42 protein-coding genes and 1 riboswitch are annotated in these 49,764 nt (G+C 60.1%); of the genes, 26 read left to right on the top strand and 16 right to left on the bottom strand.

Annotation, left to right across the window (positions count from 1 at the left end; genetic code table 11):
- Positions 1–449: 449 nt before the first annotated feature.
- From DW037_RS06725 to DW037_RS06705, 5 genes are all read left to right on the top strand, one after another.
- On the top strand, positions 450–2,450 hold the full coding sequence (locus DW037_RS06725) for an NAD(+) synthase (protein ID WP_118373040.1): 2,001 nt from the start codon (positions 450–452) through the stop codon (positions 2,448–2,450).
- A gap of 117 nt (positions 2,451–2,567) precedes the next feature.
- The gene (locus DW037_RS06720) at positions 2,568–3,731 is read left to right on the top strand and encodes a pyridoxal phosphate-dependent aminotransferase (RefSeq protein WP_118373039.1); all 1,164 of its coding nucleotides are present in this window, start codon (positions 2,568–2,570) and stop codon (positions 3,729–3,731) included.
- Between the two features lie 201 nt (positions 3,732–3,932).
- On the top strand, positions 3,933–4,883 hold the full coding sequence (locus DW037_RS06715) for an L-lactate dehydrogenase (RefSeq protein ID WP_006234343.1): 951 nt from the start codon (positions 3,933–3,935) through the stop codon (positions 4,881–4,883).
- 114 nt (positions 4,884–4,997) lie between these two features.
- Positions 4,998–6,158 carry an Mbeg1-like protein gene (locus DW037_RS06710; RefSeq protein WP_117640358.1) on the top strand — a complete coding sequence of 387 codons (1,161 nt, stop codon included), beginning with the start codon at positions 4,998–5,000 and terminating at the stop codon, positions 6,156–6,158.
- Positions 6,159–6,269: 111 nt separating this feature from the next.
- Positions 6,270–7,274: a nucleoid-associated protein gene (locus DW037_RS06705; protein WP_022094136.1), complete on the top strand. Its 1,005-nt coding sequence runs from the start codon at positions 6,270–6,272 to the stop codon at positions 7,272–7,274.
- A 78-nt stretch (positions 7,275–7,352) separates the two neighbouring features.
- Here DW037_RS06705 and dapD read toward each other — a convergent pair whose 3' ends face one another.
- Genes dapD through dapA form a run of 3 tightly spaced genes read right to left on the bottom strand, consistent with a single transcriptional unit; the run spans position 7,353 to position 11,154 of the window.
- Positions 7,353–8,072: a 2,3,4,5-tetrahydropyridine-2,6-dicarboxylate N-acetyltransferase gene (gene dapD, locus DW037_RS06700; RefSeq protein ID WP_118373038.1), complete on the bottom strand. Its 720-nt coding sequence runs from the start codon at positions 8,070–8,072 to the stop codon at positions 7,353–7,355.
- A gap of 39 nt (positions 8,073–8,111) precedes the next feature.
- Positions 8,112–8,852, bottom strand: a complete 741-nt coding sequence (gene dapB, locus DW037_RS06695) for a 4-hydroxy-tetrahydrodipicolinate reductase (RefSeq protein ID WP_199578344.1) — start codon at positions 8,850–8,852, stop codon at positions 8,112–8,114.
- Positions 8,845–11,154: a 4-hydroxy-tetrahydrodipicolinate synthase gene (dapA, locus tag DW037_RS10785; RefSeq protein ID WP_118373037.1), complete on the bottom strand. Its 2,310-nt coding sequence runs from the start codon at positions 11,152–11,154 to the stop codon at positions 8,845–8,847. Before dapA ends, dapB begins: the two co-directional genes overlap by 8 nt.
- Positions 11,155–11,219: 65 nt before the next feature.
- Positions 11,220–11,388: riboswitch (Lysine riboswitch) on the bottom strand.
- A gap of 145 nt (positions 11,389–11,533) precedes the next feature.
- On the opposite strand from dapA, the gene DW037_RS06685 reads away from it, so the two are divergent.
- From DW037_RS06685 to DW037_RS06655, 7 genes are all read left to right on the top strand, one after another.
- Entirely contained in the window at positions 11,534–12,721 is a 1,188-nt protein-coding gene (locus DW037_RS06685) for an N-acetyldiaminopimelate deacetylase (RefSeq protein ID WP_118373036.1), read from the top strand.
- Between the two features lie 102 nt (positions 12,722–12,823).
- Entirely contained in the window at positions 12,824–13,105 is a 282-nt protein-coding gene (locus tag DW037_RS06680) for a type II toxin-antitoxin system RelE/ParE family toxin (RefSeq protein WP_117635415.1), read from the top strand.
- Entirely contained in the window at positions 13,077–13,418 is a 342-nt protein-coding gene (locus tag DW037_RS06675) for a HigA family addiction module antitoxin (RefSeq protein ID WP_117635414.1), read from the top strand. The genes DW037_RS06680 and DW037_RS06675 overlap by 29 nt, the downstream gene beginning before the upstream one ends.
- A gap of 83 nt (positions 13,419–13,501) precedes the next feature.
- The gene (locus DW037_RS06670) at positions 13,502–13,771 is read left to right on the top strand and encodes a hypothetical protein (RefSeq protein WP_117735768.1); all 270 of its coding nucleotides are present in this window, start codon (positions 13,502–13,504) and stop codon (positions 13,769–13,771) included.
- Positions 13,772–13,934: 163 nt separating this feature from the next.
- The gene (locus DW037_RS06665; RefSeq protein WP_117757341.1) at positions 13,935–14,378 is read left to right on the top strand and encodes an FxLYD domain-containing protein; all 444 of its coding nucleotides are present in this window, start codon (positions 13,935–13,937) and stop codon (positions 14,376–14,378) included.
- Between the two features lie 32 nt (positions 14,379–14,410).
- On the top strand, positions 14,411–14,833 hold the full coding sequence (locus tag DW037_RS06660; protein ID WP_117757340.1) for an XRE family transcriptional regulator: 423 nt from the start codon (positions 14,411–14,413) through the stop codon (positions 14,831–14,833).
- A gap of 98 nt (positions 14,834–14,931) precedes the next feature.
- Complete coding sequence (locus DW037_RS06655) at positions 14,932–16,311, top strand: protein kinase (RefSeq protein WP_158571955.1); 1,380 nt, start codon at positions 14,932–14,934, stop codon at positions 16,309–16,311.
- 37 nt (positions 16,312–16,348) lie between these two features.
- Here DW037_RS06655 and DW037_RS06650 read toward each other — a convergent pair whose 3' ends face one another.
- Positions 16,349–17,482 carry a glucosaminidase domain-containing protein gene (locus tag DW037_RS06650; RefSeq protein WP_118373034.1) on the bottom strand — a complete coding sequence of 378 codons (1,134 nt, stop codon included), beginning with the start codon at positions 17,480–17,482 and terminating at the stop codon, positions 16,349–16,351.
- Between the two features lie 393 nt (positions 17,483–17,875).
- Between DW037_RS06650 and DW037_RS06645 the strand changes: the two genes are divergently transcribed.
- Positions 17,876–19,132 carry an ATP-grasp domain-containing protein gene (locus tag DW037_RS06645; RefSeq protein WP_118373033.1) on the top strand — a complete coding sequence of 419 codons (1,257 nt, stop codon included), beginning with the start codon at positions 17,876–17,878 and terminating at the stop codon, positions 19,130–19,132.
- An 84-nt stretch (positions 19,133–19,216) separates the two neighbouring features.
- The gene (locus DW037_RS06640) at positions 19,217–19,963 is read left to right on the top strand and encodes an aspartate/glutamate racemase family protein (protein WP_233542294.1); all 747 of its coding nucleotides are present in this window, start codon (positions 19,217–19,219) and stop codon (positions 19,961–19,963) included.
- Between the two features lie 125 nt (positions 19,964–20,088).
- On the opposite strand, the gene DW037_RS06635 is transcribed toward DW037_RS06640, so the two are convergent.
- From DW037_RS06635 to DW037_RS06615, 5 genes are all read right to left on the bottom strand, one after another.
- Entirely contained in the window at positions 20,089–20,835 is a 747-nt protein-coding gene (locus DW037_RS06635; RefSeq protein ID WP_118373031.1) for an energy-coupling factor transporter transmembrane protein EcfT, read from the bottom strand.
- Positions 20,828–22,579: an ABC transporter ATP-binding protein gene (locus tag DW037_RS06630; RefSeq protein ID WP_118373030.1), complete on the bottom strand. Its 1,752-nt coding sequence runs from the start codon at positions 22,577–22,579 to the stop codon at positions 20,828–20,830. The genes DW037_RS06635 and DW037_RS06630 overlap by 8 nt, the downstream gene beginning before the upstream one ends.
- A 212-nt stretch (positions 22,580–22,791) precedes the next feature.
- Complete coding sequence (locus DW037_RS06625; RefSeq protein WP_118373029.1) at positions 22,792–23,361, bottom strand: hypothetical protein; 570 nt, start codon at positions 23,359–23,361, stop codon at positions 22,792–22,794.
- Positions 23,362–23,769: 408 nt separating this feature from the next.
- On the bottom strand, positions 23,770–25,572 hold the full coding sequence (locus tag DW037_RS06620) for a C69 family dipeptidase (protein WP_158571952.1): 1,803 nt from the start codon (positions 25,570–25,572) through the stop codon (positions 23,770–23,772).
- 410 nt (positions 25,573–25,982) lie between these two features.
- Positions 25,983–26,900 (bottom strand): diacylglycerol kinase family protein, encoded by a 918-nt coding sequence (locus DW037_RS06615; protein WP_118373027.1) that lies wholly within the window; start codon positions 26,898–26,900, stop codon positions 25,983–25,985.
- 98 nt (positions 26,901–26,998) lie between these two features.
- Here DW037_RS06615 and rnd point away from each other — a divergent pair, with 98 nt between their 5' ends.
- The 7 genes from rnd (at position 26,999) to DW037_RS06580 (ending at position 33,830) form a co-directional block, all read left to right on the top strand.
- Complete coding sequence (gene rnd / locus DW037_RS06610; protein ID WP_118373026.1) at positions 26,999–28,132, top strand: ribonuclease D; 1,134 nt, start codon at positions 26,999–27,001, stop codon at positions 28,130–28,132.
- A gap of 64 nt (positions 28,133–28,196) precedes the next feature.
- Positions 28,197–28,901 (top strand): zinc metallopeptidase, encoded by a 705-nt coding sequence (locus DW037_RS06605; protein ID WP_117855647.1) that lies wholly within the window; start codon positions 28,197–28,199, stop codon positions 28,899–28,901.
- Positions 28,902–29,016: 115 nt separating this feature from the next.
- Entirely contained in the window at positions 29,017–30,468 is a 1,452-nt protein-coding gene (gene xseA / locus DW037_RS06600) for an exodeoxyribonuclease VII large subunit (RefSeq protein WP_370448161.1), read from the top strand.
- Between the two features lie 42 nt (positions 30,469–30,510).
- The gene (xseB, locus tag DW037_RS06595; protein WP_006234311.1) at positions 30,511–30,777 is read left to right on the top strand and encodes an exodeoxyribonuclease VII small subunit; all 267 of its coding nucleotides are present in this window, start codon (positions 30,511–30,513) and stop codon (positions 30,775–30,777) included.
- A gap of 49 nt (positions 30,778–30,826) precedes the next feature.
- Complete coding sequence (locus tag DW037_RS06590; protein ID WP_035137921.1) at positions 30,827–31,162, top strand: histidine triad nucleotide-binding protein; 336 nt, start codon at positions 30,827–30,829, stop codon at positions 31,160–31,162.
- A gap of 147 nt (positions 31,163–31,309) precedes the next feature.
- A complete protein-coding gene (locus DW037_RS06585) occupies positions 31,310–32,488 on the top strand; it encodes an acetate/propionate family kinase (protein ID WP_117583927.1) in 1,179 nt (392 codons plus the stop codon).
- A 163-nt stretch (positions 32,489–32,651) separates the two neighbouring features.
- Complete coding sequence (locus DW037_RS06580) at positions 32,652–33,830, top strand: acetate/propionate family kinase (RefSeq protein ID WP_117583928.1); 1,179 nt, start codon at positions 32,652–32,654, stop codon at positions 33,828–33,830.
- Positions 33,831–34,033: 203 nt separating this feature from the next.
- Here the strand turns inward: DW037_RS06580 and pta are convergent, their stop codons facing one another.
- Positions 34,034–35,014: a phosphate acetyltransferase gene (gene pta, locus DW037_RS06575; RefSeq protein ID WP_117583929.1), complete on the bottom strand. Its 981-nt coding sequence runs from the start codon at positions 35,012–35,014 to the stop codon at positions 34,034–34,036.
- A 231-nt stretch (positions 35,015–35,245) separates the two neighbouring features.
- Between pta and glf the strand changes: the two genes are divergently transcribed.
- Positions 35,246–36,448 carry a UDP-galactopyranose mutase gene (gene glf, locus DW037_RS06570; RefSeq protein WP_117583930.1) on the top strand — a complete coding sequence of 401 codons (1,203 nt, stop codon included), beginning with the start codon at positions 35,246–35,248 and terminating at the stop codon, positions 36,446–36,448.
- The gene (locus DW037_RS06565; RefSeq protein WP_117583931.1) at positions 36,441–37,472 is read left to right on the top strand and encodes a glycosyltransferase family 2 protein; all 1,032 of its coding nucleotides are present in this window, start codon (positions 36,441–36,443) and stop codon (positions 37,470–37,472) included. Before glf ends, DW037_RS06565 begins: the two co-directional genes overlap by 8 nt.
- Before the next feature lie 376 nt (positions 37,473–37,848).
- On the opposite strand, the gene DW037_RS06560 is transcribed toward DW037_RS06565, so the two are convergent.
- The 3 genes from DW037_RS06560 to DW037_RS06550 form a co-directional block, all read right to left on the bottom strand.
- Positions 37,849–38,850, bottom strand: a complete 1,002-nt coding sequence (locus DW037_RS06560) for a P1 family peptidase (RefSeq protein ID WP_117583932.1) — start codon at positions 38,848–38,850, stop codon at positions 37,849–37,851.
- Between the two features lie 100 nt (positions 38,851–38,950).
- Entirely contained in the window at positions 38,951–39,532 is a 582-nt protein-coding gene (locus DW037_RS06555; RefSeq protein ID WP_117583933.1) for a nucleoside triphosphate pyrophosphatase, read from the bottom strand.
- Positions 39,529–40,071 (bottom strand): DJ-1 family glyoxalase III, encoded by a 543-nt coding sequence (locus DW037_RS06550; protein WP_117583934.1) that lies wholly within the window; start codon positions 40,069–40,071, stop codon positions 39,529–39,531. The genes DW037_RS06555 and DW037_RS06550 overlap by 4 nt, the downstream gene beginning before the upstream one ends.
- A gap of 627 nt (positions 40,072–40,698) precedes the next feature.
- Between DW037_RS06550 and DW037_RS06545 the strand changes: the two genes are divergently transcribed.
- The 3 genes from DW037_RS06545 to DW037_RS06535 all read left to right on the top strand — a co-directional run bounded on the left by DW037_RS06545 (position 40,699) and on the right by DW037_RS06535 (position 44,713).
- A complete protein-coding gene (locus DW037_RS06545) occupies positions 40,699–41,679 on the top strand; it encodes a DMT family transporter (RefSeq protein WP_118373025.1) in 981 nt (326 codons plus the stop codon).
- Between the two features lie 123 nt (positions 41,680–41,802).
- Positions 41,803–43,233 carry a 6-phospho-beta-glucosidase gene (locus DW037_RS06540; RefSeq protein ID WP_117583936.1) on the top strand — a complete coding sequence of 477 codons (1,431 nt, stop codon included), beginning with the start codon at positions 41,803–41,805 and terminating at the stop codon, positions 43,231–43,233.
- A gap of 31 nt (positions 43,234–43,264) precedes the next feature.
- A complete protein-coding gene (locus DW037_RS06535) occupies positions 43,265–44,713 on the top strand; it encodes a PTS transporter subunit EIIC (protein WP_118373024.1) in 1,449 nt (482 codons plus the stop codon).
- A gap of 175 nt (positions 44,714–44,888) precedes the next feature.
- Here the strand turns inward: DW037_RS06535 and DW037_RS10685 are convergent, their stop codons facing one another.
- The 3 genes from DW037_RS10685 to ppk1 form a co-directional block, all read right to left on the bottom strand.
- Positions 44,889–45,218, bottom strand: a complete 330-nt coding sequence (locus DW037_RS10685; protein ID WP_199578340.1) for an IS3 family transposase — start codon at positions 45,216–45,218, stop codon at positions 44,889–44,891.
- Between the two features lie 136 nt (positions 45,219–45,354).
- Positions 45,355–46,683 (bottom strand): 23S rRNA (uracil(1939)-C(5))-methyltransferase RlmD, encoded by a 1,329-nt coding sequence (gene rlmD / locus DW037_RS06525; RefSeq protein ID WP_118260589.1) that lies wholly within the window; start codon positions 46,681–46,683, stop codon positions 45,355–45,357.
- A gap of 98 nt (positions 46,684–46,781) precedes the next feature.
- Positions 46,782–49,190, bottom strand: a complete 2,409-nt coding sequence (ppk1, locus tag DW037_RS06520) for a polyphosphate kinase 1 (RefSeq protein WP_118373023.1) — start codon at positions 49,188–49,190, stop codon at positions 46,782–46,784.
- Positions 49,191–49,764: the final 574 nt, after the last annotated feature.

Genomic DNA, 49,764 nt, shown 5'->3' with positions numbered 1-49,764 from the left:
CGTTGCGCTGAGTCCTGAGGCTGTTGCAATGAAGATGAGAATCAAGGAAAAAAGAGGGACTATCGACAAACGAGGAGCAATTAAACAAGTTGGTTGATAATTGCATGAAAGCAGATATACTACAATTGATTAGATAGAGGAGGTTTCTGCATGGACGTTATTAACAAAGATCTCTTGGAGCAACTGAAAGAGTCTCAGGAAGAGGGCGTCGTGGTAGAAGTGTTCGACTTTGAGGACTACATGGATAAATTCTGCCATTAGTTTCGGAATTAACTTGCCTCGCTTAAAGGAGAAGTCGATTATCGATTTCTCCTTTTTTAATTAAAGATATTTTTGGAATACATGCTCTTAGCACAGGTTGGCGTCTCAGTAAACTGAGAGGTTGCTTTGGCTAGTTAGAGATATGTGAACGTCCGTTAGACTGAATCTCAGGGTAGAAGGGGCCTCCAGTGTCCAGATCAACAAGGCAATGCTGCGTTTCGGCTAATAAGAACGATGGCTTTTTGCGTGTGGCGGCGGCGTCGCCGTGGATTCGCGTGGCCGATGTCGAGGGCAATGCCGAGGTTGCGCTGGCGGCTGTTCGCGAGGCTACCGAGCGCGGCGTTCGCGCGCTGGCGCTGCCCGAGCTTAACCTGACCGGCTATACCGCGGCCGATCTGTTCCATAACCGCACACTGCTGCATGCCTGCGAGGCTGCTCTGGTGCATATCCTCGACGAGACTCGTGAGCTGCCGATTGTCTTTACCATTGGTCTTCCCGTTGCGGTTGCCGAGAATATCTACAACTGCGCCGCTGTGTGCTGCGCGGGCGAGCTTTTGGGCCTCACGGCCAAGAAGTATTTGCCCAACTATGGCGAGTTCTATGAGCGCCGTTGGTTTGCTCCGGCACCTACCGATCCCGTTTGGCTTGAATTTGCCGGTCAGGGTCCGGTCCCGTTGGGCTCGGGGCTTGTCTACCGTTGCTGTGATGAGGGCGCCGAGGACCTGGTGCTGGGCGTTGAGGTCTGCGAGGACCTGTGGGTGCCGGCGCCTCCTTCGACCGAGATGGCGCTTGCCGGTGCGACGGTGATTCTCAACCCGTCGGCTTCGGACGAGATTATCGGTAAGGCAGACTATCGCCGCAGCCTCATCTCCAATCAGAGCGCGCGCCTGTACTGTGCCTATGCGTATGCAGACGCGAGCGAGGGCGAGTCCACGACCGATATGGTCTTTGCGGGCGAGAACCTCGTCTACGAAAACGGCTCCAAGCTCGCCGCGACCAAACTGCTTACTTGCGATATGGCCATCGCCGACGTTGACCTTGACCGCCTGGTTGCCGAGCGCCGTCGTTCGACGACGTGGACGCGCGCGGACGATGCGCCGGAGGCCACGGCCGTTGAGTTTTCGTTTGAGGGCGTGTTGGCCGAAGAGCCTGTCCTGCGCGATGCCTGCGATATCGACCGCGTTTTCCCGCGCGCGCCCTTTGTACCGGCCGACCATGGTGACCTGGCCGAGCGCTGCGAGACCATCCTCGACCTGCAGACCGCCGGCCTCAAGACCCGCCTGGCCCATACGGGCACCAAGGCTGCAGTCATCGGTCTTTCGGGCGGCCTTGATTCTACACTGGCACTGCTCGTGACGGTGCGTGCCTTCGATGCGCTGGGGCTGCCGCGCACGGGCATCACTGCCGTGTCCATGCCCGGCTTTGGCACGACGCATCGCACTAAGTCCAACGCCGAGTCGCTCGCGCGCGACCTGGGCGTGAGCTTCCGCGAGGTTTCGATCCACGCGGCTGTGGAGCAGCACTTCAAGGACATTGAGCACGATTCGACCGTGCAGGACGTGACCTACGAGAACAGCCAGGCCCGCGAGCGTACGCAGATTCTGATGGATCTGGCCAACCAGGCTGGCGGTTTTGTCATCGGCACGGGTGACCTGTCGGAGTTGGCACTCGGCTGGGCTACCTATAACGGCGACCACATGAGCATGTACGCCGTCAACGCGAGCGTGCCCAAGACACTCGTGCGTCACTTGGTGCGTTATGCGGCTGATGTCTTTGGCGGGCGTATTGCCGAGGTTTTGCTCGATATCCTCGACACGCCGGTGTCCCCCGAGCTTCTGCCGCCCACGGGCGACGGCGAGATTGCGCAGAAGACTGAGGATTTGGTGGGCCCGTACGAGTTGCACGACTACTTCCTCTACTACTTGCTGCGTTTTGGCTTTGAGCCGGGCAAGATCTACCGCATGGCGCTCAAGAGTTTCGAGGGTGTCTACGACGCCAAGACCGTCCACACGTGGCTGCGTACGTTCTATCGTCGCTTCTTTGCCCAGCAGTTTAAGCGCAGCTGCCTGCCCGATGGCCCCAAGGTTGGTTCGGTGACGCTCAGCCCGCGCGGCGATTGGCGTATGCCGAGTGACGCTAGCTCGCGTCTGTGGCTTGCGCAGATCGACGCGCTCAATCCAGTTGACTAAGGTTGGCTAAATTGAACCAATACGGGGGTTGCAAGCGTTACACTTTTGCAATCTGATGGCCCGTATCGCGCGGCGCTCTTGTCGGAGCGCCGCTTTTTTATATCGGAAGGTGGCACCATGCAGGTATCGCAGCGTCTCGACCGCTTTGGCGCGGAGGTCTTCGCCTCGCTCAACAACAAGCTGCTCGCGCTGAAGGCTCAGGGCAAGACCATTTACAACATGAGCGTGGGCACGCCCGACTTTAAGCCGTACGGCCACGTGGTCGAGGCGCTCACACAAGCAGCCCAGGATCCCGAGATGTGGAAGTACGCCTTGCGCGACCTGCCCGAACTCAAGCAGGCCGTATGCGATTACTATGAGCGTCGCTTTGGCGTTTCGGGCATTACACCGTCCATGGTGCAGTCGTGCAACGGCACGCAGGAGGGCGTGGGCCATTTGGGCCTGGCCCTGCTCGATCCGGGTGACACCATCCTGGTTCCCGATCCGTGCTACCCGGTCTTTGAGGCAGGTGCCAAGATCGCCGATGCCAAGCTCGAGTACTATCCGCTGGTGGCGGAGCACAATTACCTGCCCTATGTGGCGGGTATCGATCCCGAGGTGGCCGATCGTGCCAAGTACATGATTGTGTCGCTGCCCGCCAACCCGGTGGGCTCGGTGGGCACGCCCGAGGTCTACGAGGAGATCATCGCTTTCGCCCGCGAGCACGACCTGCTCATCGTTCACGACAACGCATACTCCGACATCGTGTTCGACGGCGAGCCGGGCGGCAGCTTCTTGCAGTATCCCGGCGCGCTCGAGGTGGGCGTTGAGTTCTTCTCGCTCTCCAAGTCGTTTAACGTCACCGGTGCGCGTATCGGCTTTTTGGTCGGTCGCGAGGATGTGGTCTCGGCCTTTGCCAAGCTGCGCGGCCAGATCGACTTCGGTATGTTCTTCCCGATCCAGAAGGCTGCTATCGCCTGCCTGAACGGTCCGCGCGATGAGGTCGAGGCGCAGCGTCTGAAGTACCAGGAGCGCCGCGATGCCCTGTGCGACGGTCTTGAGGGCCTGGGCTGGGAGCGTCCCAACGCGCATGGCTCTATGTTTGTGTGGGCCAAGCTTCCCGGTGGTCGCACCGATTCCATGGCGTTTTGCGAGGAGCTCATGGAGAAGGCCGGCGTTGTGGTGACGCCGGGCGCGAGCTTTGGTCCTTCGGGCGAGGGGCACGTGCGCATGGCGCTGGTCTTGCCGCCCGACCAGATTGCTTTGGCTGTCGAGGCCATCCGCGAGGCGGGTCTGTATTAGAAACCTGTTTCGACTCGTCAATAGCTCGAAACCGATTTCGTGCAGTTATTTTACGAATCCTGCAAACAATTTCGGTAAACGGTCGATTTTTGGCTGCGAATAGGAGCATAATCAAAGTCCCGATTGGATGTATTGGGATTACGACAAGCCGCTCGGGTCGTTCCCGGGTGGCTTGTTTGTGGAGAGAGATGGGAGTTTCTAATGGTTAACGAGAAGAAGGTCGCTATTGTCGGCTGCGGTTTCGTCGGTTCGTCTTCGGCGTTCGCGCTGATGCAGAGCGGTCTGTTCTCCGAGATGGTCCTCATCGACGTGGACAAGAACCGCGCCGAGGGTGAGGCCCTGGATATCGCGCACGGCATGACGTTTGCCGAGCCGATGAAGATCTACGCCGGCGATTATTCCGATGTCGCCGACGCCGCCATGATCGTCGTCACCGCTGGCGCTGCCCAGAAGCCCGGTGAGACCCGTCTGGACCTGGTCAACAAGAACGTCAACATCTTCAAGTCCATCATTCCCGAAATTAAGAAGTCTGGCTTCGACGGCATTCTGCTCATTGTCTCCAACCCGGTCGATGTTCTGACCTATGCCGCCATCAAGATGTCCGGCCTGCCCGAGGGCCATGTCATCGGCTCCGGCACCGTGCTCGACACTGGCCGTCTGCAGCAGATGCTTGGTGCCCACGTTGAGGTTGACCCGCGCGATGTCCAGGCCTATGTCATGGGTGAGCACGGCGACTCTGAGTTTGTCGCTTGGTCCAGCGCCCAGGTTGCCGGCGTGCCGCTGAACACTTTCTGCGAGCTTCACGGTCATCTGGAGCATGAGGCTGCCGAGAAGCGCATCGCCGAGGACGTCAAGAACTCCGCCTACACCATCATCGAGAAGAAGCACGCCACCTACTATGGCGTCGCCATGGCCGTCAAGCGCATCTGCACCGCCGTCATGCGCGATGAGCAGACCGTTCTGCCCGTCTCCTCGCTCATGGTGGGCGAGTATGGCCTGTCCGATCTTGCCATCTCCATGCCGACGGTCGTTGGCCGCGACGGCGTCGTCTGTCGCGTCCCCGTGCCGCTGAACGATGACGAGCAGCATGAGCTCACCGCCTCCGCCAAGGCCCTCAAGGACATCATCGACAGCGTCGACTTCTCCTGCTAAATCAAGCTCGCTAAAGCGAAAAGCTACAATGAAGGCGTCCGAGCCCACACGGCCCGGGCGCCTTTTTGGTGCAAAGTAACCTGACCCCAATGCACCATAGTTGACGGGAGGGCCATGTCGGATTCGCCTAATTTTTTGACCTATGCCCAGACGGCGTTTGACCCGTTTGAGGAACGGCCGTTCTGCGCGGTGGATAGCCTGGTCTTTGCGTGGTTGTCCTATTTGCGTTTGCCGGGTGATATGGCGGAGCTGACGAACTGGCAGGGCCTAGACGTACGCGAGCTGCTGCGTGCCGAGTGCTACTGGGACATGATTGGCGACCTGTGGGACCCAGAGGGGAGCAGGGCCTTGTTGGAGGCCGTGGCAGCAAGCCCTCGCTACCGTGGCGTGCACGTTTGCGGCTATCGTGCCGTGAGCGATGTGGTGGCGACAGAGCAGTTTGCAGCCATGGCGTTCCGGTTTCCGGCGGGGTTTAGTTATCTTTCCTTCCGGGGGACCGACAGCACGATTGTGGGCTGGAAAGAGGACTTTAACATGGCATTCCGGTGTCCTGTGCCGGCCCAGGAATCCGCGGCGCGTTATGTGGACGAGGCGGCGGATGCGATTGACGGGCCGCTTTTGTGCGGAGGTCATTCCAAGGGTGGAAACCTTGCGGTGTACGGTGCGACGATGTGCTCCGATGTTGCCCGTGAGCGAATCGAACGGGTGTATTCCCATGATGGTCCGGGCTTCGTCGAGGAGTTTCTGAACGGCAACGCCTTTGCCGATCTTTCCGGTCGAATCGACAAGACGCTACCTCGGTCGTCGATCTTTGGCATGATGTTTGAGACGCAGGAGGACTATGCCATCGTTGAGAGCACCGAGTTCAGCCTGCTGCAGCACAATCCCTTTAGCTGGGTGGTTGATGGTCGTGACTTCGTGTACTGTGAGCGCCTGTCCGCCGGTGCTCGATACGTTGATGGCTCCATTCGCGAGATGCTGCTTGCAGTGGGGCCTGCCGAGCGCGAGCGTTTTGTAGATGCATTGTTCTCCGTGTTTGAGGCTACGGGTGCTGAGCGGTTTGCGGATATCGCTGGGAATCTGCGCGAGAGCCTGCCCGTGATGCTCCAGACTGCGCAAGGTTTCGACAAGGATACACGACGCTTTGTCTCGCAGACCATCGTGGCAATCCTTAAGTGCGCACTGCTGCCCAAACGACCCCAGATCGACATGTCCGCTGCCGGTAAGAGTCTGGCAGAACAGCTCGAGGCTTGGCAGTCCGAGCTCCTGCGCTAGCCATTGGTGCAAAGCAACCTGTCCCAGATGCACCAATCTTCGATGCGCTCGGGGAGGGCTCGACCGCTATACTGGTTCGTGCCGAAATCGATCTAGAACGGAATGCCGTATATGAAAATCAATCATGCGATTCTGCATATCCTGGACTTTGACTCTGCCGTCAACGTCATGAGCCAGCGCGAGCTCGATATCGAGAGTCGTACCGTGCGCAACTTCGTGACCACGCATCTGCGCCGCGCACGTACCTCGGCCGACAATAAACGCGCCACGTTTGCCGAGAACTCTGCGTTTGGCGGCGAGCTCAAGGGCTATTTCTTTGGCGAGCGCGAGTTCGTGGACCTGTCGCAGCAGATTGCAGAGTTTATCTCCTCCGAGCTCACCAAAGCCGAGAAAGCCGAGTCCACCGACGTGCTCGTGGCTGATTTTGACGACGATGAGGATGCCCGCTGGTTTGCCGTGATGCTGCTGGGCTCCAAGCAGGCTTTTATGCACGAAGTGGGCCGCGAGGAGGGAGAGGTGCGCAACGACATCGCGCGCCACTACGCCATTCTGCCGAACCCCTCGCAAAAGGTGCCGAGCTATGCCATCGTGCGCGCGAGTACCATGGAGATCGGCTACGTGGACAAGAAGCGCAAGATTGCCGGCGAGGACCGTATGCTTATCCCCGATGGCCTGCTGCAGTGCGACACGGGCGTATCGGGCAAGGAGGTCATCGACACCGTGACGCGTGTGGTCGAGGAAGTCGCCGAGGAGCACGGTGCCAATACGGCCGTAGCGCTCGCTAAGGTTAAGGCTGCCGTTGCCGAGAAGGTCGAGGATGACGAGGAGCTTCCGCCTTGGGATATCGTCGATGAGGTCTTTGAGGACGAACCGGTCATCAAGGAGAGCGTACGTGCGGCGCTGACCGAAGAGAAGGTGCCCGAGCGTGTGCCCGTGGAGCGCAAGCAGGTCGAGCGTGCGGCCGTGCGCAACCACAAGATTCGTACCGACACGGGCATCGAGATCAGTTTTCCGGCCGAGATGGGCTCGAACTCCGAGTACATCGAGTTCGTCAACGAACCCAACGGCCTCATCTCCATCGAGCTCAAGAATATCGGGTCAATTGAGAATCGATAAGGGATCGAGCGGATTGACCGTAACGAAAAGGCCGAAGCCCTTTGGGACTTCGGCCTTTTCGTCATAACCGCGTAACTATTAAAGTTGACGTAGTCCTTCCTCGAGGCCGGTCTTGCTGTCGGTCTTCTCGTCGCGCATCTTGATGACGCGGGCGGGGACACCGGCCACGACGGCACCAGTGGGGACGTCCTCGACGCACACGGCGCCGGCGGCAACGACAGCGCCCTTGCCTACGTGCACGCCTTCCAGGACCACGGCGTTGGCGCCGATCATGACATCGTCCTCGATGATGACGGGCGTGGCGCTTGCGGGTTCAACGACGCCTGCCAGCACGGTTCCAGCGCCGATGTGGCAGTTCTTGCCCACGGTGGCGCGGCCGCCCAGCACGGCGCCCATGTCGATCATGGAGCCCTCACCGATGACGGAGCCGATATTGATGATGGCACCCATCATGATGACGGCGCGATCGCCAATCTCGACGCGGTCACGGATGATCGCGCCCGGCTCGATGCGGGCGTTGATGCCCTTAAGGTCGAGCATGGGCACGGCGGAGTTGCGGCAATCGTTCTCCACATCGTAGTAATCGATGGAATCGGCATTGGCATCAAGGATGGCTTTGAGCTCATCCCAGTCACCAAAGACGGTCTTGCCACGACGACCGCCGTAGACGTGCGCATTGCCCCACTGGACCTTCATGCCGGGCTTCTCGCGCACGTACAGTTTGACGGGCGTCTTTTTGGGCGCTGTGGCGATGTAGTTGATAATCTCCTGGGCATCCATCTCGGCTGCATTGCTCATTTGCTGTCTCTCCTTTGGGTGGATCCGGTTGATACCTGGTTAGGCAAACATGACCTGGTCGAACGTATAGAAGCCGTGCTCGCGGGTGACGAGCTTCTGCGCGGCTGCCAGGGCGCCGTTGACGAAGATCTGACGGCTTGTGGCGCGATGCGTGAGCGTGACTTCTTCGTCCTGGCCAAAGAAACTCACTTCGTGCACGCCGGCGACAGTGCCACCGCGCAGCGAGTGCATGCCGATCTCCTTGGGGTCGCGCGCTCCGCACATGCCCTCGCGGCCATAGACGGGGTGGTAGCCTGCCTCGGGCTCGGCCTCGACTACGGCGTCGAGCAGCAGCTTTGCAGTGCCGCTGGGGGCATCGACCTTTTGGTTATGGTGCGTCTCGACGATTTCGCAGTCAAAGCCGGGCAGCTCGCGTGTGGCCTGTGCTACCAGATGACGCAGGGCTGCGATACCGATGGAGTAATTGCCGGAGTGCATGACGCGGGCGTTCTGACCCAGCTCGCGCAGGCGATCCATCTGCTCGGGTGTGTAGCCTGTAGTGCCCGAGACCAACGCCGCGCCCGTGCACTCGACATAGGCGACGACGGCATCGAAGGTCACGACGTTCGAGAAGTCGATGATGACGTCGGCTGCCGGGGCGCTCTCGAGCTCGGACAAGTCGAAGCCGATGTGGGCCACGATATCAAAAACGGGCTGCCCGGCGGCGTCGACAATGCCTTCGGCGGTAGTGCGGATGAGCGAGCCCATGCGGCCCGTTCCCATAATGACGGTCTTAATCAAGCAGACCAGCTCCCTTCAGAGCATCGGTAAGTGCGGCTCGCGTGTCGTTGGCCATGGGGCACAGCGGCATGCGGTAGTTTGCCTCGATCATACCCATCTGGGCGAGCGCTTCCTTAACTGGGATGGGGTTGACCTCGCTAAAGAGGGCATTGATGAGCGGCTGGCCGGCAATCTGGATATCGCGGGCGCGCGCTACGTCGCCGTCCAGATAGGCGCGGCACATGTCGTGCACGAGCTGCGGCTGAACATCGGCCCACACACTGATGGTGCCCGAGGCGCCCAGGCTCATGAGCGGCACGGTGAGGGCGTCCTCGCCCGAGTACATGCGGAAGTCATCGGACAGCAGGTGGGCGATCTTGGCCGCGTAGGCGACGTTGCCCGAGGCTTCTTTAATACCCATGATGTTGGGGTGCGCGGCCAAGCGCTCTACGTTGCGCTCGCTGATGCCGCAGCCGCAGCGGCCGGGGATGTTGTACAGGATGCAGGGGATATCTACGGCATCGGCAACGGTCTTAAAGTGCTGGTAGATGCCCTCCTCGTTGGACTTGTTGTAGTAGGGGGTAATGAGCAGCAGGCCGTCGGCGCCCAGGCCCTGATAGGTGAGCGACTTGGTGAGCATGGTCTGCGTGGAGTTGGAGCCCGAGCCGGCGATGACGGGGACACGGCCTGCAACCTGCTTGACCACCGCGGCGACAACGGAGTTGTCCTCATCGTCAGTCATCGTGGCGCTCTCGCCGGTGGTGCCCAGGGTGAGGATGGCGTCGGTACCGTTTTGCAGGTGGAAATCGATAAGGCGCTCGAGCGCGTCAAAGTCGACGCTTCCGTCCTTTTTAAACGGCGTGACGAGGGCGACGATCGAACCCTCGAGGTTGCGGATATCCATGTTCTTCTCCTTCGCTTCCGCGATCTGGATGCGTTTGTTCCACTGAGCGGCGACGGCCAGACGCTCGTCCTGGGCGCGACGGCGGGCACTTTCGGCGCGCGACTTGGCCAGCAGCTCTCGGCCGCTAGGCAGCACGTCGAGCGTGGCAAAGTAATCGCCCGGGCGCTCAGCACGGCGGATGAGGTCGGCCGAGCCATCGGGGCGCAGCAGCACCTCGGCGGAGCGCAGACGGCCGTTGTAGTTGTAGCCCATGGAGTAGCCATGCGCGCCGGTATCGTGGATCACGAGCAGGTCGCCCATGTCGATATGCGGCAACTCGCGATCAATGGCGAACTTGTCATTGTTCTCACACAGATTGCCCGTGATGTCGTAGGTGTCCGTAACGGGTGCTGCGGTCTTGTCGGCGCCACCCGGCTGTCCCATCACCGTAATGTGGTGGTAAGCGCCATACATGGCAGGACGGATCAGATCGACGGCGCTTGCGTCCACGCCGATATAGTCCTTGTAGATCTGCTTTTCGTGGATGGCCTTGGTCACCAGGCAGCCGTAGGGGCCCATCATAAAGCGACCCATCTCGGTGCAAATCGCCACATCGCCCATGCCGGCGGGAACCAAGATCTCGTCGTAGGCCGCGTGTACGCCCTCGCCGATGGCACGGATGTCGTTAGCCTGCTGCTCGGGCAGGTAGGGGATACCCACACCGCCGGACAGATTGATAAAGGCGACATGTGCGCCCGTTTCACGCTCCAGGCGCACGGCAAGCTCAAAGAGGATGCGCGCAAGCTTGGGGTAGTAGTCGTTGGTGACGGTGTTGCTGGCAAGGAATGCGTGGATGCCAAAGTCCTCGGCGCCCTTGGCCTTGAGCATGCGGAAGGCCTCGAAGAGCTGCTCGGTGGTCATGCCGTATTTGGAGTCGCCGGGGTTATCCATGATGCCGTTGGAGAGCTGGAATAGGCCGCCCGGATTAAAGCGGCAGCTGACCGTCTTGGGGATGGGTCCCGCAACGCGCTCAAAGAACTCGATGTGGCTGATGTCGTCAAAGTTGACGATGGCACCCAGCTTGTCGGCGAGCTCAAAGTCCGCCGCCGGTGTGTCGTTGGACGAGAACATGATGTCGTGTCCGGTGATGCCCAGCGAGCGGGCGATCATGAGCTCGGTATAGCTCGAGCAATCGCATCCGCAACCGTGTTCGTTGAGAATGGAGATGAGCGCCGGGTTGGGGTTGGCCTTGACGGCAAAGTATTCCTTAAAGCCCGGGTTCCATGCAAAGGCGTCGCGCACTTCTTGCATGTTGCGGCGGATGCCCGCCTCGTCGTATAGATGAAATGGCGTGGGGAACTGCTCGACGATATGCTCGAGCGTCTCCTTGTCCACAAACGGCTGCTTGGCCGCATATGCCTCGTTGGGGGTCAATGCCATGTCCCGTAAACCTCGCTATCCAGACGGCGCCATCTGCGCATCGAATCCGCATAGCGTGGACCCAATGTCCGGATAGCGCTCCCGCATTGCTGCAGACAGTCCTGTGGGTGTTTCCCACAGGCCCACCAGGTTGTTCGTGCCCGAAAAACCCAGTTCGGCGGGTTTCGCCTCCCCACGGGGTCAAAGCCTGCCGGCTCGCCCGCGGTTCTTCGTGCCCGCGCCTCTATCAAGTGGTAACGACCCTACCACGTTGCACTTTACCAAACAAGAGCATTCGTATATAACGTTTAAAAAATGCAGGGATATGCTGGAAATAAGGGTATGGCAATCTTGCGGCACAATAGATAGCAACCGGCGCACACCAATGAAAGGAACCTCTATGACCGAGCTCCAAGAACTCCGTCGCTATCGGCGCGACTTGCACAGGATCCCGGAGCTCGACTTCGATCTTCCGCAGACTATTGCCTATATCGAGGGCGTGTTGGCGTCGCTTGCCTGCGAGGTGACCCATCCGTGCCCCAGCTGCGTCTGCGCTTTCTTTGACGCTGGCGTTGGTGCCACGCATGCCACGGCGATTCGTGCGGATATGGATGCGCTGCCCATTGCCGAGGCGACGGGTGCGGCCTTCGCCTCGTCTCATCCCGGCAAGATGCACGCTTGCGGGCACGACGGACACATGGCCATGGCGCTCGCCGCCGCGACGTATGTCGACCGCACGATTCGCGAGCAGCCGGGTTCACTTAAACGCAACGTGCTTTTTGTGTTCCAGCCGGCCGAGGAAACGACCGGTGGTGCCAAGACGGTATGCGAGAGTGGTGTGTTCGAGCGCTATGGGGCCGACCGCATTTTTGGCTTCCATGTGTGGCCCGATCTGTCTGCCGGCACGCTGGCGAGTTGTTCTGGTCCGCTGCTGGCGCGTTCGAGCGAGACGCATATCCATATTCACGGTACGAGTATCCATATTGCTAAGACTTATGGTGTGCCGGTTGAGGAGTCACACGATGCCGCGTTGGCGGCAGCGAAGTTTTTGGTTACCGAGCGCGAGCTGATGGACGAACTGGGCACCGACGAGCCCTGTATCGGCAAGTTTGGCCTGCTGCAGGCCGGTACCGTCTGCAACGCGGTGGCGGGGGAGGCCCATGTGGCCGGCAGCTTGCGTGTGTTTACGGACGGCATGTTCGACCGTGCACGCGAGGGTGTGCGCCGCGTGCTTGATGAGGCATGCACTGCAACGGGCTGCACGTACGATCTCGACTTTGCCGAGGGCTATCCGCCGGTCGACAACGATCCCGAGTTGTTTGATCGAATCGCGCCTGCTCTGCCCGAGTTACAGCTCGTGGACGAGCCGCTGCTGATTGCCGAGGATTTCGCGTTCTATCAACGCCATCTGCCGGGCGTATTTTTCCTGCTGGGCACGGGTATGCTAGAGGACCAAGACAACCCGAGTGATTCGGATGGCTGCCCCGCCTATGCCACAAGCGCTCTGCATACCGATAGTATGCTCTTCGACGAGGAAATCCTACTCAAAGGCCTCGATGTCTACAAACGATTGCTTTTGCTTGACTAAGGCGTGAAGGACTATTTGTTCTAGAAAATACGAACAAACGTACGATATAATAGAGATGTAAGTCTATAGAAACGTTTGACGTTACTAACGTAAGGCGATACTATGATTGCATCGTATAAAGATGAGGATACCGAACGCTTTGCCATGGGTGTGCGGGTCAGGAAGTTCGTGCCCTTTGAGCGTGTTGCGTTGAGGAAGATTCGCCAACTGCAGGTTTGTGCTTCGCTTGATGATCTTCGCGTTCCACCGGGCAACCGCCTGGAAGCTTTGAAGGGCGATCGTGCCGGGCAATATAGCATCCGTGTTAACGAGCGCTATCGGGTCTGTTTTGAGTGGAGACAGGAGATGGCTTGGAATGTCGAAATCGTCGATTATCACAAGTGATGAGACCTCGGCCGATTTGCTGTCGCCAGTGACTCCTGGTGAGCTTCTCAAAGAGGAGTTTCTTGTTCCCATGGGCATTTCTCAATATCGCCTTGCGAAAGAGACCGGGATTCCGGCTCAGCGTATCGGGCAGATTGTCTTGGGAAAACGTCGCGTGACGGCCGACACCGATCTCCGTCTTTGCCGTTATTTTGGCCTGACGGATGGTTATTGGCTGCGCGCTCAGATGGCGTTTGACCTTGAGGCCGAGAAAAGGCGGATCGAACCGGAACTCGATAAGATCGTTCCTGTTCAGCAGGCCATCGCACTGTAGTGCTCAGAGATGATGGGGGTGGCGCGGCGATGAAGCGACGCCGACAGTCTGCCGTATATAGTCCGGGTGGATGCGGGTGCGGTTTGCTGCTGCTTCCGGTCATCGCTGTGAGCATTGGCGTGATGTTTGCGCTTGCTGGGCTTGCCGCGGCGGCGCTCGTGCTGTTTATCACTGCCATCGGCGTGACGATTTGGCTCTGCCGCAATCGCGGGCAACGCCGTGCCGACGGTAAAACCAATGTCGGCTGGGTCGTCTTTCTGATCATTGCGTACCTGCTGAGTGTCAGCTACCTTGTTTTCTTTGTCCTGTTGATGATCAGTGCTTTTACCGGGGAATCCGTCACGGTGGGTTGATCACTGCTGGCAGACGGTCGCGCAAAGTGCGTTTGCTCGGCGTTTGGATAACTGCATTGGCCGTTTACCGCAACCTTAGCTCTCAGCTAATGAATTCAAGTTCAATCCTTCCTACGATGTGCTGTGTGCCGGCACGGTAGCCGGATCGTAGGAAGGATGAATAATGGCAAAAGAGGGAAAGAAGCCGATCGGCAAGATTGTCCTAGGCATCATCGTGGTGCTGGTTATTGTCGGTGCCGTGGGCTCTATGGGCGGCAACTCAACCGATTCGTCTGCGAGCGATTCGGCAAAACCTGCCGAGACGGCACAGCAGGCTGAGGAGCAAAAAGAACCGCAAGAACCGTATACCATTGCTGACGAGGCTGAAGACACTTCCAATCAGTTTACCTATAAGATCACAGGCACGCTGACCAATAACACGGACAAGGAAAAGAGCTACATTCAGATTGAATATGTTCTGTATGATGCCGATGGCAACCAGGTTGGAACGGCTCTTGCAAACACCAATCATCTGAAGGCGGGCGGCTCCTGGAAGTTCGAGGCGCTGGGTACGGTGTCTCCCGACCAGGTTGCTAGCTGGGAGCGTTCGGACGTAAGCGGTTTCTAGCATGTTGCATGCACTGGGGGAGGTGAGGTCGTATGCCCGATAAAAAGCTGACTGACGAGTTACTCAATGAGCTTCTCGACGCGCCAAACATCGATGGCTATATCAAGGAGCACGACTTTGCCACCCCGTCGCTTTCGGACTACCTGAAGCAACTGCTGCAGGAAAAGGGCTTGGAGCGCTCGCGCGTGGTTCGTATGGCCGATCTCAATGAGACCTTTGGCTATCAGATCTTTACCGGTGCGCGTCATCCGAGCCGCAATAAGGTGCTGCAGATTGCCTTTGCGATGGCGCTGACGCTCAAAGAGACTAACCGTGCGCTGACGGCTGCCGGGGTAAGCGTCCTTAACTGCAAGGATCGTCGCGATGCGATCATCATCTTCTGTATCGATCGCGGGTGCAGCCTCCAAAAGGTCAACGAGGAGCTGTATCGCTTTGGCGAGGAGACGGTGAGTTAGCGGCTGATATCTGAGCCGGCGGAGCTGCCGAACAACGATGCAAACGAACGGGGCGCGGATGCCATGGGGTGTCTGCGCCCTGCGCTATGATGGAGGCTATGGATAATCAGACCCCAACATATTACGATGATGAGCTGACCGCAGCGCTTGCCGAGCACCTGGCGTCGCTCGATCGTGACGACAGCTATCGCGTGGAGCGTGTACTTAAGCGCTCGTCCGTTGAAACAACCGAGCTTGTGTACTTTGAAGGAACCGGCGGTGGTTCGCTCGGCCCCTTTGTCCGTAAGCGCATCGATGCTTCGGCTCAAATCGGCGGGGCATACGAGTGTCTGTTTGCCGCTCAGCGGGCAGGCAGGCGTTTTGAGCACCTGCCCAGAATCGTCGATTGTCGTCGTGTGGGCGACGAGCTCAACGTGGTTATGGAATACATCGAAGGGGAGACGCTCGGGGCGCTGGTGTACCGTCTGGGAGCCACCCCCGATTATGCGCGTGAATTGTATCCTGCCCTATGCGACGCCGTGGGCGAGCTCCATGCCGGTTTTGCAATGGCGGGGGAAACGTCGGCGCCGGTGATCCATCGCGACCTCAAGCCGTCGAATATCATCGTGACAGGTGCCAACTATACGCCTGATGACGGCCTGACGTTTTCATCGCTGGTGATTATCGACTTGGGGATCGCGCGCGTATGGCGCGATGGCGCCGATGCCGATACCGTCAAGTTTGGGACACGGCCCTATGCGCCGCCCGAGCAGTATGGGTTTGGGCAGACGAGCGTGCGAAGCGACGTCTACGCACTTGGCGCCCTGTTGTTCTTCTGCTTGACGGGAGTCGACCCTAAACCAGGGCTCGACATGCGCGAGCAATGCGAGGCGCGCGGCATTCCCACTCCACTTGCCGATGCCGTCTGCATGTCGATGGCGCTCGACCCGGCCAAGCGTTTTGCGAGCGCGGAAGCGTTGGGACGGGCGACGCGCGCGGCATACGATCTAAGTCGCCCCGTGCGGCCTCCTGCGCCTGTGCTTGTCCGTACTCCGGCCTCGGAGACGGTGTTGACGCCCCAAGGGCTCCAGAACCCCGCAGGGCTTCCTAGGCCTGCCGCCTCTGTTGCATGCGGTCTGCTCTCTCGCGTTCCGGAGTCTCTGGGGCGTATTTGGAATACGCTCGTCTGCTTCTCACTGCTTGTGTTCTTTGCCGGAAGTCACTTTGCCGTCTTTCACCCCACGGGAGCAAACCAAAGCTACCCGACGTGGCTTCTCATAATCGAGTATTTTTTCTTTGTCGATGGCCTTATGGTGCTTATGCATTTTGCGCTGCTCGATAAGCGCCGTCTTCGTCGGCGATTCGCACTGCTCGACAGCTATCGCGGCAAGAAGCTCGCGAAACTCTGGCTCAAGGCATTGGGTGTGCTGCTCCTATGCATGATCGTCATAGTCGCGGTTGCCAATGCGACCGGCGTCGTCGATACCTCCGCTACCTAAAAGAAAAGGGCCCCATTGGGGCCCTTTGCAGTTGCACTTAGATGCGGTTCATCTGAGCGGCGACTTTGTTGTACCAGTCCTGCCACGTGGGCGGGCAGTACTTTTTGGCCGCTGCCGGGGTAAGGGTGGAGCCGTAGTTGGCGCCCAGATAGGCAACGTGAGCGGAGATGCCCTCGCTCCAGCTGCCAAAGCTGCGCCAACCGCCGCCACGTGCACTCCAGCCCCAGGCGTTGTAAGAATTGGCGCAATAAGCGCCCTTGGTGCTCTCGATGCAGGCGATGGCGGGGGACCAACGGGGGTCGACACCGGTATTCCAAGCGGCGACGGCAAAGTTGTAGCCCTGGCCTGCCATGGGGGAGCCGGCGAGATAATTGTCGATGCGGCCCGTCCACTCATTAATGAACGAATCGTAATCGGAGCTACCGGTATTGGCGTTGTTCACCGTGGTGCCGATGGTGGTGTTGGTGTTGGTGGCCTGGCTGCTGGAATTGCTGCCGCTTACGCCCTCGCCCGAGAGCTTCTCGGCGGCAGCGGCCTTATCGGCCTCAAGCTTGGCAAGCTCGGCGGCATTTTCCTGCTCGGCTTTTGCCTGTGCCTCGCTGCGGAGCTGCTGGGCCTGCGCCAGCGCATCCTCGGCGTTTTTCTGCTCCGCCTCAAGCTGAGACTTGGCCTGCTGGAGCTCGGCCTTGTTCTGCTCGAGTTCGGTTTGCATGTTATTGAGCTCTTCGATCTCGTCGACGCTCGAGCTCGTGATCTGGTTGGTGTATTTGCAGGTCGTGATGAACTCACCCAGGCTCTGCGCGTTGACCAGGAAGCTCACGATGGGATTGGTGCCCTTCTGATACTTGTACAGATCGCGCATGGCAGAGCTTGCCTTGGCCTGCTGCTCGGGAAGCTTAGCCTCGATTTCCTCGATGCTCGCCTCATTGGAGTCAATCTGCTTTTGCAGGTCATCGAGTTTGGTGCGGGCGTCGTTGTAGGCGCTCGTGGCGGCTTCGATCTTCTGCTGGGCTGCGGAAAGCTGGTCCTGCGTTGCCTGCGAGGCGGCACACGCCGCAACGGGGGAGAGCATCGGTGTGGCCGTCAGCGCAACGGCGAGCGCGGCGCTCGTGATGATACGAGCCGGCTTCGACGCGATGAGCGCTGCGGTGCGATGATTCGAATGCTGCATCCAGTCCCTCTGCAATCAATCGTAGGTTATGGTTCGAACGGTATTCTACTACTGCTTTCGACCTCAACTTGAACCTTAAAGGTTCCAAAGGGTCAAGTTGAACTTGAGACTTTGGCTTTGACCTGCAGTTATGATGAATTGTTGAGAAACCATAGAGTTCAACTTTAACGTTACGGAACCCTGTCGAGAGGGTTTTTGTTTATCAAAAGTCGCCTCATGTGGGGTTTTGCAACTACAGGGTCCCATCACGGCGAGGGCGGATTTCATGCTGGATAATTGCGCTGATTGCCATAGATACGGTGGAGCTTTGGGCGCCGGCGGTTTGGCACGCTAGAATAAATCAGTTGCGCAAAGACCGCCCGTTGTGTGGGCAGTTCATGATAGGAAGTTTCCATGGCATTGCAGTTTACAGAGCGCGAGTTCATTCCCGTGCTGCTCGGAGGCGACATCAACGCCTATTCGGTGGCGCGCGCCTTCTACGAGGAGTACCAGGTCAAGAGCCTGGTCTTTGGCAAGTACCAGACGGGTCCCGCGTACCGCAGCCAGATTATCGACTACACGCCCAACGTGGATATCGATACCATGCCCGTGATGCTCAGGACCGTCAACGGCATTGCCCAAGCGCATGCCGATAAGACGATTGTCCTTGTGGGCTGTGGCGATAACTATGTTGCCCTCGTGGCTCAGGCCAAGGATGCCCATGAGTTGGCGGATAACATCGTCGCGCCTTACGCTCCCTATAGCATGCTTGAGCAGTGCCAGAAGAAGGAGATCTTCTACGAGCTGTGCGAGAAGCATGGCGTGCCCTATCCACATACCTTTACCTTCACCATGGCGATGCTGAACGCCAAAGGCGAGGCACCTGCCGAAGTGCTCGACCAGATCGATTTTCCCTACCCGATGATTCTGAAGCCTTCTGACGGCATCATGTGGTGGCAGCACGAGTTCGAGGGCCAGAAAAAGGCCTATGAGATTGCCGACCGTGCCGAGCTGGAACAGGTCATTCGCGACTCGTATGCCAGCGGCTACACCGACGACCTGATCTTGCAGGATCGCGTGCCCGGCAACGACGAGTACATGCGCGTGCTCACCAGTTATTCCGACCGTAACGGCAAGGTGCGTATGATGTGCCTGGGTCACGTGCTGCTCGAGGAGCATCAGCCCCATGGCGTCGGTAATCACGCCTGCATCATCACCGAGCCCAATGATGAACTCATGGGCGGCGTGCGCAAGTTGCTCGAGGACCTTCACTTTGTGGGCTATTCCAACTTTGACGTTAAGTACGACGAGCGCGACGGCTCGTTTAAGTTCTTCGATTTCAACACGCGCCAAGGTCGCAGCAACTACTACGTCACCAACAGTGGCTTTAACGTTGCCAAGTATGTTGTGGACGAGTATGTGTCCAATCGCCCGTTTGAACCGGAGTTTGTGACGGCGCAGGACGAGGCGCTGTGGATGGTCGTCCCCATGGGCGTCGTCGACAAGTACGTCAAGGCTCCCGAGCTGCGCGCGAAGGTGCATCGTCTTGCCAAGGAGGGCAAGGGCGCCGATCCCTCGTTTATGAAGGGAGACTTTGTCTTTAACCGCTGGTTGCGCATGTGGCACACCAAACTGCGTCACTATAAGCTGTTCAAGACGTATTACAAGTAGACGAGCGTAGCGCCCGTCCGGTATATATCGGGCGGGCGCGGGTATGAAGCGCGCAATTGCGTGGGCGTCACCAAGGAGGCGGCGATGGAAAAGCTGGGAGTTATCGGCGGCATGGGCGCCGAGGCCACGTCGTATTACTACGACCAGGTAGTACGCCATACGGCGGCTACGTGCGACCAGGAGCATATCGACATGGTGGTGCTTTCCAAGTCGACCATGCCCGACCGCACGCTGGCCATCAAGACCGGTGACCATGCCGAGCTGCTGGCGACTATGAAGGAGTGCGCCCAAGCGCTCGAGTCGCTGGGCTGCGCGCACATAGCTATTCCCTGCAACACGTCACACTACTTCTACGACCAGATCCAGTCGTTTACGAAGGTGCCGATTATCCACATGCCGCGCGAGTCGGTGCGCTATGCCCTTGCGGGTGCGGTGATGGGGGAGTGCGAGTTCGACCCCAACCTGAGTATGCCGGCCGAGCCGGTGCACAAGATTGGCATTATGGGCACCGACGGAACCGTGGGCGCGGGCGTCTACGGCCGCGAATGCGAGGCTGCGGGTGTTGAGGTCGTCTATCCCAGCGAGAAACGTCAGAACGATGTGATGTCGCTTATCTACGATGATGTGAAAGCCGGACGTGAGCCCGATATGGATAAGTTCGACCGCGTGATGTGGGAGTTCGCCCGTAGCGGCTGCGACCGTGTCATTCTGGCCTGCACCGAGCTATCGGTGCTGCAGAAGTATCGAGAGATGCCCGAGATCACCCTCGATGCCATGGATGTCCTGGTGCGCGAATCCATCATCCGCAGCGGCGCCCCCTACCGCCTCTAGCTTCCGACCTGCCAAAAAGGGACAGGTTTATTTTGGTAGGTTTTATCTGGTGAAACAGTAAAGGCCTCGGCTCGTTTGGTGCGAGCCGAGGCCTTTTGCGTTGGGCGGTTGCTGTCGGTGGTGAACTAGAACAGGAAGCCGATGGCGATGAGGGTGATACTGACGATGAGCACGGCGATGTCCAGGCCCTTGATGGGGTAGCGCTTGTACGAGCTGGCGCGCGTGCGCAGATAGAAGCCGCGCTGTTCTGCCGCCAAGGCTGTGGCATCGGTCTTGCCCACGCTCGAGATGAGCAGTGGCACGCACAGCGGCAGCATGAGCTTAAGCTTCTTGATGGGGTTCTTGGTGTCGTACTCGACGCCGCGTGCGGTCTGCGCCTCCATGATGGCGTTCATCTCCTGACCAAACACCGGCACAAAGCGCAGCGCCGTGGTAAAGGTGAAGGCATAGCGATACGGTACGTGCAGCACCTCGACGCAGGCGTTGGCAAGGTCGTTGAGCTTGGTCACCATGAGCATGAGGATGAGTGGTAACGCCACACCCAGTAGGCGCAGACAGGCCTTCGATCCTGTGATGAGGCCCGTGTCGGTGATAAAGCCCCACACCACGTTGCCATCGCGCATAAAGGCCAGCTGGAGCACCAGCATGATAAGCGCGAGCGGGATCAGCAACTTGAGCAGCGAGAACAGACGGTCGACGACGCCGGCATAGGCACCCAGCGCAAGGGTGAGTGCCAAAAAGCCCAGCAGCGCTACGTGGGTGTCGGACAAGAAGATGCCGACGATGATGGCGGCGGCGAGGCCCAGTTTGACGACGGGGTTCAGGCGATGCAGTAGCGTATCGCCCGGCATGTAGTCGATGACGTTAACCACGGTGGACCATCTCCTTGGTAATTCGAACGACATCGGTGACCTCGCTCACCTGCGCAAAAGCGGGCGAGACGGAAGATGCCAGACGGCGCGAGAGTTCAATAACCTGGGGAGGCTCCACGTAGGCACGCCGCATGAGATCGATGTTCGAGAATAGCTCGTGCGTGCGGCCGCGGTCGAGGATGCGACCGTCGGCCATTACCACAATGCGCTCGGCAAAATCCGAAACGACTTCCATATCGTGGCAGACCATGATAACGGCGCAACCGCGCTCGGCCATGGTGCGCACCGTTTCCATGACGGTCATGCACTCGCGGTAATCAAGGCCGCTCGTGGGCTCGTCGAGCACGACGATCTTGGGCTCTACGACCACGACAGAGGCGAGTGCCACCATCTGGCGCTGACCGCGCGAAAGCGAGAAGGGCGCCTCGTCGGCTGGCAAGCCAAAGCGGCCGATGACGAGCTGGGCACGACGCAGAGCCTCGGCACGGTCCATGCCGCCAAGCTCCAGGCCAAAGGCGACCTCGTCGAGCACAGTGTCCTTGCAGATCTGACGGTCAGGGTTTTGGAAGAGGGTTGCGACTTCGCGGGCGATACGGCTTGTGGGAACGGCTGCGGTATCCAGTCCCGTGACGCGCACGCTGCCCGAGGCGGGCTTAAGCAGGCCTGTGAGCAGCTTGGTGAGCGTGGTCTTGCCGGCACCGTTTTGGCCGACGATGCCCACGAGCTCGCCGGGATAGAGGGTCAGGTTGAGGTCGTGGACGGCGGCGCCGCCATTGGGATAGGCAAACTCAACATGGTCGAAGGTGAGCACGGGCTCGGCGTCCTTGGCGTGCGGGCGCAACGACGGTGCGTGCGGTGAGCCGGCGGGTGCCTGAATGTCGCTGCTTGCGTGTGCGGGGTCGACGATGCCCGAAATCAGGCGCGCGGCCTCATCGACATCCAAGCAAGGGGTACCGCTTACCAGGCCATCGGCCTGGAGGCTATTGAAGATACGCGTGACGCGCGGGCAGTCGACGCCGATTGTGCGCAGCTCATCGGTATACGCGAAAACCTCGTGCGGCTCGCCCTGCAGCGCGATTTCGCCCTGGTTGAGCACCAACACTCTATTGCAGTACTCCGAAAGCAGGGCTACCTTTTGCTCAACGACGACGATGGTGATTCCAAGCGCGCGGTTTGCCTCACGTAGCGTCTCGAAGACCAACGTGGAGCTGGCGGGGTCGAGTGCCGCGGTGGGCTCGTCGAGAACCAAGACGCGCGGACGCATAGCGAGGATGGCAGCGATGGCTACCTTTTGCTTCTGTCCGCCCGAGAGAGTGGCGATCTCGCGGTCGCGCAGGTCGCTGATGCCGACGGTCTCGAGGGTTTCGGTGACGCGCTGCTCAATCTGGTCGTGCGGCACGCCAAAGTTCTCGAGGCCAAAGAGCATCTCATCCTCAACCACGGAGGCGACCATCTGCGTGTCGATGTCTTGCAGCACGCTGCCGACGATCTGCGATACGTCGGTGAGCGAGACCTCGCAGGTGTCGTGGCCGTCAACCATGACGGACCCAAAGAACGTGCCGGTGTAGTGGTGGGGCACGGCGCCCGACAGGCAGGCGGAAAGCGTGGACTTGCCGGCGCCCGAGGGCCCGATGATGCCGATGAAATCTCCCTTGTTCACGCTGAGCGAGATGTGGCTAAGCGCCTGCTCGGTCTGCGTGCCATAGGAGAACGAGACATCGTCGACGTTGATGATCGTTTCCATGGATACCTTTCATAGTCATTGGGGACGTTCTTACATGACTAGTCGTTTAAGAACGTCCCCAAAAGCTAGTCGTTTGGGACGGTCTTTGTTGGTGGAGTGCGGAGACGGCTTTACGAGGGGCTCCAGGTTGGCGCGAAAGAGGAGCGAAGCGTACTTGGGTACGCGAGCGACGAATGAACGCCAAGATGGGGTGGCTCGTAAAGCCGAGCGGGTTAATTGAGCCTAAGGGCCTTCTGGATGGGCAAGTAGAGAGCGCCGACCAGAATGGCGTTAAAGACGGCGGTCATGGCGACGACGGGCAGCATGGCGGCGGCGAGCTCGCCCACCACGCCGAGCATGGCCATCTTGATGACCATGAAGATGACGCCCGAGACAAAGGTGGTCACGAACGTTGCGACGATGGCGACGGCAGACTTGACCTGTCCGTCCTTGGCAGCGTTGACGATGACGGCCATGAGCATGGCGGCGATGCCCTCGGCGGCAAAATCGACGAACGGCGAGGTGGTGGTGATCTGGATCACGGCAGCCGAGATGAGGCCAATGACGAGCGCCTGGCCGATGTTGGGGCGAACGACCAGGATGGTGAGGCAGAAGGCCGAGATGATAAACTCGGGGCTGATCATGCCGCCCGAGATGCCCGAGATTGCCTTGCCGACGGTGAAGTTGAGGATGAAGCCGGCGGCGAGCAGGATGGCGAGCAGGACGAGGGCGCGGACATCGAGTTTGCCGCGGTCGGCGGTCTGGACGGTGCGGGGCTGGGCGGCGGTGGTGTTCTGAGACATGGTGAAAATCCTTTCGGAATGGGAGTGCAAGAGAAAAGCGGAGGCGCGTGATGCGAATGCGATCGGGCTCGAGATAGAAAAAGGCCCCCGGTCGAAACCGGAGGCCTTCCAATCACCTAGAGCGCAAAAACAGGCGTGAGGGACTCACTGTCGACCGATCGTATTCGCATCACGCCACCACCAGTTGTTGAGAGAGTTCATCGTGTTCTTCATGTTGGTGGCTCCTTTCGTGATGCCGTGGCACGGTCGCACCTAGTTGCTGTTGCGCTGCACTATAGCACAGCGAAGTGTGTGCGGGGAAATCTTTTTTAAAAAGATTTCAGGCGGGTTTCCCGCCGGTCAAAAGAGCGGGCTGAGCGGGCGAGGCTGCCATCGCTGCCTTGCCCGCTCAGCTAGGACATGAGGGCCTTAGGCCTTCTTGCGACGATAGATCACGTAGGCGCAGACACCGATGATGACGACGGCGCCAACGGCCATGACAGCCATGTTGTTGCCTTCGGACTTCTCCTCGGTGGCCTCTTCCTCTTTGACCTCGGGCTCGGCTACATCCTCATCGGAGAGGGCCTCGTCGGCGTAGGTGATGGACTCGACCAGGCAGTCGTTGTCGGCATCGTAGTCACTCGGGACGAACTCCTCGGAGAAATCCTCCTCCTTGAGGTAGTCACGCATCTCCTCGAGCATAGCCTTGCACTTGAGGTAGGTGTTCTTGGTGGCAGCCTTGCCGGCCTTGTTTGCCAGGGCGGTGCGGGCCTCGGTGCCCTCAGTGGCCTGCATAGCATCGTCGACGGTTAGGTTCTGCTCGATGAGTTCCTTCTGCAGGGCGTCGAGATAGGCGCGGACGCCGGTGGCGCAGTGGTCGCGGTTCTCATAGGCGAGTGTGTTGATGTCCATGAGGACGTAGTTGATGGAGTTCTTGGGCTCCTCGTTGTTCACGACGTCTTCCTCTTCGCAGTGATCGAAGGAGACATCCTGATCGCTGAAGTAGGGGCTGACCTCGGTGAGCAGTGCGGAGTAGAAGGGGATGGCGACGGAGAATTCGGCGTTGGAGAGCATCTCCCACTGAATGGTCGCGATCTCGGGGTCCATGCCCTGACGGATCTGGAAGGTGTGGATCTCGGTGTTGCGGTTGGAGCCGATGGCATAGGCACCGTCGGTGTTGGCGTTGAGGCCGGCGACATTCTCGCCACGAGTGGCAAAGCTGCGGATCATCTCAAAGGTGTTCCAGTCGGACTTGCCGGGCTGGAAGAACAGCGGCTGCATTTCGTGGATCAGGGCGCCGGTCGTCGCGCGAGCGTCTTCGCGCTCGTCCTTGACGATCTCGTAGTCGGTGCCCTCAGCAAGCGGAGCCATGAAGTAATTGCGGCCCTGGATATAGCGCGACCACTGGTGCATGCCGGCCTCGCCAATCTCCTCGCCGTAGGTCTTGGCGACGTCGAACTTGCCGTCGGTGTACTCGGCAAAGCCCTTCTCCTTAGGCATAGACTCGATGCCCTTGGAGTGGAGGCAGTTCTCGGTGTCGTCGAGGTTGACCTTGTAGTTAAGGTTGCCGATGTTGGGGTTGACCGAGGCGATGTCGTCGGTGAGCTTCATGGCAATCCACTGATGGCCAGAAAGTCCGGCGAACAGCCAGGTCTCGTTGTTGTCGGCGATGATGACCTGGTCGTTGGTGCAGATGCCCTGCTCGTCGACCAGGCTACCGAGGAGCTCGACGCCCTCGCGGGCCGTGGCGCTCTCGCCCAGGATGACGCTGGCGTAATTGTACTCACCGATGCCGGTCTCCTCGGTAATGGGGTCGGCCTCCTCAGCCTTCTCGTTGTAGGAGGTGCTCAGCGTGGCAGAGCAGGAGACACCCTTCTCGTTGATGCCAGCCTCGGAATAAGCGTCATAGCGATCTTCCCACTGAGAGGGGTTGTCGCGAACGAAGGTGTAGCGGTAGGTCGCGCCCTTGGACTTGTACTCAAAGCCTGATTCGAGCGAGCTATACTCGCTGCCGTCCTTGTGCGCAGGCTCAATGCCAAAGTGCTTGATATAGCGCGGGCTAAAGTCCTCTGCGCGGCCGTAGTACGTGTTGCCGTCCGCCGTGAGTTTGCTGCCCATGTAGATCTGGGTGCAAGCGAGCGCCGAGGTCGGCATGGCCATAATGGCCGCTGCTCCGAATGCAAGGCTGCAGCCAAGCTTCTTGAGCGTGTTGACGGGATGAGTAAACCTCATGATCCCTCCCAACTGTTGAGACCCCGCAAAGCTATGTGGAATCTCAGCTAATAAATACATCTATTAGCCTATAGGAAGTCTAAAGAGTATTCATCTATTTCGATGAAATACTCGATGAGCGTCCTAAAATATGCGATGAACGGATAAGAATACTCATTATGTAGCTTTACTTAAATAAAGGCACCCTGCAATTACTCTACCTGAATAAAGCACCTTGCACGGGGCGCAAAGAAAAATCCCCCGCTGTTTGGCAAATGCATAAACAACGGGGGAGACGATGATTGGATGAATATCATACCAATGTGGAATTACTTCTTCCGGCGGTGGATCACGTTAATCGCATAGCCGATGAGCATGGCCAGAACGATGACGATAAAGCCGAGCAGGGGATTGTCGTTCATTGGGTCCTCCTATTTTCCGAGTGGGGAGAATTCGTCGACGATGAGGTCGAGGCATTGCGGAAGCGCGCGGGCTCCAAAGACGCCCGAGTTGCTGGAGATGATTTCGCCATCGAACTGCATGCCCAGCGACGGGGTGCAGGTGATCTTGGCTTCTTTGGTCTGGATGATCTTGAACTGCGGACGGCCGAGCACCTTGCCGGCGGGGTCGAGTGCGGCGGTGATCACGGTCGGGAGCAGCTGCACGGTTTTTACGGGCTCGATGACCGCGATGTCGACCATGCCGTCGTTCATGCGGCAATCGGGGAACAGGTTGATGTCGTTTTGGATGACCGAGGTGTTGCCGGCCATGCAGCAGATGCCATCGAGCTCCTCGACAATGCCGTCATGCTCAATCGTAAAGTGCGCCACCGTGGGGTTGGGTGTGGCGAGCGCCGACAGGAAATAGGCGATCTCGCCGATATCGTTTTTGGTGGGGGCGGCCTTCATCATGATCTCGGCGTCGTAGCCCGAGCCGGCGATGATAATAAAGCCGTGGCGCTTTTCGTTGCCGTTCTCGTCGAGCCAAAAGAGCTCACCCATATCCGCCTTGACGGTGCGGCCGACGCGGCAGGCCTTGGCGAGTGCCGCGGCCTCAGGGGCATTGCCGATGTTGTTGAAGAACAGGCAGGCCGTGCCGGAGGGGAAGACGAGCGTGGGGACGTCGCATCCGCGCATTTGGTCGAGCACGTTGGAGACGGTGCCGTCGCCGCCCGAAATCACCACGCGATCAAACTCGCGCACGTCTGCCACGGCGTCCTCGGGTTCCATGCCATCGCCGATAAAACGCATCACGACCTCGTCGCCACCCTGTGCAAGGGCGTGCGTGAATGCGAAGATTTCATCTGAGCTGGGGCCCGATGCCGGGTTGTGGATGATAAGGCAGCGCATACTTACGTTCCCGTTCTGTGACTAACCGAGTATAGTTGTAGGGCAATGCCGATATCCTACCCGTGTTTTTCGGGCCTAACCTTATTCGATGGGTTGATATGTACATTTCCACACATCAGGCTCTACTCGACTTTTGCCAGCGCGCCCGCGAGTTCGAGGCGATTGCCGTCGATACCGAGTTTTTGCGCGAGCGCACGTTCCACCCGCGCCTGTGCTTGGTCCAGATTGCCACCCCCGCCGAGAGCGTCGCGGTCGATCCTCTGGTGATCGACGACCTGTCGCCGCTCGCCGAGCTTATGGGCGATGAGAGCGTGACCAAGGTCTTCCACGCCTGCTCACAGGATATGGAGGTTATGCTCCATACCGTGGGCGTGCTGCCGCGTCCCATTTTTGACACGCAGGTGGCCGCCGCCTTTTTGGGCGAGCGCCAGCAGATTTCCTACGGCGCGCTCGTGCAGACGTTTTGCGGCGTCTCATTGCCCAAGACCGAGTCACTGACCGATTGGTCGCGCCGTCCGCTGACCGATAAGCAGATTGAGTACGCAATCGATGACGTCAAGTATCTGATCGTTGCCTATACCGAGATGATGAGCCGCCTACGCGAGCTGGGTCGTGTGGATTGGGTGCTCGATGAGCTGCGCCCGCTGGCCGACGAGTCGCACTACCGCGCCGACCGCCATGAGGCATTCCGCAAGGTCAAGCGCATTAACTCGTGCAGCCGCCATCAGCTGGGCATTGCGCGCGAGCTCGCCGCCTGGCGCGAGGACCGCGCCGAGCGCCGCAACATCCCACGCAAGTGGGTCATGTCCGACGATACGCTGCTGGCGCTCGTTAAGCGCAATCCCGTGCGCGTTGAGGAGTTCCGCAGCATCCGCGGCACCGACCAGCTGGGGGAGCGCGATGTGGACGGTGCGTTGATGGCCATCAAGCGCGGCGCGAGCTGCCCGCACGATCGCCTGCCGCTCATGGTGCGCGGGCATCGCCAGATTTCGCCGGAGCTGGAGAGCGTGACTGACCTTATGTATGCGCTTATCCGCTTGGTTGCCGAGCGTTCGGGTGTGGCGACCTCGGTCATTGCCTCGCGCGACGACCTGGCCGACTACATCGAGCATCCCGAGCAGAGCCCCCTGCGCGAAGGTTGGCGTTTTGAGCTTGTGGGCTCGCGCCTGGACGATCTACTCTCGGGCAATATGGGGTTGACGGTCAAAGATGGCAAAATTGAATTGCTATAAGGAAGCCTAGCCGCTTGAGTGGGTAGAATGCCTCCAACGTGTAACTCGATTCGAAGGAATTCGCATGCCCTATTATTATGGTTACGGCTTTGGCATCGACCCGCTGTACCTGCTGGTTGTTCTTGTTTGTACAGTGCTTGGCCTTGCTGCGCAGAGCTATATCAACTCGACGTACAAGACCTGGTCCAAGGTTCGCTCGGACGGCGACACGGGTGCCACGGTCGCTCGCCGCATGCTCGACGCCAACGGTTGCAACGCCGTGGGTATCAAGGGCGTCGCCGGTGAGCTCACTGATCATTACAACCCGCAGGACAACAACCTGTATCTGTCGGATGCCAACCGTTCTGGCGGGTCGGTCGCAAGCGTTGCCGTCGCCTGCCACGAGGCGGGCCATGCCGCCCAGCGTCAAAGCGGTTATGCCATGATGAAGGTACGCACCGCCCTCGTGCCGGTCGTCAACTTTACCCAGAACACTTGGACCATCGTGCTGCTCATGGGCCTGTTTATGAACATAGCAGGGCTCACGACCCTCGCGCTGATCTTCTTCTCGTTTAGCGTGCTATTCCAGCTGGTTACGCTGCCGGTTGAGATCGATGCCAGCCGACGCGCCGTGGCGTATATCGAGCAGTCGGGCATGAGTTCCAAGCAGGTCAACGGTGCCAAAAAAGTGCTGACGGCAGCCGCGCTTACCTATGTGGCTGCGGCACTCACCTCGATTATTCAGCTGCTCTACCTTATGGCTCGTTACAACAGAAACTCCAACCGATAACAAGTGGGACCGACGGGCGCCGCGGGGATTTGTGTCCCCGCGGCGCTGTACTATGTGTTGGATTTGAATTAGCGCAGGGCCGGAGCCCATGTGCACGATGACGAAAGGGGGCTGCGTGGCAGGCTGGAATCTAACCGGCAATGCCGTTTCCGCCGAGTTCGACGGATCGGACGAGCAGGAGCGCAAAGAGCTCAGCGTGAGCCAAGCGGTGGAGATCGCTGCCGGTGCGCTCGATGCCATTCCGCAGCTGAGCGTTCTGGGCGAGGTCACGGGTTTCCGCGGTCCCAATGCCCGAAGCGGCCACTGCTACTTCCAAATCAAGGACGACTCGGCGGCCGTCGACTGCATCATCTGGAAGGGCGCCTACCTTAAGCGTACCTTCGATCTGCGTGATGGCATGCAGGTGAGCTTTAGGGGCAGTTTCAATCTCTACAAGCCTACGGGTCGCATGAGCTTCGTTGCCCGCTCGTTCTCGCTGGCGGGGGAGGGCTTGCTGCGTCAGCAGGTGGCTCAGTTGGCCGAAAAGCTACGCCGCGAGGGCCTGATGGACGAGGCACGCAAGCGTCGCATCCCGGTGTTTTGCTCGCGCGTGGCGGTCGTCACCTCGCTTTCGGGCGCCGTAATCGACGACGTCAAGCGTACGCTGCGCCGTCGCAACCCGCTCGTCGAGCTTGTCTGCGTGGGTGCAAAGGTCCAGGGCGAGGGTGCGCCGGCGGAGCTTATTGAAGGCTTGCGCCGCGCCGCCGCCATTACGCCGGCGCCCGATTGTATCTTGCTGGTGCGCGGCGGCGGCTCCTTCGAAGACCTTATGACCTTTAACGACGAAGGGCTTGCCCGTGCGGTGGCGGCCTGTCCCGTGCCCGTGGTGACGGGCATTGGGCATGAGCCCGATACCTCGATCTGCGACATGGTGAGCGACCGTCGCGCCTCCACGCCAACGGCAGCGGCAGAATCGGTGGCGCCGGCTATGACGGAGTTGGCCGACGTGCTCGAGACGCGCCATCAGCGTCTGGGCGCCGCGATGGCTTCGATGATCGGGTCGGATCAGGTCGACCTGGAGATGCTCGATCAGCGCGGTCGCCGCGCCTGGGATACCTATACGGCCCGTCTGGGCGATGCGCTCGATGCAGCCGCGTGCCGCCCGTGCCTCAACGACCCAACGTTTATGGTCGAGCGTCGCGAGTCTGAGCTTGCCTTGACGGCCGATCGTCTGTCTGGCGTCATAACGCGCTCGGTTGGGGCCTTCCGCTCCAACTTCGAGCGTCTGCCCGAGCGCTTGATCGCAAGCACCTCGGGGCTCGATGGCAAGCGCCATGCGCTCATGCTCGCAAGCTCCCGTCTAGAGCATCAGGGGCGCACGATGCTCAGCAGGCCGGCGTCCGACCTGGGCCGAGCGGCGGCTTCGCTCGATGCCCTGTCGCCGCTCAAGGTGCTTGCCCGCGGTTACTCCATCGCGTACAGCGATGACGGCGTGGCTACGACCGCCAAGACCTTTAAGCCGGGCGACGCCATTCGCGTGCGCATGGCGGACGGCACCGTGTCGGCAACGGTCGATACGGTCGAGTAGGCCGCGTTTCACAGTGATAGACCCTTAGGAAAGGAAACAGATATGGCAGAGAAGACCCCGGTTGAGCAGCTTACGTACAAGCAGGCTTCTCAGGAGCTGGAGCTCATCATCCGCAGCTTGGAGTCGGGCGATATGGAGCTCGAGGAGTCGCTCGAGAGCTATACCCGCGGCGTCGAGCTCCTCAAAAGCCTGCGCACCCGCTTGTCCGATGCCGAGCAGAAGGTCTCGGTGCTCCTTAAGGACGTCGACGGCAACGACGTGCTCGCCGACGGCGAAGCCGCCAACACGGACGACAACCTCTCGTTCTAACCATCCCGACCAAATATAATTACCTTGGTCTGTGAGAAAGGAACCAGCCATGTGTGATTGCATCTTCTGCAAAATTGCCAACCACGAGATCCCCTCGACCGTTGTCTATGAGGACGACCAGGTCATCGCGTTCGACGACCTCAACCCCCAGGCGCCGGTCCACACGCTCGTGATCCCAAAGAAGCACTACAGCGACATCGCCGACAACGTGCCGGCCGAGACCATGGGCGCCATGGCTCACGCCATCCAGGAGGTCGCCAAGGCCAAGGGTCTGGAGGACGGTTTCCGCGTCATCTCCAACAAGGGCGTCAATGCCGGCCAGACCGTCATGCACTTCCACATGCACGTCCTCGGCGGCAAAAACCTGGGCGAGAACCTCATCTGAGGGCGCTTCTTCCTTGCAATGAAACGGAAGCTCAAGCACCGATAACTTATATATCAACGCAATAAACCCGAGCGCGAGGGCGTTTGGGTTTATTATTGAAGCGTATGTAACCTGGCGGCGCCACACCGCCTGTTAGTAGGGAGACACATGAACGTTCTGGTCGTCAACGCAGGATCTTCGACCCTTAAGTATCAGGTCATCGATACCAAGTCCCACAAGGTGTCCGCAAAGGGCTCCTGCGAGCGCGTCTGCTTTACCGGCGGTACCTTCACCCACGCTGCCAACGGTTCCAAGAAGGTGACCGAGAACATCGAGTTCCCCGACCACAAGGTCGCCATCGAGGTCGTTCTGAAGGACCTCGAGGCCAACGGCGTCAAGATCGAGGGTATCGGCCACCGTATCGTTCAGGGCGGTTGGTACTTCGGTGATTCCTCCCTCGTCGACGAGGACGTCCTCGCCAAGATCCGCGAGGTTGCTCCGCTCGCCCCGCTGCACAATAACCCCGAGGCCAACGTTATCGAGTACTGCCTGGAGCAGTATCCCGACCTGCCCAACGTCACGGTCTATGACACCGCTTTCCACTTCAACATGCCCGAGGTCGCCAAGACTTACGCTCTGCCCAAGGATGTTTGCGACAAGCTGCACATTCGTAAGTACGGCGCCCACGGCACCAGCTACCGCTACATCTCCAAGAAGGTCGCCGAGATGACCAACGGCGGGGCCCGCAAGGTCGTCGTGTGCCACATCGGTTCCGGTGCCTCCCTGTGCGCCATCGAGGACGGCAAGTGCATGGACACCACCATGGGTCTCACCCCGCTTGACGGCGTCATGATGGGCACCCGCTGTGGCTCCATCGACCCGGCTACCGTGTGCTACCTGCAGCGCGAGGGCGGCTACACCTTCGACGAGGTTGACGAGATGATGAACAAGAAGTCCGGCCTTTTGGCTGTGACCGGTGGCAAGACCAACGACTGCCGCAATGTCGAGGAGCTCGCTGCCGCTGGCGACCCCGAGGCTCAGCTCGCCTTCGATATGTTCGTCTACAAGATTGCCGCCAAGGCTGCCGAGATGGCCACTTCTATGTGCGGTATGGACACCCTGGTCTTTACCGCCGGCATCGGCGAGCACGCTCCGGCCGTCCGCGCCGGCGTTGCCGACCGCCTGGCCTTTATGGGCGTCAAGATGGATCATGCCCGCAACGCCCTGCGTGGTGACGGCGCTTGGTGCCTGTCTGCCAAGGATTCCAAGGTCAAGATTTTCGTCATCCCCACGGACGAGGAGTTCATGATCGCTTCCGACGTCGAGCGCATCGTCAACGGCAAGTAATTGCAAGAGGGGAGGGGCTGGACGACCGAGCGCCGTTCAGCCCCTCTTTCGTCTCGTTGAGCGATATGCCTGATAGCTATTTATCAAGTTGTGATAACTTCTTATTAACATGCGGCCGCCTTAAGGGGTCTGCGCCGACCGTATCGCACTGCAAAGGAGTCTCATGAACGTACTTGTTGTCAACGCCGGCAGCTCGAGCCTTAAATATCAGCTTTTGGATACCGATACCCGCGAGGTTTTCGCCAAGGGCAACTGCGAGCGTATCGGCTCGGACATGGGCATCTTTGGCCACTCCGAGAACGGTGGTGCCAAGCAGACCGAGGAGATTCCTTTTCCCGATCATCGCTGCGCCATTGCGCGCGTGCTCGAGGAGCTCGAGAAGACCGACTTTACGATCGATGGCATCGGCCACCGTATCGTTCAGGGTGGCTGGCACTTCGATGATTCCGCGGTCGTCGACGATGAGGTCATGGCTAAGATCCTCGAGGTTGCCCCGCTCGCCCCGCTGCACAACTACGGCGAGGCCGCGGCGATTGAGTATTGCCGCGAGAAGTATCCGGAGCTGCCCAACGTGGCCGTCTTCGATACCTCGTTCCACATGACCATGCCCGAGGTCGCCTACACCTACGCGCTGCCCAAGGACGTGTGCGACAAGTACCACGTGCGCAAGTACGGTGCCCACGGCACGAGCCACCGCTATGAGTGGATGATGGCCAAGGAGATCCTGGGCTCGCGCTGCCACCGCCTGCTCTCGTGCCATTTGGGCAACGGCGCCTCGCTTGCCGCCATCGAGGACGGTGTATGCCGCGATACCACGATGGGCCTCACGCCGCTCGACGGCCTGATGATGGGCACCCGTTGTGGTTCCATTGACCCGGCTACCGTGTGCTACCTGCAGCGCGAGGGCGGCTACAGCTACCAGGAAGTCGATGACATGATGAACAAGCAGTCTGGTCTGCGTGCCATCTCGGGCATCTCCAACGACGCCCGTGACATCCGTACGCGCGCCTCCGAGGGCGACGAGCGCTGCCTGCTCGCCTTCGATATGTTCGCCTACAAGGCCATGCAGCAGGCCGGCTCCATGATCGCTTCCATGGCGGGCGTGGACACCATTACCTTTACCGCCGGCATTGGCGAGAACGACTGGTCGATCCGCAAGGCCTTCTGCGACTGCTTTGAGTGGCTGGGCGTGCGCATCGACAACAACAAGAACCGCGAGGCCGTGGGTAACGGCCCGCAGGTCATCAGCGCCGCCGGTTCCGCCGTCACGGTCATGGTCATCCCCACCGACGAGGAATACATGATCGCCCACGACGTCGAGCGTCTGACCAAGAACAACTAACGCGCGCATTTGCAAGTAAGCGAAAGGCCTCCAGAGCAACGACTCAGGAGGCCTTTTTGCTAGCAGGCGGAAATTCCAGTCCCAAAGTGATCATCACCAGCAACGCCCCCGTTCGTAGCTCCGAAGGAGCAGAACGGGGGCGTTTCATTGGTCGAGGACGTTTTCAGGGGTTAGCCCGTACGGCCTTCGGGCGAGTGCGTCCGCTACTCAGCCATCTGAGCCTGGACGGCGGTGATGGCTACGACACCCACGATGTCGTCGGCAGAGCAGCCGCGCGAAAGGTCGTTAACCGGCTTGGCGATGCCCTGCAGGATGGGGCCGTAAGCGTCGGCGCCGGCGAAGCGCTGGACCAGCTTGTAGCCGATGTTGCCGGCCTCGAGATCGGGGAACACAAGCACGTTGGCCTTGCCGGCAACGGAGGAGCCGGGGGCCTTGAGCTGGGCGACGGTGGGAACGATGGCGGCGTCGAGCTGCAGGTCGCCATCGATGGCGAGCTCGGGAGCCTTCTCCTTGCAGAACTTAACGGCCTCCTGGACCTTCTTGGCGACCTCGCCGCCGGCGGAGCCCATGGTGGAGTAGGAGAGCATGGCCACGTGCGGCTCGACGCTGCCCATAAAGGTGGACCAGGAGTGAGCGGAGGCGATGGCGATCTCGGATAGCTCGTCGGAGGACGGGTTGATGTTGAGGCCGCAGTCGGCGAAGATCAGCGTACCGTCGGTGCCGAACTGCGGGGTGTCGGTGCACATCACGAAGAAGGCCGAGACCAGCTTGGTGCCCGGGGCGGTCTTAAGGATCTGCAGCGCGGGGCGCAGGGTGTCGGCGGTGGAGTGGCAGGCGCCGGAGACCAGGCCGTCGGCGTCACCCATCTTGACCATCATGGTGCCAAAGTAGGTGGCGTCCATCACCTGGGCGCGAGCCTGCTCGATGGTGACGCCCTTCTTGGCGCGGAGCTCGGCAAACTTCTGTGCGTACTCCTCGTGCTTCTCGGCGTTGCGCGGATCGATGACGGTGGCGCCGGGGACGTTGATCTCGTTGGGATCGCCCAGGATGACGATGTTGGCCAGGCCTTCCTCGATGATCTTGTTGGCCGCGACGATGGTGCGCGGATCCTCGCCCTCGGGCAGGACGATGGTCTTAAGGTCGGCCTTGGCGGCAGACTTCATACGGTTTAGGAAATCGCTCATGTTACTCCTTGCAAGCGTTTCGCTAAGCTCCAGGCGCCCGGCTGTTCACGAATAAACCCGCTGCTAGCGGGTTTACCTTTCAATAATGTACGCCGCGGTGCTTGAGCTTTCCTTGTGTGGCAAGCTCATTATAGGACGCATTAGCGCTATAATCGCTCTGATAAATATGTCTCGAAGAATGTTCGAGAAAAGCCCAGCTAACGAGCCCGTGGCTTTTGACAAGGAGTATCGATGCAGATTACCTCAGGCCTGCCTGAAGGCTTTAACGCCGGCGCGTACGACATGATTGTCGTCGGTGCTGGATATGCCGGTGCCGTTTGCGCCCGCCGTCTTGCCGAGACCATCGGCTATCGTGTTGCCGTTTTGGAGCGCCGTAGCCACATTGCGGGCAATGCCTATGACTGCACTGACGAGGCCGGAATCCTGATCCACGAGTACGGTCCGCATATCTATCACACCTTTAACGAGCGCGTGCATAATTTCCTGTCGCGCTTTACCAAGTGGACGGATTATCAGCACAAGGTGCTCGCCAACATCAACGGTACCCTTATGCCCGTGCCCTTCAACCATGCGAGTCTCAAGCTCGCCTTTGGTGATGAGCGCGGCGAGGAGCTGTATCAGAAGCTCGTGGAGACCTTTGGCAAGGATGTCAAAGTGCCCATCATGGAGCTGCGTAAGAAGAACGACCCCGACTTGGCCGAGGTCGCCGATTACGTCTACGAGAACGTCTTTTTGCATTACACCATGAAGCAGTGGGGCCAGACGCCCGACCAGATCGATCCCTCGATCACCGGCCGCGTTCCCGTCTTTGTGGGCGACGATGACCGCTACTTCCCGCAGGCCCCCTTCCAGGGTATGCCGCAGGATGGCTACACGGCGCTGTTTGAGCACATGCTCGACCACGACCTGATTGATGTGTTCTGCGACGTGGATGCTCGCGATCTCTTCGAGATCGACGAGACAACCGTCAAGGTCGACGGCAAGGTCTACGGCGGCGAGATCGTCTATACCGGTCCGCTCGATGAGCTGTTCAACCTCGACCTGGGCGCTCTTCCGTACCGCACGCTCGACATGAAGTTCGAGACGCTCGATATGGATCAGTTCCAGCCCGTGGGCACCGTCAACTACACCACGAGCGAGGACTACACCCGCATTACCGAGTTCAAGAACATGACTGGTCAGGTCCTGCCCGGCAAGACCACCATCATGAAGGAGTACTCCAAGGCCTATACGCCCGGCTCGGGCGAGACGCCGTATTACGCCATTCTTGAGCCCGAGAACCGTGAGCTCTATGAGCGCTATCTTGAGCGCGTCCAGAACCTGACAAACTTCCACCCGGTGGGTCGTCTGGCCGAGTATCGTTACTACGATATGGATGCCGTGACCAATTCTGCCCTCGATCTTTCGGATGAGATTATCGCCTGCCATGCATAAAGTCATAACATTCGGTATTCCCTCGTATAACGCCGCCAAGGACATGGACCATTGCATCACCTCCATCTTGGAGGGGAGCAATTACGCCACCGATATCGAGATTATCGTGGTGGACGACGGCTCCAAGGACGAGACGGCCGCCAAGGCCGACGAGTGGGAGGCCCGTTATCCTGGAATCATCCGCGCGGTGCACCAGGAGAATGGCGGCCACGGTATTGCCGTCCTTTCGGGTCTGCGCGAGGCGCAGGGCACCTACTACAAGGTCGTCGACTCGGACGACTGGCTTGACGGCGCTGCCCTTTCGACCATGCTGTCGATTCTGCGCGGCTTTGAAGAGCGCGACCAGCGCGTTGACCTGTTTATCTCGAACTACGTGTACGAGAAGGTTTACGAGGGTACGCATACGGCCATTGGTTACAAGTTTGCCCTGCCTCGAAAAAAGATCTTTACCTGGGACCAGATCGGCCATTTCCGTTTGGACCAGAATCTGCTCATGCACAGCCTGTGCTATCGCACGGATGTGCTGCGCGAGTCCAACCTGCCCATGCCGCCGCACACGTTCTATGTGGACAACATCTACGCCTACGTGCCGCTGCCGCGTTGCAAGACCATGTACTACGCCGACATCGACCTCTATCGCTACTTTATCGGTCGCGAGGGCCAGAGTGTCAACGAGGCCACGATGGTCAAGCGTCTGGACCAGCAGTTCCGTGTTACGCGTATCATGATGGAGTCGTACCACCTGTACAGCGATGTCGAGTCGTCGCGTCTGCGTTCGTACATGATGGGCTACTTCACCATGATGATGGCGATCTGCTCGGTGCTCACCAAGCTTTCCGACGAGGATTGTGCCGATGAGCGTCTGAAGACGCTGTGGAATGATTTGAAGGCCTATGACGAGCGTATGTATCGTCGTGCACGTTACGGTGTGGTCGGCTTCTTCACTAACCTCCGCGGTCGTGCCGGAGACAAAACCACACTCGGCCTATACCGTCTTGCCTCAAAGATCTTCAAATTCAACTAACTGCTGAGTTATCGATACTGTTGGGTTGACTGGGCCCCTTGGCCTTTAGTTTGCTACTGCGAACAGTCCTGCTCGCACGGAAAGCACATTAAGTGCTTTCCGGCTCGTGCGGAACTTGTATCAAACTAAAGGCCAAGGGGCCTCTGCTATAAGTATCGATTTTCAGATGATTTGAATTTGAAGATCTTCGACGCGCGGTACACAGGGGCCTGGGCTGAAAAGAAAAAGGTTGGAAGTCGGCCGGAGGCGGGCGGGCATTACGTTTGTCGCGAGCTCCGCATGCAAAGAAGGCCACTTAATGTGGCCTTCGTCTTGCATAGGACTGTAGGGCAGCAAACGTAATGCCCGCCCGCCTCCGGCCGACGGTCGAGTGAGATTACTTCGCAGCACCTGGGATGCCGTGGGAGGTTTTGGCGGTTTTGGCTCCGTTTACGATGGCGGTTTGCAAAGCCCTTACGGCGAGCATGCCCAGCAGGTCTAGGGGAACGGCGGCGCTTGCCTGGGCACCCAGTTTGCCGCTGGCGAGGGTGTAGATGGTGTCGCCATCGTTGGTGGTGTGCGTGGGACGGATGGCGTGTGCGTAGGCGTCTGCGGCCATCTGAGAGACCTTGGTGGCTTGTGCCTTAGTGAGTTCCACGTTGGTGACGATGCAGCTGATGGTGGTGTTGGTGCGGTCGAGCGGCATCTGCATGGATCCGGCGGCGGCAAAGGCTGCGAGTTCCATGTCGACGATCTGGTCGCTATCGGCTGCGGCGCGCATACCGGCGACCCACTCGCCGGTGAAGGGGTCGACAACGTTGCCACAGGCGTTGACCGAGACCACGGCGCCCACCTTGATGGGGCCGAGCGCCACGGCGGCAGCGCCAAGGCCGGCCTTCATGCAGGTGGCAGGGCCCATGAGCTTACCCACGGTAGCGCCCGTGCCGGCGCCTACGTTGCCCTGTTCGAGCTTGGTGGGGGTGTGGTCGAGCGCCTCGCGCACGGCGGCGATGCCGGCCTCAATGTCGGGGCGAACGGTGGGGTCGCCAAAGGCAAGGTCGAAGATACAGCTGGAGCACACGATGGGCACCTGCGTGGGGCCGACGGGCAGACCAATGCCGCGGCTCTCGAGTTCGCGGGCCACGCCGCTTGCAGCCTCGAGGCCAAAGGCCGATCCGCCCGAAAGGCAGACGGCGTGGACCTTGTCGACGGTGTTCTCGGGTCGCAGCAAGTCGGTTTCGCGCGATGCGGGAGCACCGCCGCGAACGTCAACGCCACCGGTGGCACCCTCGGGCGCCACGATTACGGTGCAGCCGGTGCCAGCTTCCTCGTCCGTATAGTTGCCAAAGCAAAAGCCATCGACATTGCAAACATCGATGGCTTCGAGCAGTGTGTCCATGTTTTCTCCTATCGGTTTTCCGCCGGGCCTTATGCCCGGTCGGGATCCGTACGGTACGGCAAAATTGTAGGCGCTGGGGGATACCCAGCGCCAGATGCAATTACGAGAGTTTTTGAATCGCGCGTGCGACGCGAGCGATGGGCAAGCCCACCACGTTGTAGAAGTCACCCGAAATATCGTGCACAAGCATGCGGCCGCCTGTGCCTTGGATGCCGTAGGCCCCGGCCTTGTCCATGGGTTCGCCGGAGGCAACATAGCGCTCGATCTGCTCTTCGGTAAGCTCATAGAACGTCACGTCGGTCACATCGACAAACGACAGGCTCTCGGCGGCATGCGGAGCTGTAGCGTCGCCGGCTTTAACGATGCAGACGCCGGTTGCGACCTGGTGCGTGCGGCCCGAAAGCTCGCGGAGCATGGTGCGTGCCTCGTCCCCGTCTGCCGGCTTGCCCAAAATATGGCCGTCAAAGGTGACAATAGTATCGGCCGCGACGGTCAGTTCGTTGGGCTCGGCATGCTCGGCGGCAACGGCGGCGGCTTTGGCGCGTGCTAAGCGTTCAACGAGCGTAAGCGGGACCTCGCCATCAAAAGGCGTTTCGTCGATATCTGCGGGAATCACGCGAATGTTATAGCCTGCCTCGCGCATCAACTCGATGCGGCGCGGTGATTGCGAAGCCAAAATCATAGCTGAATGCCCTCGGCGACCTTCTCGACGGCCTTGTCGCCGGCGAGCGTGCGCAGCAGCTCAAGCGCAAAGGGGAGCGACTGGGCCATGCCGCTGGCGGTGATGATGTTGCCGTCGTGCGTGACCTTGTCGCCGGTATAGGCGCCCTCGGGGAAGCTCTTCTCAAAGCCGGGGAAGCACGTGGCGTGGCGTCCCTCGAGCAGGTCGAGCTCGCCCAGGATAAACGGGGCGGCGCAGATGGCGGCAACGTGCTTGGTCGCGGCGAAATCGCAGACTACGTCGCAGACGCGCTGGTCGGCGCGCAGGTTGGTGGCACCGGGCAGGCCGCCGGGCAGCACGACGCAGTCGTACTCGTCAAAATTGATCTCATCAAAGAGCGCATCGCAGGTCACGGGGATCTGCAGCGAGCTTACGACCTCGCGCGTGGGCATGATCGAGACAAGCGTGGCGCGCACGCCGCCGCGACGCATGACATCGACCATGGTCAGGCATTCAATCGTTTCAAAGCCATCGGCGGCAAGAACGGCAACGCTGGGCATAAGGGTTCCTTTCAAAAAACGGCATACAATTAGCCGTCTTATACCCCGAAGACCTCCGCTTGCCACGCTCGATTTTCCATTGTTTAAAAAGGGACGGGGCTATTTTAGCTACCCCACTTGCAGGGTAGCTAAAATAGCCCCGTCCGAATTAGCTACCCTCACCCATCCTCAACAATCTCAATCTGTAACATCTAGACCCACTTTTGACCCCTAACTGTTACAGGTCAAGACAAACGGAAACCGCCCCGACAAAACGTCTAAATCTGTAACATCTACGGACCAAAACCGGGTCTTACTGTTACAGATCGAGACAGCCCCCAACAGCACCGCCCCGTTCGGGGAAACGACCGCTACAGGTACGGCGGGCAGAGGCTCACTTTTTTCTTCGGTTTTTCTTGACGGAATCTCACCTGTTGTAGTACTTTGTCCCAGTCTAAAAACGCGTGGACTTTTCTGGGCGCTAGCCACCTTTTTGCCACGCAACCGAGCAGTCGGTTGCGTGGCTTTTTTCGTCTTGGCAGCAGGTACCACATGCACCGCCAGAAGACCGCACGAGCCCACCTTCCGACTGCAGGGAACAGACGCACGAGACGTGCATCTGCAAGACAGCAGACGGAAGGGAGCCTAATGGCAGGAACAAACACAATCAAGCAACAGGCCGCCGGGGCAGGAGCCACGGGCGCGGGACAGGCCAAGGCGGCGCTCCAGGTCTTTGCGGGCGGCGCCTGCTACGGCGCGATGGCCACGACCTACAAGCTCGCCTACGCCGCGAGCTTCACCTCGGCACAGGTGGTGGCGAGCCAGGCGTGGTTCGGCTGCCTCTTCTTCGCCCTCGCCACGCTCGCAGGGCACGCACTCGGGCACCGCTGGCAGCGCGTGGGCTGGAAGCTCGCCCTCAAGCTCATGGGCCTGGGAGCCCTCACCTGCCTCACCTCAATCCTCTACTGCTACGCCATGAGCGTGCTGCCCGCCCCGGTGGCGCTCACGCTCCTCTTCCAGTTCACGTGGCTGGGGCTCCTGTGGCAGACCGTCATGACGCGCCGACCGCCGAGGGTCCTCCAAGTGGTCTCCGCCCTGGTCATCGTCTTCGGAACGGTGTTCGCCAGCGGCGTTTACAGGACCGGCATCACCGGGTACGACCCCGTGGCCCTGCTCTGCGCGCTGGGGGCGGCCGTGTCCTGCTCCCTCTTTGTCACCCTCTCCGGCAAGGTCGAGGCCCCGTGCTCGTTCGAGCAGCGTGGCGTCATCGTATGCGCGGGCTCCGTGGTCATGTCGCTCACGGTATGCCCGGACTACGTCGTCTCGGGCGTCCTCGCCCAGGGCATCCTGCCCTTTGCCGTCATCGCCGGCTTCTTTGGCATGCTCTGCCCGGTCCTGCTCTTCGGCATGGGCTCTCCGCACCTGCCCGCAGGCCTCTCCACTGTCATGGCCGCCGCGGAACTCCCCGCCGGCCTGCTCATCGCCATGATCGTCCTCGGCGAGCCGCTCGGCGTCGTCGAGTGGCTGGGCGTCGCCATCATCCTCGCCGGCGTGTGCCTGGCACAGGTCCCCTCCCTGTTTGGAGGCCGGGAGGCACGTCGCGTCGCCGCAGGACAAGCCGTCAGCTAGTCACCCCTTCACGGGCGGCCCGCGCGCATCAGGGAAAGGGCCACGGGCCCGGCGCGTGAGGTCGCAAGGACGTTATAAAGCGTCCCCCGCAGAGATGGGGGGCGCCAGAGAGAAGGAGGCACCATGCCATTTCCAAAAGGGTTCCTTTGGGGAGGAGCCACCGCCGCCAACCAATGCGAGGGAGGTTATGACGAGGGCGGCCGCGGCCTTGCCAACGTCGACGTCATCCCACACGGGCCGGAGCGCAACGACGTAAGCCGCGGCCTGAGGCGCATGCTCGACTTCGAGCCCGGGTACTACTACCCGGCCCAGACGGGCATCGACTTCTACCACCACTACCGCGAGGACATAGCCCTCTTCGCGGAGATGGGCTTTAAGGTCTTTCGCCTCTCCATCGCCTGGAGCCGCATCTTCCCCAATGGCGACGAGGAGGAGCCCAACGAGGCCGGGCTCGCTTTCTACGAGGACGTGTTCCGCTGCTGCCGCGAGCACGGGATCGAGCCCCTCGTGACCATCACGCACTTCGACTGCCCCATCCACCTCGTCAAGAAGTACGGCGCCTGGCGAAACCGCACCCTTATCGAGCTCTACAAGCGGCTTGTGACGGTGCTCTTCAACCGCTACCGCGGCCTCGTGCGCTGGTGGATCACGTTCAACGAGATGAACATGATCTTGCACCGTCCCTTCATGGGTGCCGGCATCGTCCTCGAGCCCGGGGAGAATGCCCGCGAGGCCGAGTACCGCGCCGCGCACAACGAGCTCGTGGCGAGCGCCTGGGCCACCAAGATCGCCCACGAGGTCGATCCGGAGAACAAGGTGGGCTGCATGCTCGCCGCGGGAAGCTACTACCCCTACTCCTGTCGTCCCGAGGACGTTCGCGCGGCGCAGGTCAAGAACCAGGAGGACCTCTTCTTCGTGGACGTGCAGGCGCGCGGTCGCTACCCCGGCTACGCGCTCAAGATGCTCGAGCGCGAGGGCATCGACGTGGGCATGACCGCCGAGGACGAGCGCATCCTTGCGGAGAACACCGTCGACTTCATCTCGTTTAGCTACTACTCCTCGCGCTGCACCGCGGGCGACCCCGACTCCGTGGGCGGCGTCGCCGAGGGCAACGCCTTCGCCGGCGTGGAGAACCCCTACGTGCGCACGAGCGACTGGGGCTGGGTCATCGACCCGCTGGGGTTCCGCATCACGATCAACGACCTCTGGGACCGCTACCAGAAGCCGCTCTTTGTGGTGGAGAACGGCCTCGGCGCCTATGACGAGGTGCTTCCCGACGGCACGATCGAGGACGACTACCGCATCGCCTACCTGCGCGAGCACATCGAGGCCATGCGCGACGCCATCGAGCAGGACGGCGTCGAGATGCTCGGCTACACCACCTGGGGGCCGATCGACCTCGTGAGCGCGGGCTCCGGCGAGATGGAGAAGCGCTACGGCTTCATCTACGTGGACCGCGACAACCTGGGCAACGGCACGCTCGAGCGCAGGCGCAAGAAGAGCTTCTACTGGTACCAACAGGCCATCGCCACCAACGGAGGCGACCTGGGCTAGCCGCCCGGGCAATATCGCTAAGGAGAAAATAATGGCTGAAAAATACGACAATCTGGCCAGATCCATACTCGAGAACGTAGGCGGCACAGAGAACGTCGCCAGCGTCGCGCACTGCATCACGCGCGTGCGCTTCAAGCTCAAGGACGAGTCCCGCGCCAACACGGCCAAGATCGAGGCCCTCAAGGGTGTTATCCAGGTCATCCAGGCCAACGGCCAGTACCAGGTGGTCGTGGGTAACATCGTCGAGGACGTCTACGACGCGGTCCTGGAGGCCGGCAACTTCTCGAGCGGCGCAAGCGCCGACGACGAGCCCCAGGGCGATAAGACCGTTGCCTCCGTCGTCATCGACCTCATCTCTGGCATCTTCCAGCCCATCCTGGGACCGCTTGCCGCCGCAGGCATCATGAAGGGACTGCTTGCCCTCATCACCTACTTCGTCCCGGCCTTTGCAAACGACGGCCTCTACACGCTGCTCTACACCGTGGCTGACGGCTTCTTCTACTTCCTCCCCGTCGCCCTGGCGTTCAGTGCCGCGCGCAAGTTCCGCATGAACGAGTTCACCGGCGTGGCAATCGGCGTGGCGCTCCTCTACCCGACGATGGTCGCCCTGACCTCGGGTGAGGCGCTCGGCAGCATCGACCTCGGCGTGGCCGGCACGTTCTCGTGGTACGCCACCGCCCTCGGGCTCCCCATCATCATGCCCGTGTCCGGCTACGTGAGCTCGGTGATCCCCGTCCTTCTCATGGTGTGGTTCGGCTCTATCCTTGAGCGCTGGCTCAAGAGCTGGATGCCGGTTGCGCTCAAGATGTTCCTCGTCCCGCTCGCCACGATGACGGTCTCCATCGTCTTGGGCTACCTCGTCATCGGCCCGGTGGCCACCCTCATCACCAACCTGCTGAGCGCGGCGTTCTCGTTCATCTTCCAGCTCCCCGTGGTTGGTTCCGTCCTGGGCAGCGCCCTGGTCGGCGGACTGTGGATGTGCCTCGTCATCTTTGGCTTCCACTGGAGCCTCATCCCCATCTCCATCATGAACCTGAACACCCTCGGCCACGACAGCGTGCTCGCCGCCACCATCGGCCACGGGTTCGCGCTCGGAGCGGTCATCTTTGCCATGTACCTCAGAAACAAGGACGAGCGCTTCCGCGGCATCGCCCTTCCCGCGATGATCTCCGCCTTCTTCTTCGGCGTCACCGAGCCTGGCATCTACGGCATCGCCCTGCCCAACAAGCGCGCGTTCGTCGTGGCATGCCTGAGCTCCGCCGTGGGCGGCGCCATCGTGGGAATGACGGGCGCCCTCATGTACATCTCGGGCGGCCTCGGCGTCTTCAACCTGCTCAACTTCATCGACGGGACCCCTGGTGGCGCCGGGATCTCCCACATGATCTTCGCGATCATCGCCTCGCTCGTCTCTGCCGTCCTGGCCTTTGTTATCGAGTTTATCACCTACCGGCCCAACGACGATGAGGAAGGCGCCCGCTAGCCTGCGCTCTTTTCGACCAGCTCTATGTAATTGAGGAGCAGTTGAGGTGGGTGAGGGCCGAGGGCGATCAAGGTGGCCGCCCTCGGCCCGGGACAACCTGCCAGAAGGCGTTTAGCTTTCTCGGGCGGCGCTGAAATGAACTGAGCCCCGAAACTTGGACGAGTCAATTAGCGGCCTATGTCGCACATGGGGACTGATTCCGGAACTCCTCCGGGGTCAGTCCCTTTTGCTTAACCCGCCTCCCCTTGTTCCAGTGAACGGTATAGGCTTCGAGGTCCCGCTTGAACTCCTCGAAGCTCCGCCACGTCCGGTTCCTGTAGAACTCGTCCTTCAGGCGCCCGGGCAGCAGCTCCGTCGCATGAGCTTGCCCCCGCACGCCGCCGGCCCCGGCCGGGTACGGACACCCTTCGGCCTCCCGCCGGCCTTCGGCGCGCCCGTACCCCCTGTCGCAAAGCTCTGCTGCAAGAGTCCTCAGCGTGGCGTCGAGCCTGACTCTCCCGTCCATAAAGAAGCCCCCATTTCTAATGTTCAAGAAATGGGGGGCGGTTCAATTTCGGGACGGGGATTAAATAATCATTCGGAGCAAATTTATTTTTATCCCCGTCTCAGAAAATCATCGGGCGTGGTCTTGGGCAAACAGTCTAGTTGCGCTTGAGGTGGACGACCGTTTCGCAGTGGAAGGTTTGCGGGAACAGGTCGACTGGCGTGATCTTTACGGGGGAGAAGGTGCCTTCTTCGACAAAGCGTTTGAGATCGCGCGCCAGGGTGGCCGGGTCGCAGCTCACGTAGGCGACATCGCGAGCACTCGTGCTGGCGATAAGGTCGATCGCCTCGGGGGCGAGACCTGCGCGCGGCGGGTCGACCACCAAGACGTCGGCATCCTGGTCGGGGAACTCGCGCACCGCGTCTCCGCCAATGACGTCGACGTTATCAAGCTTGTTGATCTCTAGGTTACGGCGTAGATCGCGCACGGCGGGGCCGTAGGCCTCGACGGCGGCGACAAAGTCGCAGCGGCGGGCGAGCGGCAGGGTAAAGGTGCCGGCACCGCAGTACAGGTCTACGGCAAGCTCGTCTTCCTGCGGGTCGAGCGCTTCCATGACAAGCTCGATCAAAATCTCGGCACCCTTGGTGTTGACCTGGAAAAAAGACGGGGCAGACAAGCGCATCTGACCCTCGGCGATATTCTCGGTCCATGAGCCCTCTCCGGCGAGCATTTCGACCTTGGAGACACGGCGGGCCTTCTTTTCGCCCTTGCTCATCACGCGCACGATGCTCGTGGGATGAGCGGCGTCCGCCAGCACGCGGGAGACCTGCGAGCGCGGAAAAGAGCCTGTAGGCGTCCAGAGTGCGACCTCGAGTGCCTTGGTACGGCGCGATGCACGAATGCCCACGCGTTCGAGTCCCAAGTCATGGCTGCCGCTTAGATAGTTGAGTGCGCCGACGACCGATTTGAGCGCCTTCGGGAAGCGCTTATCGAACAGCGGGCACGCATCGACGGTCACGATTTTGCTGGGGTCGACACCGTGCATGCCAAGGCGCACGCGACCGTTGACGACGGTCGGTTCGAGCTCGATTTTATTGCGGTAGCCCCAGTCGTCCTTGGTGTGGCAGATGGGCTGTACCAACTCATCGACCTGCTCAGGAGCGAACTTGCCGATGCGCTCGAGCGTGGAGCGCAGGTTTTGCTCCTTGGCGGCGAGCTGTGCCGTGCGTGAGAGATTGCCCCACGAACAACCGCCGCAGATGCCAACGAAGGGGCAGGGGGGCTGAATGCGATCGGGGCTCGGCTCCAGAATCTCGGTCGTGCGGGCGCGCATGAACGACTTGCCGTCCTGTACGACCTCGGCCTCGACGGTGTCGCCTGCCACGGCGCCCTGCACAAAGACGGCCTTGCCGTTGTCGGCGTGCGCCAGCCCGTCGGCGCCGTAGGTCATCGATTCTATAGTGAGCTTCATATCCCTGCCTGTCATTCGTGTTGTTGCTCGCACCATGGTAGCAGGGAAAAGCGCCCCGCATCCGAGGCTTTCCTCAAATGCGGGGCGCTTCTACAAACTGCTTCTACAAACGACTATTTCGTCTTGCCGGTAATGAGCGTCTTAAGACCCAGGCCGATCAGGCCCAGGCCCATGCGCACACGACCGGGGCGATGGCGCTCGATGGCCTTGGTCTTGCCGGCGGGCTTATCGCGACGGGCGCTCGTCTCGGGTGCGGGCTTAGCTGCCTGCGGCTCGGGCTGAGGTGCAGGTGCGGGCTCGGGCTCAATGACGGTCGCCTGGACCTTCTGAACCTCGGGTGTGGCCGGCTGCGGCTTAGGAGCAGGGGCGGGCTTTGCCTCAATGACGGGCTCGGGCGCGGCCTCGGCGTTGCGGTAGGCACGCTCCAGCAGGGCTTCCTGCGAGTTGAAGGGTTTCTCACCCTCTGCGCGCTCCACGGGGACCCAGGTGCCGTCGCTCGTGAGGCTGCGGGCCTTCACGTTGTCGCGCAGCTGCATGCTCATGTACTCGTGCACCAGGGCGCGGCAGGTGGGGTCGAGCACGGGGAAGGCGATCTCCACGCGGTGCTCGGTGTTGCGTGTCATCATGTCGGCCGAGCTCAGATAGATCATGTCCGAGTCCACGCCAAAGGCGTAAACGCGCGCATGCTCCAAAAAGCGTCCGACGATAGAACGGACATGCACGTTCTCGGTCTTGCCAGGAACGCCCGGCTTGAGGCACGAGATGCCGCGGATGATCATGTCCACGCGGACTCCTGCGCACGATGCCTCGGCGATCTTGTCGATGACCTCGCGGTCGGTGAGCGAGTTGAGTTTAAAGAACACGCGGGCGGGCTCGCCGGCGAGGGCGCGCTGGATCTCGCGGTCAAGCCCGCGCATGATGAGCGGTTTCAGTCCGACGGGCGCCACACCCAGGAAGCGGTAATCGCCGCGCAGGTTGCCCAGCGACAGGTTGCGGAAGAACAGGTTGGCGTCCTCGCCGATGCCGGGGTGAGCGGTCATGAGCATAAAGTCGCTGTAGAGTTTGGCCGTCTTCTCGTTAAAGTTGCCGGTGCCCAGCAGCGTCAAGCGCGTTAGCGCCATGCCCTCGCGATAGGTGAGCTGGCAGATCTTGGAGTGGCACTTAAAGCCCTCGGAGCCGTAGATGACGGTGCAGCCGGCCTCTTCCAGGCGCTCGGCCCACTCGATGTTGTTCTGCTCGTCAAAGCGCGCGCGGAGCTCCATGAGCACCGTGACCTCTTTGCCGTTCTCGGCGGCATCGATCAGTGACTCGCACAGGCGGCTCTGCTTGGCCACGCGGTAGAGCGTGATGCGCAGTGAGATGCACTCGGGGTCGTAGGCGGCCTCGTGCACCAGATCCAGGAAGGGGTTCATGGTCTCATAGGGATAAAAGAGCAGCTTGTCGTGCTGAAGTACCTGCTCGCGGATGGAGCGGGTCATATCGATGGTGGGGTTGGGCTGCGGCTTAAACGGTGTAAAGAGCAGCTCGTTGCGCAGGTGCTCGGGAATCTTGCCCTCAATGCCAAAGACGTAGCCTAGGTCGAGCGGGATATCGCAGGTAAAGACAGAGCGGCGCGAAAGCTCGAGCGCCTTGCGGATGGTCTTGAGCGTCGCCTTCTCGAGCGACCCCGAGACCGCGAGCACCACCGGCTGCAGGCGCAAGCGTTTCTTGAGGATGCGCTTCATGTGCTGACGGTAATCCTCTTCCTCCTCGACGCCCTCGCCGTCCGGGTCGATGTCGGCGTTGCGGGTGACGCGGATGAGCGCGCGGTCGAGCGGCTTATAGGAGCCAAAGCAGCTGTCCAGGCAGGCGAGGATGACGTCCTCGAGCAAGATGTAGGAGTAGATGCCGGTGGGCGAGGGGATCTCGACCACGCGGTTCATCGAGGTGGGAATCTCGATAAGGCCCAGCAGACTCTCCTCGTCGGTGACGCCGTCCAGGCCGCAGGCCAGGTAGAGTGCGCCGTTGCGCAGGTTGGGGAAGGGGTGGCGCGGGTCAATCACCAGCGGTGAGATGACCGGCGACACGTAGGCCTGGAAGTAACGGGTTACAAAGGTGCGCTCCTCGGGCGTAAGCGAATCGATGCGGGCGCGGTGAACGCCCAGGGTGTCGAGCTTGCCCTCGATGCTCTTAAAGATGGACTCCCATCGGGTAAGGAGCCCGGGCATTTCGGCCATGACAGCATCGACTTGTTCGGAGGCGGTCATATTGCTCTTGTTGTCGACAGGCTGTTTTTTGAGCTCTGCCAGATCGGACAGGCCGCCCACGCGCACCATGAGAAACTCATCGAGGTTAGACTCGAAAATCGACACGAACTTTAGCCGCTCGAACAGCGGAACGGTCTCGTCGAAGGCTTCGTCAAGCACACGGTTGTCAAAGCGCAGCCAGCTGAGCTCTCGGTTCTGCGTGTACGAGAAGTCGCGCGGCGGCTTACGCAGCTTTGCAGCGGCTTGCTTTTTTTCGATTTTGCTCGGCATATGCATCTGTCCGTTCAGTCCCCGTGGGGGACGGTTGCCTAACACTATTCACTATTGTCTCAATTTAGTCGGCCTATGGCACGGACGTATCGCGTGAACGGTATCTTTACCTACTTCTTACGCTGACAAGCCATAGAGCTGACGCCCTTCGCGTTGTGAAAAACGGTCTATATCCTCACTCAACTGGTGAGTATGTGTGAATAAGAATGATAGGTAGCTGAATATCATCGAATACAGACAGAAACACGAACAAGCGTCATTTATATACATAAAACCGTTTTAGATATGCAATTCTTAATCGAAAGATTGGAGTTGTAATTGCGAATGATTTTTAAGAAAAAAGAGCATTTACCTTAGAAAAGCTACTTTAGAACGCCGAAGTGCATTATGGGAGAATCATATTCGATATACCGTTCATCGAACTTTGTTGACCGTTCGGGGGCGAGGTGGAATTGCGGTTGGAATTTGGATATAACTAGAGCTGTCAGCAAGCAGCACCCGTTACGGAAGGGTGCTGAGAGATTCGGCCGAAAGGCCCGAAAGAAAGGTAGGAGGCCATGACGAAAGGTCTGCACGTGCC

It is taken from the genome of Collinsella sp. AF39-11AT (genome assembly GCF_003474585.1).
Taxonomy (GTDB): Bacteria; Actinomycetota; Coriobacteriia; order Coriobacteriales; family Coriobacteriaceae; genus Collinsella.
The sequence above is the reverse complement of the archived record's forward strand: the minus strand, read 5'-3'. Positions and strand labels throughout refer to the sequence as shown.

Excerpts from the sequence above, each read along its gene's own strand:
- DW037_RS06620 (WP_158571952.1), bottom strand. The coding sequence starts at position 25,572 with ATGAGGTTTACTCATCCCGTCAACACGCTCAAGAAGCTTGGCTGCAGC.
- DW037_RS06560 (WP_117583932.1), bottom strand. The coding sequence starts at position 38,850 with ATGGACACACTGCTCGAAGCCATCGATGTTTGCAATGTCGATGGCTTT.
- DW037_RS06585 (WP_117583927.1), top strand. The coding sequence starts at position 31,310 with ATGAACGTTCTGGTCGTCAACGCAGGATCTTCGACCCTTAAGTATCAG.
- DW037_RS06540 (WP_117583936.1), top strand. The coding sequence starts at position 41,803 with ATGCCATTTCCAAAAGGGTTCCTTTGGGGAGGAGCCACCGCCGCCAAC.
- DW037_RS06615 (WP_118373027.1), bottom strand. The coding sequence starts at position 26,900 with ATGCGCTGCCTTATCATCCACAACCCGGCATCGGGCCCCAGCTCAGAT.
- rnd (WP_118373026.1), top strand. The coding sequence starts at position 26,999 with ATGTACATTTCCACACATCAGGCTCTACTCGACTTTTGCCAGCGCGCC.
- DW037_RS06605 (WP_117855647.1), top strand. The coding sequence starts at position 28,197 with ATGCCCTATTATTATGGTTACGGCTTTGGCATCGACCCGCTGTACCTG.
- DW037_RS06550 (WP_117583934.1), bottom strand. The coding sequence starts at position 40,071 with ATGCCCAGCGTTGCCGTTCTTGCCGCCGATGGCTTTGAAACGATTGAA.
- DW037_RS06625 (WP_118373029.1), bottom strand. The coding sequence starts at position 23,361 with ATGTCTCAGAACACCACCGCCGCCCAGCCCCGCACCGTCCAGACCGCC.
- ppk1 (WP_118373023.1), bottom strand. The coding sequence starts at position 49,190 with ATGCATATGCCGAGCAAAATCGAAAAAAAGCAAGCCGCTGCAAAGCTG.
- DW037_RS06685 (WP_118373036.1), top strand. The coding sequence starts at position 11,534 with ATGACCGAGCTCCAAGAACTCCGTCGCTATCGGCGCGACTTGCACAGG.
- DW037_RS06665 (WP_117757341.1), top strand. The coding sequence starts at position 13,935 with ATGGCAAAAGAGGGAAAGAAGCCGATCGGCAAGATTGTCCTAGGCATC.
- DW037_RS10685 (WP_199578340.1), bottom strand. The coding sequence starts at position 45,218 with ATGGACGGGAGAGTCAGGCTCGACGCCACGCTGAGGACTCTTGCAGCA.
- DW037_RS06580 (WP_117583928.1), top strand. The coding sequence starts at position 32,652 with ATGAACGTACTTGTTGTCAACGCCGGCAGCTCGAGCCTTAAATATCAG.
- DW037_RS06650 (WP_118373034.1), bottom strand. The coding sequence starts at position 17,482 with ATGCAGCATTCGAATCATCGCACCGCAGCGCTCATCGCGTCGAAGCCG.
- DW037_RS06680 (WP_117635415.1), top strand. The coding sequence starts at position 12,824 with ATGATTGCATCGTATAAAGATGAGGATACCGAACGCTTTGCCATGGGT.
- DW037_RS06655 (WP_158571955.1), top strand. The coding sequence starts at position 14,932 with ATGGATAATCAGACCCCAACATATTACGATGATGAGCTGACCGCAGCG.
- DW037_RS06545 (WP_118373025.1), top strand. The coding sequence starts at position 40,699 with ATGGCAGGAACAAACACAATCAAGCAACAGGCCGCCGGGGCAGGAGCC.
- DW037_RS06660 (WP_117757340.1), top strand. The coding sequence starts at position 14,411 with ATGCCCGATAAAAAGCTGACTGACGAGTTACTCAATGAGCTTCTCGAC.
- xseB (WP_006234311.1), top strand. The coding sequence starts at position 30,511 with ATGGCAGAGAAGACCCCGGTTGAGCAGCTTACGTACAAGCAGGCTTCT.
- DW037_RS06535 (WP_118373024.1), top strand. The coding sequence starts at position 43,265 with ATGGCTGAAAAATACGACAATCTGGCCAGATCCATACTCGAGAACGTA.
- DW037_RS06590 (WP_035137921.1), top strand. The coding sequence starts at position 30,827 with ATGTGTGATTGCATCTTCTGCAAAATTGCCAACCACGAGATCCCCTCG.
- rlmD (WP_118260589.1), bottom strand. The coding sequence starts at position 46,683 with ATGACAGGCAGGGATATGAAGCTCACTATAGAATCGATGACCTACGGC.
- DW037_RS06630 (WP_118373030.1), bottom strand. The coding sequence starts at position 22,579 with ATGGAAACGATCATCAACGTCGACGATGTCTCGTTCTCCTATGGCACG.
- DW037_RS06645 (WP_118373033.1), top strand. The coding sequence starts at position 17,876 with ATGGCATTGCAGTTTACAGAGCGCGAGTTCATTCCCGTGCTGCTCGGA.
- DW037_RS06715 (WP_006234343.1), top strand. The coding sequence starts at position 3,933 with ATGGTTAACGAGAAGAAGGTCGCTATTGTCGGCTGCGGTTTCGTCGGT.
- DW037_RS06675 (WP_117635414.1), top strand. The coding sequence starts at position 13,077 with ATGTCGAAATCGTCGATTATCACAAGTGATGAGACCTCGGCCGATTTG.
- pta (WP_117583929.1), bottom strand. The coding sequence starts at position 35,014 with ATGAGCGATTTCCTAAACCGTATGAAGTCTGCCGCCAAGGCCGACCTT.
- glf (WP_117583930.1), top strand. The coding sequence starts at position 35,246 with ATGCAGATTACCTCAGGCCTGCCTGAAGGCTTTAACGCCGGCGCGTAC.
- DW037_RS06705 (WP_022094136.1), top strand. The coding sequence starts at position 6,270 with ATGAAAATCAATCATGCGATTCTGCATATCCTGGACTTTGACTCTGCC.
- DW037_RS06720 (WP_118373039.1), top strand. The coding sequence starts at position 2,568 with ATGCAGGTATCGCAGCGTCTCGACCGCTTTGGCGCGGAGGTCTTCGCC.
- DW037_RS06565 (WP_117583931.1), top strand. The coding sequence starts at position 36,441 with ATGCATAAAGTCATAACATTCGGTATTCCCTCGTATAACGCCGCCAAG.
- dapA (WP_118373037.1), bottom strand. The coding sequence starts at position 11,154 with ATGGCATTGACCCCCAACGAGGCATATGCGGCCAAGCAGCCGTTTGTG.
- dapD (WP_118373038.1), bottom strand. The coding sequence starts at position 8,072 with ATGAGCAATGCAGCCGAGATGGATGCCCAGGAGATTATCAACTACATC.
- DW037_RS06710 (WP_117640358.1), top strand. The coding sequence starts at position 4,998 with ATGTCGGATTCGCCTAATTTTTTGACCTATGCCCAGACGGCGTTTGAC.
- DW037_RS06640 (WP_233542294.1), top strand. The coding sequence starts at position 19,217 with ATGGAAAAGCTGGGAGTTATCGGCGGCATGGGCGCCGAGGCCACGTCG.
- DW037_RS06555 (WP_117583933.1), bottom strand. The coding sequence starts at position 39,532 with ATGATTTTGGCTTCGCAATCACCGCGCCGCATCGAGTTGATGCGCGAG.